Source organism: Deinococcus cellulosilyticus NBRC 106333 = KACC 11606 (assembly GCF_007990775.1).
Taxonomy (GTDB): domain Bacteria; phylum Deinococcota; class Deinococci; order Deinococcales; family Deinococcaceae; genus Deinococcus_C; species Deinococcus_C cellulosilyticus.
On record NZ_BJXB01000033.1, the window covers coordinates 1 to 53,814 of the forward strand.

43 protein-coding genes are annotated in these 53,814 nt (G+C 57.5%); 24 read left to right on the top strand and 19 right to left on the bottom strand.

The annotated features are described in order from the left end of the window. Positions 1–92: 92 nt before the first annotated feature. The gene (gene serA, locus DC3_RS24485) at positions 93–1,658 is read left to right on the top strand and encodes a phosphoglycerate dehydrogenase (protein ID WP_186816240.1); all 1,566 of its coding nucleotides are present in this window, start codon (positions 93–95) and stop codon (positions 1,656–1,658) included. 105 nt (positions 1,659–1,763) lie between these two features. On the opposite strand, the gene DC3_RS24490 is transcribed toward serA, so the two are convergent. Beyond that, positions 1,764–2,195, bottom strand: coding sequence for a hypothetical protein (locus DC3_RS24490; protein ID WP_146889753.1), 432 nt, complete (start codon positions 2,193–2,195; stop codon positions 1,764–1,766). Positions 2,196–2,708: 513 nt separating this feature from the next. Here DC3_RS24490 and DC3_RS24495 point away from each other — a divergent pair. After that, entirely contained in the window at positions 2,709–3,875 is a 1,167-nt protein-coding gene (locus tag DC3_RS24495; RefSeq protein WP_146889756.1) for a pyridoxal-phosphate-dependent aminotransferase family protein, read from the top strand. A 59-nt stretch (positions 3,876–3,934) separates the two neighbouring features. Here DC3_RS24495 and DC3_RS24500 read toward each other — a convergent pair whose 3' ends face one another. Together DC3_RS24500 and DC3_RS24505 are read right to left on the bottom strand one after the other, a co-directional pair. Further along, positions 3,935–5,539 (bottom strand): hypothetical protein, encoded by a 1,605-nt coding sequence (locus tag DC3_RS24500; RefSeq protein ID WP_146889759.1) that lies wholly within the window; start codon positions 5,537–5,539, stop codon positions 3,935–3,937. A gap of 3 nt (positions 5,540–5,542) precedes the next feature. After that, positions 5,543–6,661 carry an outer membrane protein assembly factor BamB family protein gene (locus tag DC3_RS24505; RefSeq protein ID WP_186816241.1) on the bottom strand — a complete coding sequence of 373 codons (1,119 nt, stop codon included), beginning with the start codon at positions 6,659–6,661 and terminating at the stop codon, positions 5,543–5,545. Between the two features lie 364 nt (positions 6,662–7,025). On the opposite strand from DC3_RS24505, the gene DC3_RS24510 reads away from it, so the two are divergent. Beyond that, complete coding sequence (locus DC3_RS24510; RefSeq protein WP_146889765.1) at positions 7,026–8,225, top strand: MFS transporter; 1,200 nt, start codon at positions 7,026–7,028, stop codon at positions 8,223–8,225. Positions 8,226–8,440: 215 nt separating this feature from the next. Here the strand turns inward: DC3_RS24510 and DC3_RS24515 are convergent, their stop codons facing one another. The 3 genes from DC3_RS24515 to DC3_RS24525 all read right to left on the bottom strand — a co-directional run bounded on the left by DC3_RS24515 (position 8,441) and on the right by DC3_RS24525 (position 11,033). Next, positions 8,441–9,487: a cytochrome-c peroxidase gene (locus DC3_RS24515; protein WP_146889768.1), complete on the bottom strand. Its 1,047-nt coding sequence runs from the start codon at positions 9,485–9,487 to the stop codon at positions 8,441–8,443. Positions 9,488–9,686: 199 nt separating this feature from the next. Further along, the gene (locus tag DC3_RS24520) at positions 9,687–10,709 is read right to left on the bottom strand and encodes a permease prefix domain 1-containing protein (protein ID WP_146889771.1); all 1,023 of its coding nucleotides are present in this window, start codon (positions 10,707–10,709) and stop codon (positions 9,687–9,689) included. Between the two features lie 3 nt (positions 10,710–10,712). After that, positions 10,713–11,033, bottom strand: a complete 321-nt coding sequence (locus DC3_RS24525) for a PadR family transcriptional regulator (protein ID WP_146889774.1) — start codon at positions 11,031–11,033, stop codon at positions 10,713–10,715. Positions 11,034–11,245: 212 nt separating this feature from the next. Between DC3_RS24525 and DC3_RS24530 the strand changes: the two genes are divergently transcribed. From DC3_RS24530 to DC3_RS24560, 7 genes are all read left to right on the top strand, one after another. Beyond that, a complete protein-coding gene (locus DC3_RS24530) occupies positions 11,246–11,440 on the top strand; it encodes a hypothetical protein (RefSeq protein ID WP_146889777.1) in 195 nt (64 codons plus the stop codon). Between the two features lie 108 nt (positions 11,441–11,548). Further along, entirely contained in the window at positions 11,549–12,739 is a 1,191-nt protein-coding gene (locus DC3_RS24535; RefSeq protein WP_246130804.1) for an RNA-guided endonuclease InsQ/TnpB family protein, read from the top strand. A gap of 34 nt (positions 12,740–12,773) precedes the next feature. Then, the gene (locus tag DC3_RS24540; protein WP_146889784.1) at positions 12,774–13,313 is read left to right on the top strand and encodes a hypothetical protein; all 540 of its coding nucleotides are present in this window, start codon (positions 12,774–12,776) and stop codon (positions 13,311–13,313) included. A 142-nt stretch (positions 13,314–13,455) separates the two neighbouring features. Next, positions 13,456–14,835 carry a vWA domain-containing protein gene (locus DC3_RS24545; RefSeq protein ID WP_146889787.1) on the top strand — a complete coding sequence of 460 codons (1,380 nt, stop codon included), beginning with the start codon at positions 13,456–13,458 and terminating at the stop codon, positions 14,833–14,835. 27 nt (positions 14,836–14,862) lie between these two features. Then, on the top strand, positions 14,863–16,095 hold the full coding sequence (locus tag DC3_RS24550) for a serine/threonine-protein kinase (RefSeq protein WP_186816242.1): 1,233 nt from the start codon (positions 14,863–14,865) through the stop codon (positions 16,093–16,095). Between the two features lie 71 nt (positions 16,096–16,166). Then, positions 16,167–17,006 carry an FHA domain-containing protein gene (locus tag DC3_RS24555; protein WP_146889793.1) on the top strand — a complete coding sequence of 280 codons (840 nt, stop codon included), beginning with the start codon at positions 16,167–16,169 and terminating at the stop codon, positions 17,004–17,006. 1 nt (position 17,007) lies between these two features. Then, positions 17,008–19,128 carry a PP2C family protein-serine/threonine phosphatase gene (locus DC3_RS24560; protein WP_146889796.1) on the top strand — a complete coding sequence of 707 codons (2,121 nt, stop codon included), beginning with the start codon at positions 17,008–17,010 and terminating at the stop codon, positions 19,126–19,128. Positions 19,129–19,152: 24 nt separating this feature from the next. Here DC3_RS24560 and DC3_RS24565 read toward each other — a convergent pair whose 3' ends face one another. Next, entirely contained in the window at positions 19,153–19,488 is a 336-nt protein-coding gene (locus DC3_RS24565) for a hypothetical protein (RefSeq protein ID WP_146889799.1), read from the bottom strand. Positions 19,489–19,672: 184 nt separating this feature from the next. Further along, complete coding sequence (locus tag DC3_RS24570) at positions 19,673–21,190, bottom strand: Ppx/GppA phosphatase family protein (RefSeq protein ID WP_146889802.1); 1,518 nt, start codon at positions 21,188–21,190, stop codon at positions 19,673–19,675. A 502-nt stretch (positions 21,191–21,692) separates the two neighbouring features. On the opposite strand from DC3_RS24570, the gene DC3_RS24575 reads away from it, so the two are divergent. The 11 genes from DC3_RS24575 to DC3_RS24625 all read left to right on the top strand — a co-directional run bounded on the left by DC3_RS24575 (position 21,693) and on the right by DC3_RS24625 (position 32,717). Next, on the top strand, positions 21,693–21,968 hold the full coding sequence (locus tag DC3_RS24575; protein WP_146889805.1) for a helix-turn-helix transcriptional regulator: 276 nt from the start codon (positions 21,693–21,695) through the stop codon (positions 21,966–21,968). After that, entirely contained in the window at positions 21,965–22,453 is a 489-nt protein-coding gene (locus DC3_RS24580) for a hypothetical protein (protein ID WP_146889808.1), read from the top strand. Before DC3_RS24575 ends, DC3_RS24580 begins: the two co-directional genes overlap by 4 nt. A gap of 111 nt (positions 22,454–22,564) precedes the next feature. Beyond that, positions 22,565–23,191 carry a hypothetical protein gene (locus tag DC3_RS24585; protein WP_146889811.1) on the top strand — a complete coding sequence of 209 codons (627 nt, stop codon included), beginning with the start codon at positions 22,565–22,567 and terminating at the stop codon, positions 23,189–23,191. Between the two features lie 152 nt (positions 23,192–23,343). Next, complete coding sequence (locus tag DC3_RS24590; protein WP_146889814.1) at positions 23,344–23,790, top strand: hypothetical protein; 447 nt, start codon at positions 23,344–23,346, stop codon at positions 23,788–23,790. Next, positions 23,787–24,563, top strand: a complete 777-nt coding sequence (locus DC3_RS24595; RefSeq protein WP_146889817.1) for an ABC transporter ATP-binding protein — start codon at positions 23,787–23,789, stop codon at positions 24,561–24,563. The genes DC3_RS24590 and DC3_RS24595 overlap by 4 nt, the downstream gene beginning before the upstream one ends. 213 nt (positions 24,564–24,776) lie before the next feature. Further along, positions 24,777–24,956 (top strand): hypothetical protein, encoded by a 180-nt coding sequence (locus DC3_RS24600; protein WP_146889821.1) that lies wholly within the window; start codon positions 24,777–24,779, stop codon positions 24,954–24,956. A 55-nt stretch (positions 24,957–25,011) separates the two neighbouring features. Next, positions 25,012–25,191, top strand: a complete 180-nt coding sequence (locus DC3_RS24605) for a hypothetical protein (protein WP_146889821.1) — start codon at positions 25,012–25,014, stop codon at positions 25,189–25,191. A 448-nt stretch (positions 25,192–25,639) separates the two neighbouring features. After that, positions 25,640–26,854 (top strand): lanthionine synthetase C family protein, encoded by a 1,215-nt coding sequence (locus tag DC3_RS24610; protein WP_186816243.1) that lies wholly within the window; start codon positions 25,640–25,642, stop codon positions 26,852–26,854. An 11-nt stretch (positions 26,855–26,865) separates the two neighbouring features. Further along, the gene (locus DC3_RS24615; protein WP_146889828.1) at positions 26,866–30,015 is read left to right on the top strand and encodes a lantibiotic dehydratase; all 3,150 of its coding nucleotides are present in this window, start codon (positions 26,866–26,868) and stop codon (positions 30,013–30,015) included. After that, positions 30,005–31,822, top strand: coding sequence for an ABC transporter ATP-binding protein (locus tag DC3_RS24620; RefSeq protein WP_146889831.1), 1,818 nt, complete (start codon positions 30,005–30,007; stop codon positions 31,820–31,822). The genes DC3_RS24615 and DC3_RS24620 overlap by 11 nt, the downstream gene beginning before the upstream one ends. A 250-nt stretch (positions 31,823–32,072) precedes the next feature. Further along, a complete protein-coding gene (locus DC3_RS24625; protein WP_146889835.1) occupies positions 32,073–32,717 on the top strand; it encodes an HAD family hydrolase in 645 nt (214 codons plus the stop codon). Here the strand turns inward: DC3_RS24625 and DC3_RS24630 are convergent. The 11 genes from DC3_RS24630 to DC3_RS24680 all read right to left on the bottom strand — a co-directional run bounded on the left by DC3_RS24630 (position 32,694) and on the right by DC3_RS24680 (position 47,887). After that, on the bottom strand, positions 32,694–33,626 hold the full coding sequence (locus DC3_RS24630) for a serine/threonine-protein kinase (protein ID WP_146889838.1): 933 nt from the start codon (positions 33,624–33,626) through the stop codon (positions 32,694–32,696). The two genes, DC3_RS24625 and DC3_RS24630, sit on opposite strands and share 24 nt — an antisense overlap. Positions 33,627–33,776: 150 nt before the next feature. Beyond that, positions 33,777–34,457, bottom strand: coding sequence for a metal-dependent hydrolase (locus DC3_RS24635; RefSeq protein ID WP_146889841.1), 681 nt, complete (start codon positions 34,455–34,457; stop codon positions 33,777–33,779). A 131-nt stretch (positions 34,458–34,588) separates the two neighbouring features. Continuing rightward, positions 34,589–37,363, bottom strand: a complete 2,775-nt coding sequence (locus DC3_RS24640; RefSeq protein ID WP_146889844.1) for an EAL domain-containing protein — start codon at positions 37,361–37,363, stop codon at positions 34,589–34,591. A 240-nt stretch (positions 37,364–37,603) separates the two neighbouring features. Next, a complete protein-coding gene (locus tag DC3_RS24645) occupies positions 37,604–38,068 on the bottom strand; it encodes a DUF3809 domain-containing protein (protein WP_146889847.1) in 465 nt (154 codons plus the stop codon). A 58-nt stretch (positions 38,069–38,126) separates the two neighbouring features. Beyond that, entirely contained in the window at positions 38,127–38,357 is a 231-nt protein-coding gene (locus tag DC3_RS24650) for a DUF3248 domain-containing protein (protein ID WP_146889850.1), read from the bottom strand. Between the two features lie 106 nt (positions 38,358–38,463). Next, entirely contained in the window at positions 38,464–39,618 is a 1,155-nt protein-coding gene (locus DC3_RS24655; protein WP_146889853.1) for a class I SAM-dependent rRNA methyltransferase, read from the bottom strand. A gap of 97 nt (positions 39,619–39,715) precedes the next feature. Next, the gene (locus tag DC3_RS24660) at positions 39,716–39,904 is read right to left on the bottom strand and encodes a hypothetical protein (RefSeq protein WP_146889856.1); all 189 of its coding nucleotides are present in this window, start codon (positions 39,902–39,904) and stop codon (positions 39,716–39,718) included. Positions 39,905–40,002: 98 nt separating this feature from the next. Continuing rightward, positions 40,003–40,446 (bottom strand): transcriptional regulator NrdR, encoded by a 444-nt coding sequence (gene nrdR / locus DC3_RS24665; RefSeq protein ID WP_146889859.1) that lies wholly within the window; start codon positions 40,444–40,446, stop codon positions 40,003–40,005. Continuing rightward, on the bottom strand, positions 40,443–41,189 hold the full coding sequence (locus tag DC3_RS24670) for an SDR family NAD(P)-dependent oxidoreductase (RefSeq protein ID WP_146889862.1): 747 nt from the start codon (positions 41,187–41,189) through the stop codon (positions 40,443–40,445). The genes nrdR and DC3_RS24670 overlap by 4 nt, the downstream gene beginning before the upstream one ends. Before the next feature lie 215 nt (positions 41,190–41,404). Beyond that, the gene (gene dnaB, locus DC3_RS24675; protein WP_146889865.1) at positions 41,405–45,250 is read right to left on the bottom strand and encodes a replicative DNA helicase; all 3,846 of its coding nucleotides are present in this window, start codon (positions 45,248–45,250) and stop codon (positions 41,405–41,407) included. Positions 45,251–45,331: 81 nt separating this feature from the next. Beyond that, positions 45,332–47,887: a DEAD/DEAH box helicase gene (locus tag DC3_RS24680; protein ID WP_146889868.1), complete on the bottom strand. Its 2,556-nt coding sequence runs from the start codon at positions 47,885–47,887 to the stop codon at positions 45,332–45,334. Positions 47,888–48,143: 256 nt separating this feature from the next. Here DC3_RS24680 and DC3_RS24685 point away from each other — a divergent pair, with 256 nt between their 5' ends. The 3 genes from DC3_RS24685 (at position 48,144) to DC3_RS24695 (ending at position 53,508) form a co-directional block, all read left to right on the top strand. Next, positions 48,144–48,974 (top strand): winged helix-turn-helix domain-containing protein, encoded by an 831-nt coding sequence (locus tag DC3_RS24685; RefSeq protein WP_186816244.1) that lies wholly within the window; start codon positions 48,144–48,146, stop codon positions 48,972–48,974. Beyond that, positions 48,971–51,211 (top strand): ATP-binding protein, encoded by a 2,241-nt coding sequence (locus tag DC3_RS24690; protein WP_146889874.1) that lies wholly within the window; start codon positions 48,971–48,973, stop codon positions 51,209–51,211. Before DC3_RS24685 ends, DC3_RS24690 begins: the two co-directional genes overlap by 4 nt. A 194-nt stretch (positions 51,212–51,405) precedes the next feature. After that, positions 51,406–53,508 carry a cellulase family glycosylhydrolase gene (locus tag DC3_RS24695; RefSeq protein ID WP_146889877.1) on the top strand — a complete coding sequence of 701 codons (2,103 nt, stop codon included), beginning with the start codon at positions 51,406–51,408 and terminating at the stop codon, positions 53,506–53,508. Positions 53,509–53,814: the final 306 nt, after the last annotated feature.

Genomic DNA, 53,814 nt, shown 5'->3' on the forward strand with positions numbered 1-53,814 from the left:
CTGGTATAGGCAGCCCGCTCCTGCGGCGAGGTTTTGCCATTGATCTATTCAAAAATCCCCCCTGCTGATGCAAAGCCTCAATAATGTCTTTCATGTACCGTGTGCTGATCTGTGACGAAATGAACCCCGGCGAGCTGAACCATCAGGGGTTTGACATTGAATACATTCCGAACATGGCCCGGGAAGATGTCCTGCGCCGCCTGCCTGAGTTTGATGCCCTGATCACCCGTTCCCGCACCCGTGTGGACCAGGAACTCCTGGACGCTGGAACGAAACTGCGTGTGGTGGGCCGGGGTGGGGTGGGTGTGGACAACATCGACCTGGAGTATGCGTCCCGCAAGGGCATTCTGGTCCTGAACGCGCCCGAGTCCAACAACGTGTCTGCTGCAGAACTGGCGATTGCCCTCCTGCTGGCCTCTGCCCGTGGCCTGATCCGCACCCACACCAAAACGGTGAGTGGCGTGTGGGACCGCAAATTTCTTGGGGTGGAACTGAAAGACAAGACCCTGGGGATTGTCGGTCTGGGTCGCATTGGTTCCCTGGTGGCTGCCCGTGCCCTGGGCCTGAAGATGAAAGTGGTCGCCTTCGACCCTTACGTCACCGATGAGAAATTCAAGATGCTGGACGTGAAACGCGCCCAGACCCTGGATGAGCTTCTGGGTCAGGTGGATGCCCTCACCGTTCACACCCCCCTCACCGAGGAAACCGAAGCCATGGTGGGTGCCCGTGAACTGGCCCTGCTGAAAAAAGGTGCCATTGTGGTGAATGCGGCCCGGGGCAACATCATCGAAGAGCAGGCCCTGGTGGACGCTCTGCACAGCGGTCACCTGTTCGCTGCAGGCATCGACGTGTTCAAAGATGAGCCTCCGGCCAAAGACCACCCCTTCCTGACCGCGCCCAATCTGGCGATCACCGCCCACCTCGGGGCCAACACTGTGGAAGCCCAGGAGCGTGTGGGTGCAGAAATCGTGGACCGTGTGCTGGCCGCCCTCAAAGGGGACGTGTCCAGAGGTGCAGTGAATGCCCCTGCCATGGACGCCCACACCCAGGAGGTCCTCGGGCCGTACCTGGAAATTGCCCGTAAGCTCGGCAAAATCCAGGGGCAACTGCTCCCTGGTGCCAACGATCTGGAAGTGGAGTTCTATGGGGAATTCCCCGCAGACACCACTCCCATCGTGACCAGTGTGCTGGTGGGCTACCTGAGCGGCACCACCGAAGAAGCCCCCAACATGATCAACGCCCGCGCCCTTGCCAAAGAGCGTGGCCTGCGCGTTGGAACCCGTGCTCTGGAAGAAGCCGACTACTACCAGAACGAAATCCGCGTGATTGTCCGCCAGGGCGAGCGCAAGCGCACCGTGGGAGGAACCGCCTTCGGCAATGCACCCCGCCTGACCCGTCTGCGCAACTTCCGTGTGGAGCTTGAGCCCCAGGGTTACATCCTGATCTGCTCCAACATCGACAAGCCCGGTGCAGTGGCCGCCCTCTCCAACTACCTCGCCAGCCAGAACGTGAACATCGCAGGCATGGCCCTGGGCCGTTCCGAGAAAGGTGGAGAGGCCCTCTTCACCCTGACCCTGGACGACAAACTGAGCAGCCAGCAACTCGAAGCCATCCGGGCCCTGGATGTGATTGAGAGCGCCTACCTCGTAGAGGTCTGAAACCTACCGATGTCTAAGAACCTCTCCAGAATTCACTCTGGAGAGGTTCTTTGCTGTAAAACAACAGCACAACCACTCAATGGACTGAAAGAGGGTATCCAGGGGTCAGGAGTGGGCGTCCAGGCCCCCGAAATGAATCAACCTCGAAATCCGATAAAGGGCCTCCCGATGCAGATTTTGATGTTCTGGATCGTCTGATACTCTGGGATCTTTGAGATCACGGTCTGCCACCACCACAACATGTTCCCGTGCAATTACAGAAACCAGATCCCTTGAAAGGTCTGGAAGCTCCTCTTGCAGTTGCCCCCAGAGTTTTTGATGGAAAACAAAAAAGGGTGAGGGAAGGCTGATCAGATCACCCATCCAGATGCCTGAGTCCTGATTCTGACTGTGCCATTCAGCTTCGTCGATTTCTGAGATGCAACGTCCAAAAGTGGGCTCCAGCAGATCAAACAGCGGGTAAAGTAAAGGCATCAGGGATTTCAGGACCGTCTGGTCTGGATCATCCGCATGCCATTCAGGAGAACGGACAGACATCAACAGATGTTCTTGTTTCTGGATCAGACAATGGTGGTCACCAGCGATAGAAAGGGAAATTGGATTCCGATGGTTGCTTTCAGTGGTCAGGGCCAGTTGGAAACCCTTGAATTTGTGGTGGCCTCTGGTCAGCTGTTTTGATTGTTTGATGAGGTTGTTCCTCGTGTGTCCTCTGAGGTCCAGTGTCCCGGGCAAAGCGCTGGTGTTGGATGCTGAAAGCAGTTTCTGTATTCTCTGAGGTAAGGTCTGGGTTTGCAAAAACAGCATCAATTCAAATCGATTGGACATGCATCAAGCCTAACAGGAGTGCCCTGATTATGCTTGACGAATAATGCATACTGGTATACACTGTATACATCAGTCGCCCATTGAGGCGAATTTTTTGTTTTATTTCATCAACCAACAGAACGAACCAGAGGCCCGCTCCTGCAACCCCTTCTGCTTTTTGCCCTCGGCCTTCTGCCCTCTAGTCTTTTTGTCCTTGTTACACCAATTCCTTGCTAGACTCGGACCATGAGCGCATTCAACCGTCCACGTCTGCTTGCCCCGGGTCCTGTGGAAGTCTCGCCGGACACCTTGCGCAGCCTGTCCCAGACCCAGATCCACCACCGCACTCCTGAGGCCCGAAAAGCCGTTCTGGAAGCCAGAGAGAACCTCTCAAAACTCCTCGGAACCGATTTTGAGGTGCTGATCACCACCACCTCCGGGACCGGTGCTTTCGAGGCAGCCATTGTGAGCCTGCTGGAAGATGGAGCAGAAGTGGTGTGTGCCGAGGCCGGAAAATTCGGCAAACGCTGGGGCCAGATGGCCGAGAAGCTCGGTTATGGCGTGACTTACGTCAGCACCGAGTGGGGCAAGGCCCTCAGACCGGATGACGTTGCTGCTGCCGTGGAAGGCAAAAAAGCCCTGTTCATCACCCACAGTGAAACCAGCACAGGGGTGCTGCATGACCTTCAGGCCATTGCAAAAGCCGTGCGTGCGGTGAACCCTGACCTCCTGATCTATGTGGACGCTGTGACCAGCTTTGCGGTGGCTGAACTCCGCCCCACAGAGTGGGACCTGGATGTGATTGTTTCCGGTTCCCAGAAAGGTGTCGCTGCCCCTCCCGGCCTGGGTTTTGCCATGCTGTCCCCCAGGGCACTGGAGGTGCTGAATTCTGGCAAGGCCAATCCCAGACGCTATTACCTGGACCTCGCCAAGGAGCTGAAGAGCCAGAAGAACGGCGAGACCGCCCAGACCCCGGCCATCAACCTGATTCAGGCCCTGAATGTCAGCACATCCCGACTGGTCAGCATCCCTCTGGAAGACCTGTGGACCGAGAAGGAAAAAATGAACAATGCCCTGGTGGCCGCAGGTCTGGCCCTGGGCTGCACCAACTTCGCAGAACGGGTGTCTCCTGCGACGGCTGCACTGGTGCCCCCTGCTCCCCTCAGTGGAAAGCAGGTTGCTGATGCCATGAAGGCCAGAGGCGCACGTGCGGCTGCAGGTCAGGACGCCTTCAAGGACAGCATGTTCCGCATTTCCCTGATGGGCTATTACGACCGCTATGATGCGCTGGCTGTGGCTGGAATTCTGGAAGATGTCTTCGCTGGCCTGGGTGTGCAATTTGAACGTGGAGTGGCTGTAAAAGCAGCCTGGGACGCCCTGAAGAATGCTGCGCCTGAACTGGTGAGCAAGTAAGCAGAAGGCAGAAGGCACGGCGATGTTGCCTTCTGCTCTGTCTTGACCCTACTACGCGCTCACGGGACGGCCCGTTTCGCGCTGGGTCGCTCGGCCCTCGGCCCTCGGCTTCTTTTGATTGGCGCAGGCAGGTCATTGAGCAGCGACAAAGGAGCCTCAACCAGCACCCTGGAATTCAGCCAGACCCGGTAAGCTCCCGGTTTTCCGGTCTGGTCGTCGATTCTGGCAGCATCCTCCGGGTGGTAATGCCACCCCTGATGCACCCCGTGGTAGGCCAGCAGATCAAGGGCCTGCTCGAAGCGTTTCACGGCTCTGGAGTGGTGCCCCTGTCCATGCAGAAGTTCGGTTTCATGCAGCAGACAGGAGCGCTCCAGCAGCCTTTGGATGGTGAGGGTTTTCTGCTTGCGCCTGAGGTCCGGGCGGTCTGGTTCAGGCTGGCGGTCCTCCCGATACAGGTAGGCCAGTTCTGTCCCGATCTGTTTGGCCCACAGGGCAGAGGCAGGCCTTGAGGGCAGTTCCAGCAGGCTTCTGAAGATGCGGGCATAACTCTTCTCGAACAGCCTGGCCCATTCTCCAAGGGCCAGATGCCAGCGGAGGTAGAACACCTCACCTTCCAGTTCTCTGGGCTGGTCTTTTTCCATCACGGCCAGCACACGCATGGTTTTCTGGTCTTTGAGGGAGCGGTAAACCCTTTTGTGCTGTCCAGTGTCTGCTTCGAGTGTGCGGGCTTCCGGGGTGATGGTCATCCAGAGCCTCTCCAGATGCCCGAGGGCCTGTGCAATTTCCTGAAGTTGCTGGGGTCTGAAGCCACCTCTGGGGTGGGGTTTGAAGCCCATGGCCTTGCCCAGTTCCCGCAAGTCCAGGGTGAGGGTGCGGTAGATGCCACTCTGGCCTTCTTCCAGAGCAAGGGCCAGCAGCAACCTCCACACGTCCCCAGTTCTGGGGTCCAGGGTGTGAATGAGCCCTTCCAGATCGGCAAGCTTCAACCCATCCTGCTGGTACTCAAGTTGCAGGCCGTGGGTGACTGTTTGCGGGTAGCGGGGCAGGTCCTGCAGGCTCCAGCCCTCTGCGCTGCGCATTGCCCGGTCAATCATCTGGTAGGGACGGGCAGAGAGCACCTTGAGGTAAGGGTCTTTTGCGGTTCTGGTCGGAAAATCATAATGGTCTTTCAGCCACCCGGGAAGCCTGGGAGGAAGGCGGTAGTATCCTCCTCCGGTCTGGCTGCGAATGTGGATGATCCTTTCCTGCCACAGCAGGTTTCGCAGCTTTTCCAGGTAGGCGTCGCGGGCTTCCCGAAAATGCTGCAGTTCCTGGGCCAGCACGGGATCTTCAGGGAGGGCCATGCGAAAAACAGTGCCCTCATCGTCAGCGTTCTCCATTTCCCAGCGCAGCAGTCTGGCACTCCGGTCGGGAACGATGGGAAGTTCCGGGTGGTACAGCAGGTGGGTCAGGTTTTCTGCGGGCACCTGCTTTGCGTGGTCCATCACCCACAAAGAGGCCCTTGCAGGGGGGAACCACTCTGCAAGCGGATGGATCTGGCCTCCACTGCTCTGAAACAGGTTCTCATAGACCTGCAGGGTGAGCTGCACGTTCTCCTCACTGAAGCCCTGCAACATCCACCAGCGCCCCATCACCTCCTGCATGTCTTTCAGGGTGGGTTCCATGCCTCAGTGTAGGGCGTAGAGAAAGCCATCATCGCTGCCGATGTACAGCTCATTCCCGAAAGGCACCGGACTGCTGACCACATGATCTCCGGTGGTGAATTTCCATTTCAGCTGCCCTGTGCTGCGGTCCACTCCGTACACCGTGTTGTCGTAACTGCCTGTGAAGACCATGGAAGGGGTCACTGCGGGGGAGGAGAACAGGTACCCATCGGTGTTGTAGGCCCACACTTTCGCTCCAGTGTCCGCTTTGATGGCATACAGGTTGTGGCTGTCTGACCCTCCGATGTAAACCATGCCCTGATCGTAAGCAGGGGAAGAGGGCACCCAGGAGGGAGAATCTGGAAAGACCCAGAGGGATTCTCCATTTTTCAGGTCGATGCCCTGGGCACTGGTGCTGCCCCTGAGGCCCACAAAGAAGTTCTTGCCATCGGTGGATGCGGTGCTCTGGCCAATGTTGAAGATGATCCGGGTCCACTGCACCTCCCCGGTCTTTCTGTCCAGGCTGTAAAAGTTCTTGTCGTACCCGGCGACAATCAACTGGTCTCCCACCACTGTGGGTGTGGAACGCATGGGGGATTTTGCAGGAAGCTGAGATTTCCAGACTTCTGTTCCTGTGGCGGCATCCACCGCATAAACTGCGCCCATGTCGCTCCCGATGTACAGGATGCCATTTTCGATCACCGGAGAGGAACTGAAGAAATCCCATTCATCATAGGGATAGATCTGCTCTGCATCAAGTTGCAGTTTCCAGATGGGCTGTCCGGTCTGCTGGTCCAGGGCATAAAGGTACCCGTCATGTCCGCCAAAGTACACTTTGCCGTCTTGCACGGTGGCAGAGGAGTTGATGGGGGCGGTGGTCTGGTGCTTCCAGAGCAGTTCCCCAGAATCCCGCTTCACCGCGTAGAAGGTGCCGTCATTGCTGCCAAAATAGAGCGCATCTGCAGTCACTGCAGGGGTGGACCGCACAGGACCGCCCGTCTGGAACTTCCATTTCACCCCCTGCAGGGTTTCGGGACCGCTGGTCTGGTAGGTGCCAGAGTGCCGGGCATCTCCTCGAAAAGTCAGGCTCTGGGCATGGGCTAAGGGCAGGGCAAGCAGCAGGGTCAGGATCAGTTGTTTCATGTCCAACATTTTCCCAGACGGCCATTTTTCTGAATTTTTTCAATGTGGAGTTCTCTGGTTCTGGTTAGAAGATGTTTTTCTTTGCAGGACAGCTTTCCATGCTGCAAACTTAGCCACCTGATGTGGGGAAGCAGACCTGCAGGTGGGGGAGGAGTTCGCCATCTGGCGTACATTGAACTCCTCAGGCACTTTTTCTATGCTGAGACATGCGCTTCCCCCCCTGGTAACCTTCACAGTCCCACAACCTGGGCCGGGTCTCCATCCCACTTTCAAGGGATGGTGCAGAAACATGCACCGGGCTTTCCCCTCCTGAGCCAGAAGACAGACAGGCATCTGACTTCAGGCATCTCACAGAGGGGAAAACATGAAACCGACAGCAAAGAAAAAAACGGAATCTGGCCTGATGCTGCTGATGGCAGCGATCAGCATTGAATTCATGGACGAACTGGTGGATGGGGTGAGCGGAGCCGCATGGCCCCTCATCCAGCAGGATCTGTCTCTCTCCTACCTGCAGGTGGGCATTCTGCTGGGTGCCCCGGCACTGCTTGCCAACCTGATCGAGCCCATCCTCAGCCTCCTGGCAGATCTGGGATGGAGGAGAAGGCTGCTGTTGTGGGGAGGGGTGGGCTACACCATCGGCATGGCCCTGATTGCCATGGTGGGTGGTTTCTGGGGACTGCTGGCGGCAATGGTGCTGTATTACCCTGCATCAGGCATGTTCGTGAACCTGATGCAGGCGGCCTGGATGGATGCAGAGCCCGAAAGGCGGGAGCAGAACATGGCAAAGTGGGCCCTGGCAGGCTCAGTGGGCAATGTGCTGGGACCTCTGTTGATCAGCTTCCTTGCTTTTCTGGGTCTGGGCTGGCGGCCCGGGTTCGTCTTGCTGGCCGTCCTGATGGGACTTGCCCTTTGGTTTGCCTTCCGCATCCGTCACCTGCTGGAAGAACCCGCACCTCCCACAGAACAGGAAACCCTGCTTGAGGGTCTGAAAGGGGCAGGTCAGGCCCTGCTGAAAAAAGACGTGCGGCTGTACCTGATCCTGCTGGAATTCGCCAACCTGATGCTGGACATCTTCCGGGGTTTCATCGCCCTGTATTTCGTGGATGTGGTGGGCACAGGAGAAGCACAGGCCGCCCTGGCCGTCACTGTCCTGACCGGAGTGGGCCTGCTGGGAGATGCCCTGGTGGTGCCCCTGCTGGAAAGGGTTTCTGGTCTGGCCTACATGCGGGTCAGTGTGGTCCTGATCCTGCTGCTCTTCCCAATTTTCATGCTCACTCCAGGACTTGTGCCCAAACTTGTCCTGCTGGGCCTTCTGGGCATCCTGACCTCAGGCTGGTACGCAATCCTGCAGGCCCGACTGTACGCCAGCCTTCCCGAAAAAAGTGGCACAGTTCTGGCCCTGGGAAGCATTGCAGGACTTGTGGGAGGTCTTTTCCCTCTCCTGCTGGGGGCCTGGGCGCAACTGTACGGCCTGAACTCGGCCATGTGGCTCCTGATTGCAGGACCTGTGGTTTTGCTGCTGGGGTTGCCTGCAAGGGACCGGATGCTGGGGAAGGGGGTGTGAGGACAGCTGCCGAGGGCCGAGAGCCGAGGGCTGAGGGCTTTTTAAGCCCTGGCAGTTGCGTTTCTGGTGTTGGCTGATGAATGAAGGAAACCATGGCTGTTCTGGTAAATCTCATTTCTGTCGATTGGGCCGGGCTGTTGGCCTGCCCTACGATGTGGCCCAGATTTCGCATCCTGCTCTGGGCTTTTTGCCCTCGGCCCTCGGCTCTTGGCCCTTCACGGCACCACTTCACTGGTCAGGCTGTGCAAAAACGCCACCAGATCATCAATGTCCTCGGGAGCCAGATCGTTTTCGTGGGTGTTGGCCTCCTGCAGGACGGCGAGTTTCAGGCTGGAGGTGCTGCCATCGTGGAAGTAGGGGAAGGTGACGGCCACATTCCTGAGGCTGGGCGTGCGGAATCTGGCGGTGTCCAGTGGGTCACGGGTCACCATGAAACGGCCCATCTCTGCCACTTCTGGGTGGGTCAGGATGGCGTCCCCAAGAGGCATTTTTGCTGCCATGTCCAGTTTGCTTTTCAGCAAGGGGATGTCCGTGAAGGCCAGAGAGGTGCTCAGTGTGCTTCCGCTGACATGGAACTTCTCATCGGTGAAGAGGGCATGTTCTTTGTTGATGGTGTGGCAGGCGGTGCACCTGCCCTGGTTTCTGAAGATGGAGAGGCCCCGTTTCTGGGCTGCAGACAGAGCCGTCTGGTGCTTGCCGTACTCATAACGGTCAAAAGCAGAGTTCCCGAAGTTCAGGGTGCTCAGGAAGGCCGTGAGGGCTTTTGCAAGGTTGCTGCTCTGGATGGGCTGAGCATCATCAGGGAAAGCCTGTTTGAAGCTCTGCTGGTAAGCAGGATCTTTTTTCAGTCTTGCCAGCACCTCATCGAGGTTTTTCATGCCCATCTCCCGCACATTGGTGAAGGGGGCCAGCACAGCCTCCTCCAGGGTGCCAATCCTCCCATCCCACATGAAGGTGTTCAGGAAAGTCACGTTCATCAGGCTGGGTCCGTTGCGGGTGCCCAGTTTGAAATCCACCCCACGCCCGGTGCTCTGGTTGTCTGCGAAAGCGGTGGCAGGACTGTGACAGCTGTAGCACGCCACATGGCTGTCCCGGCTGAGGGTGTTGTCAAAGAACACCTTCGATCCCAGCCGAACCACAGCTTCTGGTGCAGCAGGAGGCAGCGGAGGGAGCCCCAGGGCGTACTCCGGGTTGCCAGAAGGCCCTGCGGCCATCAGGCCAAACAGGGAAATGAGCAGCAGACTTTTGACGGGGGACACCATGCCAACCTCCTTGGAATGAGAGGGCCTGCAGACCCCGCAAGAGGTCTGTGGTGAAAGGCTGCTCTGGACACCTGCGCATTCTGGATGAGGTCAGGATGCAGGTGGGGTCAGATGGGGGAAATGAATTCTACCTCTGAGAGTGCCGCTGGCGTGTTGCTGCAGAGCCTTTCATTTTTTGCCCTCGGCCCTCGGCCTCTGCTCAGTTGCTCGTGTAAACCCCGGTTTTGGGAATCTCTTTGAAGCTCCCATCCAGTGTGGTGGGCAGGGCGAGCAGCAGGGCTGGTAGGGGTTGCCTGTCACTGGCAGCAAAAGGGGCGGTGTGTGAGGCCCGCTGAAAGCTGTCCCAGGTGGGATGCAACTGGATGGAGGTAAAGTTGTACCCCAGCTCGAAATTCAGGGTGCCGTCTCTGGAGGCGGGAACCACGTCCATGCTGAATTCCAGACCGGAGGGGGTGCGGTGGGCAGAGACCAGGGCGTAAATTTCTCCCGCACCTCTGGGGGCAGAGAGAAAGTAGAAGCTGCGGTTGTACTGGCTGGAGGGGGTCGCAAACTGAAAGCGTCCATCCAGGTAGTTGCTGGAAACAATGCGTTGCAGTTCGCTGATGTAGATCGGGTGCGCCGTGAGGGGGCGTTCCGGGGTGCCCAGGGAGACGCGGGTGTTTTCCACCGAGAGCACAGGGTTGGTCCAGCCATCCACCTTGACAGGTCCGGCCTGTTGCAGGGCGAGGAGCAGGTAGGAGATGTTCACGAAGGGCTGGTCGTTCCAGCGCAGGCTGGGGGTGCGGGCAAGCCTGTTGCCTTCGTACAGGAAGCGGGTCCCGTGAGGGGGTTCTGGAAATTCCACGGGTGCTGCAATCCCCAGGTTGTCCAGCAGTTCCTGGGCCTGTTGTCGCTGGATGAAGGCCTCGTTGGTGAGGGCCAGAACAGGCAGGTGAGACCGAAAGAGACCAGGGCTGAGGGCCACCACCAGGGCGGCCAGCATCAGGGTTCGCATCAGGGTGGGGTTCCAGTGCACATGCCGGAAACTGGAGCCCACCGCTCCGGGTGCCCCGAGTTCTTCGAGGGTGCGGCTCACGGCTTCGGGTCTGGGGAGGCCCGAGGCCATCAATTCATGGGTGCGTTCCTCGATGTGTCCGCGCAGTTCCAGGGCGACCAGGTGTCTGCTTTTGGGGGGCAGGCCACGGGTGCAGATCTGGATGTAACGCTCGGCGCGGCTCATCATGGTTTACCGCCAGAGGGATTCCACGGTGCGGGTGAAGGTGGTGAATTCGTTGCGTCTGCGGTCCAGGTCCACTTTGCCCTCATCGGTGAGCCAGTAATACTTGACCAGACTGCCCCCTTTGGGTGCGGGACGGAATTCTCCAGACAGCAGTCCTGCCTGTTCCAGACGGTGCAGTGCGGGGTAGAGGCTGCCCACTTTCAGGTCAAAATAGCCTGCAGTGCGGTCCTGGGCTTCTTTGCTGATTTCCAGTCCATATTTGGCCTCCCCCTCCAGAATGCTGAGCAGGATCAGGTCCAGATGGCCTTTGATGAGGTTTGCGTCCATGGTCACTCCACTGGTTTTAGATTATCTATATCGTGATCCGATACGCTTGAAAAGTCAAGTTGAAATGAATCTTCAACCCGGTGCAGACAGGAAGATTCACACCTTTTAGACTGAAAAAAAGCCCTGGCCTGATGCTGTCAAGAAACCCATCTGCATGAAATGACCGATGTTCCAGGCGGTCCAGACATGCCATTCTGAAGAAGGAGGCATCCATGACAGTCAAATCTTATTCCCCGTATCGTGCTTTGATTCAACCTGCTGCTTATTTTTCTTCTCTGGTCCGCACCTATCCGAACAATGGGCGCATCTTTGTGTGGTTCCTGATCTGCTCTTTCATTCCGGTGCTCTGCACCCTCGCCAGTTACAAAAAAGGGTCTGGGTGGAAAGCCCACCGGCTTCAGCCGTGAGATGCAGAACCCAGGCCGCCCGCAGGGTGGCGGTGCTGCAGCTCATGGCCTTAGGCTCTGGTTTTTACGCTTGAAAACCTAGCGTAAAAACAATAAAATAGGGGTGTGATGGTGCTGGAGTACAAACTGGTGGCCGCGGAAGAACAAAGGCGCAGAATGGATAAAGCCATCCGTACTGCCCAATTCGTCCGTAACCACTGTTTGCGCTACTGGATGGACGGAGAGAACGTCGGCAAAAACGACATCTACAAGCACACCACGAAACTCAGGGCGGAGTTTGAGTGGGCCAAAAAGCTCAACTCCACCGCCGTACAAGCCGCAGGGGAACGGGCATGGAGTGCCATCTCCCGCTTCTACGACAACCACAAAAGGGGGATCAAGCCTGTGGGCTACCCCAAATTCAAGAAGAACGTTCGCTCGGTGGAGTACAAACAGTCAGGTTGGAAGTTGGACGCCCACAACAAACGTTTGACCCTGACGGACGGGTTCAAGATTGGGGTCATGAAGCTGCTCGGCAAGTGGGACTTGATGCTCTACCGTCAAGAAGACATCAAGCGCCTGCGGATCGTGAAGCGAGCGGACGGCTACTATGCCCAGTTCCTTGTGGATGCCCAGAGGCACTTTGACCTTGAACCCAGTGGGAAAACCATTGGTCTTGATGTGGGGCTCAAGTCGTTCTATACAGACTCCAGGGGGTACGAAGAACCCAACCCACGCTTCTACCGCAAGGCCGAAAGGGCACTGAAGAAATTGCAGCGCCGGATCAGCCGAAAGGTGAAGGGCTCCAAGAATCGCCAAAAAGCAGTGATGAAACTGGGCAGGAAGCACCTGAAAATTCAACGTCAGCGTAAAGACCATGCCGTCAAACTGGCACGGTGCGTAGTCATGTCTCACGACGTGGTGGCGTTTGAAGATCTCAAGGTCAGGAACATGATCAAGAACCGCAAATTGAGCAAGAGCATTCAGGATGCAGGCTGGCGAGAGTTCCGCCGGTGGATTGAATCCTTTGCAAAAATCATGGGCAAAATCGCCATTCCTGTGAACCCTGCTTATACCTCCCAGATGTGCTCTAGATGTGGTGTGAGGGTCAAAAAGGATCTGAAGACCAGAATGCATATGTGTGGGTGCGGGGTGGTGCTAGACCGTGACCACAACGCAGCAATCAACATCCTAAAAGTTGGACTCCGTATGGTGGGGCACACTAGAACGGCTGGAGTCATCCAGGAAACGCTTGTGGAGATGGAAGAAGACCTCAATTCTGGGGCATCTGTCGATGAAGCAAGAATCCCACCCCTTTAGGGGTGTGGAGTGTCAAATCCGTTTTTATGCTGCGATGGAATCCAGTCATTCGGTGGTGCTGTACATCGGGATTTTCCTCAGTGGCTTTTTTTCAGAGGTCTTCTGGTGGTTTCTGGTGCTTGTGGTGGGTTACCTGTGGCTTGGCCCCAACGCCAGAGCGGCAGAAATCGGAGTGGCCTCCCTCACCCCGTTTTTGCTGTGGGGCATCGTGCTGCTCATTGGAGGGCTGATGCTGCCCTTCCCGGCAGACCTTGAAGCCACCAGAGCCCTGCTGGAAAAAGAACTGCAGTACTACAACTCCAGTGATGTGGCCCGTGTGCTTTTTGCCCAGATTCAGGACTCCTGGCCTTACCGCATGATGCTTTACTCCGGAGTGGTGGCTTTTGTGTATCAGGCTGTGCTTTTTCTGGTGGGGTTCAGACAGGCAGGGCTCTCCTGGGTGAAGACCCTGCTGGCTGTACTCGTTCTGACTTTTCTTCACGTGGTTTTTCAGTACAACATGAATGCCACCTGGCGTTTTCTGGACCACGGCATCGTCACTGAAAAAGTGACCATCGCCCCCACGGAAGAGTAGACCCGGGCAGCACCACAAACATTGCAACGGAGGGTGTAGACGCACCCTCCGAATTGCTGGATCATGGAGATGTCGGTCAAAAAAGGGAACTCCAGCCTCTGAACTCACGTACATCCTGTCAGGACGGATTAAAGGAGAACACATGCTCAACACGCAACTGAAATTGCACCGCGAGTTTCTGCTGGCCCACGTTGAGGGTCAGAAGCTGTTTGCGATGCTGACTTTGACCCCCTCCCAGGAAGCCACCCAGGCCAGACCTCAACTGGATGTGGCTTTCGTGGTGGACACCTCAGGCAGCATGTACGAGGTGGTCACCAAGCCCACCAAACGCACCGGACAGACCATGCAGGTGGATGGCAAAACCTATGAAGTGGTGGAGGGAGCCAGAAGCAAGATTGAACTGGTGGTGGAATCCCTCAAGAACATCTTCAATTCGGGCCTCCTGATGGAAGACGACCGGATTGCCCTGATCAAGTTCGATGATCGGGCCAAAGTGCTGCTGCCCTTCACCCCTGCGAAGGACAAGAAGGCCCTGCTGGATGCTGCCGGTCTGCTGACCAAATTTTCCGGCGGAACCCACATGGGTGCAGGCATGAAAGAGGCCGCTGCCCTGCTGGAAAAAGAAAGTGGCAGCCGCCGCATGATTCTGCTCTCAGACGGCCAGACGTTCGATGAAGCAGTCTGTCAGAGTGCCGCAGAGTTCTACGTCAAAAACCGCATCCCTGTGACCACTGTGGGTGTGGGAGATGATGTGAACACCGACCTTCTGCTCGACCTCACCAACCGCACCCAGGGTCAGGCCTTTGACGTGGTTCCAGACAACCAGAACCCCCAGCCTCCATCTGTGCGGGCCAGTGACCTGCCCAAATCCCTGCTTGGGGACATCAAGCAGGCCGCAGCGCAGGTGATCACCAACGTGGAACTGAGCGTTCGCACCGTGAAAGACGTGGAACTCACCCGCGTGACCCGCGTTTCTCCCACCCAGACCGAAGTGGACCTCAGAACCAGTCCCTTCCCCCTCGGCAACATCGAGGCCGGACAGGGCAGCATTTTCATTCTGGAATTCACCCTGCCTGCCCGCATCCCTGCCCGGGTGCGTCTGGCCCAGATTGGCCTCACCTACTTGGTTCCCGGCAAGCAATTCAGAGGGGAACTCCCCCCCATGGACGTGGTCGCAGAATTCACCAGCGATGAAACCCGCGCAGGGGTGATCGCTCCAGAAGTGATGCAGTGGGTGCAGCAGCGCAACATCGAGATGCTGGTTGCACAGGCCACCAAAGAAGCCCAGCAAAACCCGCAGCAGGCCCAGAAGACCCTGGAACTGGCCCGCAGCATGACCCAGAGGCTCGGGAACAACAACATGACCCAGGCTTTAGACCGCGCCCTGGAAGAACTCAACACCTCCAAGACCATCAGCCTGGGCACCGCCAAGACCCTGAGGATCGGGGCCAAAACCCAGACCATCCAGTCCGGTCAGAACCTGCCTTCTGATGAGGAAATCCGCCGCATCACCGGAGCCTGAGTGATCTGTCCTGCCTGCTCCTCTCCCTTGAACGCGACACCTGAGCGTTGCCCCAGGTGTGGTTCACCCCTGTCCTACAGTGCAGACCTGCCTGTGGGAAGCCTCCTGCATGGCGGGCGGTACAGAGTGAATCGGGTGATCGGGCAGGGCGGATTTGGCATCACCTATCTGGCAGAAGACCTGAACCTGCACCGAGAGGTTGCCATCAAGGAGCTTTTCCCACAGGGATGCACCCGTCAGGGAACGCTGGTTTTGCCTGTCACGGGCAGCCTGGAACTGCTGGAACACACCCGCAAGGACTTCCTGAAAGAAGGACAGGCCCTCGCAAAATTCCAGCATCCTGGCATTGTAAAGGTGCTCGACACCTTCGAGGAGAACCACACCGCCTATCTGGTGATGGAACTCCTGCAGGGAGAAACCCTTGGTGAGAAACTTCAGACGGGCGTCTTCTCGCCAGAGGACACTTTAAAAATTGCCATTCGCAGCGCAGAAGCCCTGGCCGCCATTCACGACAAGGGACTCCTGCACCGCGACATCAAACCTGAAAACCTCTTTCTGGAAAACTCGGGCCGGATGGTGCTGATCGATTTCGGCTCCACCCGCCCGTTCCAGAGTGAAAAGACCATGCAGTACACCCGCATGGTCACGCCCGGGTACGCTGCCCCCGAGCAGTACGCCACCCAGGCCAAATTTGCCCCCTACACCGACATCTACGCCCTCGGAGCGACGCTCTATCACGCGCTGACGGGCACGCCGCCTGTCCAGGCCACCGACCGCCTTCTGGGCATGAAACTTCCCGACCTTCCCCCAGGGGTGCCTGCACTGCTCAGAAACGCCATTCAGCGTTCACTGAGCCTGAACGTGCAGGAGCGGCCCCAGAGTGCCCATGAACTGCTGCGCATGCTGCAGGGAGACTTGAAAAGCAAACCCGTGCCTGTTCCGGCCCCACCTTTACCTGTGCCCTCTGTCCCCACGTCCCAGGCCCGCAAAGCGGAAATGGCAAGCTGGGTGTTCCTGGGACTCGGTGCCCTGGTGGGTTACCGTTACGGCTGGTGGGAAGGTGCCCTGATTGCAGGAGCCCTCGGATTCTTCCTGGGTCGCCTCCTGTGGTGGTGCCTGCCTTTCTTGCTCCCTGTATTTGCATTCTGGGCTGGAACGCGCATCAGCCAGGAGTTTGCTTTCTCTGGACTGGGCCAGCTCACCGTGGGGGCCATAGGGGCTTATGCTGGGATCAAAGTGGTGAAATGGATCAGACGCTGACCCTGAGGTCAGCAAAGTGCATTGCAACGAACAACAGGCCGCCCTGCGCGTCCCATTTGAAAGGAGTCAACATGATTGTTTGCCAAGTCTGCGGAACCCAGAACCCCGATGGTGCACGCTTCTGCGATGGTTGCGGTGTGGAACTGGCCGCCACCCCCTCCACTCCTTCTCCCGAAGTCCGGGACACCCCCCTTCCCGAGAACAGCACCTGGGACAGCAATGTGGTGCCCCCCACCCCACCCCTGAATCAGCCGGACATCCAGGAACCCATCTCCCAGAATGACCCTCTGGCAGGCTCCAGCACCCCTGTCCCCACCCCTGAGGTGGTCGAGGAACCCCTGGAGGACGTGCAACCCTCCACCCCTGTGCAGGAGAGCGCCAGTGGACCGATCACCCCTGACAGCACCGATCAGGCCACACCTGCATCTGAAACGGTCTCTGAACCCCTCTCTGAGCCTGTCTCCATGAACAAATCCGAGCCTGCTCCAGAAGTGGCCCCAGAACCCACCCCTGAACCCACCCCGGTGGAAACCCCTGCTGCTCCCTCTGCGCCTGCCAGTGGTGGCCTGGTCCCTGCCAAGCTTGCCATCAAGAAGTACGGGGTGCTCTCCGGGGACAGCATTCCTCTGGCTGCAGGTGCCCTCACTGTGGGCCGCTTCGATGCCTCCACCGGTCCTGTGGACATCGACGTGACCGGGCTTCCCGGTTCTGAGCATGTCTCCCGCCGCCATGCCCAGGTGTTCTTCGAAAATGGCCAGTGGAAAGTCAAAGACCTTGGCTCGACCAACGGGGTGTTCGTCCGCAAATCCGGAGAGGTGAATTTCGGTCCCCGCATTGCGGAACCCACCGCCCTGACCAATGGGGATGAAATCGCCTTCGGGAACCTGCTGATGATCTTCCAGGAGGACTGAGATGACCGACCCACGTCCACAGGACGGCACAGACACCCGCGAAGAGGACGACACCTCCTCTTCCGGGCCTGCCACGCCCTCTGTCACCGACGCCACCGAACAGACCCCGGCAGTGGTGGCCCCAGAGCCGCACGAGATGCCAGACGCCCCGGCAACCCCTCTGGTGGACACTGCGGAAGATCTGGTGACTGATGTGCAGACGGCAGAAGACAGCACCACAGTCATTGCTCCGGTGAATGAAGAAGGTCTAGAGCCTCAGGATGTTCTGGAAGAGCAGACCTTTGACTTTGAAAGCCCTCATGTTGACCCTGAGCTTGAGAAGCAGATCGAGGAACAGGTGCAGTCGGTCCATGGTGCTCATGAGCCAGGAACAGAGCCTGAAGTTCCGGTGACCGAGCCCGGACAGGAAGTCCCTGAAGACCTGCCTCCTGCCCCCACCGAAACCCCCGATCAGGACCTCCCCCCTGCACAGGACACCCCTGCCATCAAGGACCCTGAGCCTGAAGGCGAAATTCGAGCCCAGGAAGAGGACGGGGAAGAAAATCCAGCCCCCGAAGTGCATCTGCCTGAGACCCTGGAGCCCGTTCCAGCCATTCAGGTGAGTTTTCCGGTGCCCCAGGTGGAGGTCCCTGAGTCCCCAGACCAACCCCTGGAGGCCACAGCAGCGGATGACTTTCTGGAAGAAGAAATCCTTCCTTCCACCTTCGAAGAGCCCACCCTGAAGCTCGAAGAAACCCAGCAGTGGGGCAATGTGAACTTCAAGGTGACAGATGCACTGGCACGGGGATGGTTCAAGGCCACCTCAGACAGTGGTCAGGGGTTGCTGGTTCACATGCAGCCCCAGGCCCTGTGGGGCAGCCTCCTTGCTCACCGGATCGCTCCCAGAGCCCTGTACTCCGGTGCCGAAGGGGTGATCTTTCCAGACACCCCGGGAGAGGTCCTCACCTTCCCGCGCAGTTTTCCAGAAGCCCTGGGTCTGATTGAGGCCCTCAGCCAGTACCTGTTCAGCCTCTTCAAGCAGGGGTACGCCCTGATCGACCTGGACCCGGACGGTCTGGTCATGACCCCCGAAGGCCTGAGGCTGCGTTTTCCACCCCGACTGGCAAGGCTCGGTGAGCCTGTGACCACCGTATACCGGGAAGGTTTCACAGCCCCCGAAGTGATGTCCGGGCTTGCGGCCACAGGAAAAGAAGGGGTGTACTTCCTGGGTGCCCTGCTGTACCGCCTGATGACCGGAGAACTGCTCCCGGCAGAAGGGGCTTCCCGCACCCTGCTGAACACCATTCAGGTTTCCGGGGTGCCCCAGGTGCTCTATCAGGCCCTGCAACCCGCCAGCAAGCGGGTCAATCCTGAACAGTGGCGTTCCGCTTTGAACCTGCTGAAGATTCCACCCACTGTGGAATGGAAAGTGGTGGCCCGATCCACCGTGGGCCTCAACCCGGACCGCCCGGTCAACGAGGACTCCTACGCCTACCGGACCGAGCAAATCTACACCCACCACCTGCGCCAGACCCTGCTGATTGCCTGCGTTTCGGACGGAATGGGTGGCATGGAAGCTGGAGAGGTCGCCTCTCAGGCCGCTGTGGGAACCTTTCTGAAGGTGGCAGGCACCGACAACATCGAAGACGCCATCTGGAAATGCAACCAGGCCGTGCTCGATGACATGAACGGACGGGACGGAGGCTGCACTTTCTCCGGGATCGTGGCCAGAGACAGTCAGGTGATCCTCGGGCATGTGGGAGACACCCGCGCTTACCAGTTCTCGGGCTGCGTGCTGAAACAGATCAGCAAAGACCACTCTCTGGTCGCCGCCCTGGTCGCCAGTGGCATGATGACCGCCGAGGAAGCTGAACAGAGCCCGGACCGCAACAAGGTGCTGCGCTCCCTCGGGTCCCTCAAGCAGCGCCAGACCGATTACGTCATGCAGCACACCTTCACTGTGGCCGTCGGAGACCGCATCCTGCTGCTCAGCGACGGGGTGTGGGGAGAGGTCGGCTTCGATGACCTGCAGGGCTTCATGGAACTCCCCCTGGAGCAGGCCGCAGACCGCATGATCCAGGCCAGTCTGGCCTCGGGGGCACCAGACAACGCCACCGTGCTGATTGCAGAACGCATCCAGTGACTTTCAGCCAGAAAGAAAGCCCGGTCAGCCGGGCTTTTTCTCATGGGGCAACACCAGCATCCCAGAGTGCTCCGAAAGGGCCACCAGCAGCACCTCCTCAAAATGCTTGTAGCTCGAATGCTCCCACAGGTGCGGTTTTTTCTCGTAGATGCCCAGCAACTGCTCATGCAACCCTTTCACCTGAGACTGCATCAGGCGCACCCTGAAGCCCTCCTGCAGGTTCAGGGAGGTGCCCTCCACGGCTTCCCACAACCCCTTCAGGTCCTGGTGTTCACGGAGGGACATGAAACCCAGAAAACGCAATCCCGTCAGGGTTTCCGGCTCGCTGGCATGGTCGGCAATGGCGTAGAAATGGAGCATATTGTGTAAGAGTTTAGCATTCGGTGAGAGCAGAAGGCCGAATGCCAAATACAAAATTCTGCTTTGGCTTTCTGCTGTCTGCTCCCTTACCTGTCCTTCTTCTTCCGCGTCCCGAACCAGATCACCACAGCCGCAATGCCGCAGTAGAACAGCAGCGATCCGATCAGCATCCACCATTCTGTGCTCACATGTCCTCCCAGGGCAGGATGTTCAGGGGGCCGAACACCTGGTTCCAGAGGTCGCTTTTTTCCTTGGCTCCCCACAGGTTCACGATGTGTCCGGGGGTGACGTACAGCACCCAGGTGTTGCCTTCTTTGATCAGGCTGTGGATGCTGCTGTTCTGGGTGTGGGCGCGGTCCAGGCCGTCTGCCACCCGCAGGATGGCGGAGAGTTGCCGCACCAGCAGTTGCTGTTCTTTGCTGAGGGTCTGGTACTCGGAGTGTGTGGATTTGGGGGGACTCTTGCGGTGGTAGCGGGCCACCAGTCCGATCACCTCCACCTGCCAGGGTTCGTAACCGCGCAGGCCGGAGTGGCGGATCAGGTACTGGCTGTGCTTGTGGTGGCTGCTCTGGCCGACCAGCGTCCCGATTTCGTGCAGCATTCCGGCAGCCCTGAGCATGCTGCGGGCTTCGGGCAGGAAGCGCACGTGTTCCAGCAGGCGCATGAACAGGTCCTTGGCGATTTGTGTGACGTGTTTTGCATGGGCAGCATCAAAACGGTAGCGTTCGGCGACCTCCAGCACACTGCGCTGTCTGGGGGAGAGTTGCGCCTCATAGTCGGCTTCTCTGGCGAGGTATTCGATCATCATGCCTTCGCGCAGGGCTCCAGTGGACACCGTGACCTGGGTGGCCCCCAGCAGTCTCAGGGTGGTGAGGATGACGAGCAGGCTCACCACGATGATGTCTGCCCGTTTGGGGTCGAGCCCTGGGGTTTTCAGGCGCTCGGGAAGGGTCTTGTAGCGAAGCTCTTCAAAGAGGGCTTGCAGGTCAGAAACCCTGAAGTTGAAGCCGTTGATGCCCAGACTGGCCAGACCTGCCCGGGTCGCCAGAATTGCAGCGATGGATTCCATGCTTCCGCTTGATCCGATCACCTTGGTTCCAGGCTGGAGCGTGAACTCTGCAAGATGGGGGGTAAGGGTGTCGGTCACATGCTTTTCGATGCGGGCCAGCACGGCTGGATTGGCCGGGTCTTTCTTGAGGAACATCTCCCGCAAACGCACCCCACCGAGGGGCACACTGACCACTTTGCGGGCGGCATGTTTGTTCCCGAGCACGATTTCCAGGCTGCCTCCCCCGAGGTCGAGCAGCAGGTTTCTCTCGCTGAACTCCACGCTGGAGGCGGCCCCCATGTAGGTGAGTTCGCCTTCTTTCTCACCGCTGATGATCTGCATGTTCACGCCGATTTCGTCCTGCAGCCGCTTGACGATCTCCGGGCCGTTCTCGGCGTCCCGGGTGGCCGAGGTGGCGTACACCACGAAGTCGGACACTTCATTCACTTCGGCAATCACCTTGAAGCGGGCAAGGGCCGTTTTGAGCTTCTCGTATCCCTCGTCGGTGAGCCTGCCGTTCTGCAGGCATTCCCCGAGTCGGGTGCGGTCTTTCAGGGATTCGATGATGTGGTAGCTGCTCACCTGTCCGGTTTTGAATTCACCGATGAGGAGGTGGCAGGAGTTGGTCCCTACGTCGGCAATGGCAACCCGCATGAGGACAGTGTAACTGAATGTGCCTGACAAAATGCCCTCAGCTGGAATCGGTTCATGAAGCGTGGCATTGCAGCTTGTGCCAGACGTTACCCACCCAGGCATGGATCAGTCAAATCATGGTTCAAGACAGCTCAAAGTGTTGCAAGAGGCTTCTCTTGACAGGTGATCTGGTCACCATGCCAGGTCAGCAGCCCTGAAGACTTGTGCAGCAGGCTTTATGGTTTCGGGGAGCTTCCCAGACCCTGGTCCCTATCCAGAGGTGGGTGAATTCGAACCTGTTTGTCTGCCGTTTGGAGAGCAAAGGGTCAGGTTTCAGGTTCAGCCTGACCTGATCAGCAGGCCCTGCAAGATGCTGCATGTTTTGCTTCTGGACGTGTCCAGGAGCCAGAAAGGTGTCTTTCCAGAGCTCCACGCCAATGGGGAAGCTGTCAGAATGCCAGGCCCAAATCGGCTCAATGGCATTTTGATTCTTGACTATTATGTTGCGTTAACATAACATTGTATGGTGGTCAAGCAACGTGCACCATCCCAACCACTCTACAACCGGATTGCTGTTCTGAGGGCAGAACGGGGCCTCTCCAGAGCCGATCTGGCTGCTGCCATCGGTGTCAACACCCAATCTGTAGGGTTCATTGAGCGAGGGGATTATGGACCCAGCCTTGAACTGGCCTTGAAGATTGCAGCAGTGTTCGAATTGCCTGTGGAAGCCATCTTTTCGCTTCAGCCCCTCACCCCCCTGAGTGCACAAGTGTATTCGACCCGCAAGGAGCCGACGTGAAGCTCATTGATCATCCTTACAGCCGAACACTGCCTTTGATGCAGCGTCGAGCACTGATTGTGGTTTTTGGCAGCAGTGCACTTCTGGCACAATTGCTCTTGCCCAGCGTGCAAACCGAAAGTGTGGCAGGGGCCCTGCCCCTGCTCCTGATTCCCCTGGCCCTGGTGTGCCACTATGCCCTGATGTCTGAGGTCTGGGTCTGGAACCGCCTGTTCCGGCCTGACCGAAACCTGGATGAGTACGAGAGGCACACCCGCAACACCTTCATTGCTCAGGCCTACAACCTGAACCGGTTCCTCATCTGGATCAGTGTTGCTGCCTTCATGGTGGGTGGAGGACTTTTGCGCAGTGTTCCTTCTTTAAATGTCTTTGCCGGAGCCAGTTTTGAAGTTGCAGTTTTGGTCTTTTTTGCCGTCGTCATGGGCGTGTTCGAGGGGCTGCCCAGATTGATTGCAGCCTGGATTGAAGACATCCCCGAAGCCTGAACCACCCACAAATCCTCACACCACCCTTCAGCGTTCCCCACATCCCTTTTTTCATTGTGCACCCGTTCCAGAACGGGTGCAGGGAGGTCCTTTTCTCCCAGGAGGTTCATCATGCAAGTATTCGTGCTTTATCAACGCAACGCAGGTTTTTACGCGCACCTGAGTGTGCTTTTGCTGCCACTCCTTCCCTGGCTGTTGGTCTGGCAGTGGCATGCTGAGCCCTGGCTGGGATTTGCCCTGGTGTGGTTGGGCTTTGGGGTTGGGCTTGCTGCCCTGCTCATTGGAATCTTGATGCTGGGGGACAGCGTCCGGTGGGGACTCAGTGGAGGTTACATCAGTCTGCGCCTGACACCCCAGCCCCAGATCTACAGTGTGCTGGCAGAGCTGTTGCATGTCTTGCTTCCTCCGCTGTTGACCACGCTCTCTCTGGGTGCTGTCTGGCTGTACGTGCACCATCTGCGTGGGGCAACCCCCCCAACCCTGGGCCCTGAAATGGTGTTGCTGGGTCTGCTGGGACTCTCAGGCACTTTTCTGGCCATGCGTCTGGTCTTCGTAAAAGTTCGGGTGCAGGCCCGCACCGTGCTTTCGATGGGGCTGACTGTTGCTTGCAGCCTTGTTTTTGCGCTGGGTGGCCTTGCCAGTGTGCTTCCTCCCACCAGCTTCCTGTATCTGGGTCTGCTCACCTGCATGTTTGTGCTGCTTGTGGGATTGAATGTGGCCCACTCGAGGCGTCCATGATGGTCATGAGATTGCGCTACATGGTGTTGTCCCAGTATCGTCCAGCATCTTACGTGCTTTCGCTGATCTTGCCGTCGCTCCTGACTGGAGCCCTCTGCAGATGGCCCCTGGTCTCTGGACTTCCTGTTGCCTTTCTGTCTCTGCTCCTGTGCATGTTGGCCTTGCCCTGGTGCTTTCCCATCGGACGCCAGAGCACTCCGGCCTGGCTGATTCCGAACCGCACCCTGTGGCCTGCCCTGGCCCTGCTCCATCACCTGATGGTGACCGTGCTGTCTCTGGGCATGTGTGCTTTGGTGGTTCATCTGTTCCACCCCCAGCTGCCTTTTGACCTTACGGTCCTCAAGCCCCTGTGGCCCATCTGGGCCCTCTGGACTGGGTTTCGCCTGTTGCTGGAGTCCAGGATGGGGCAGGATGGTCGGGCCCTGGCCCTGCTGCCCCTGATGGTGTTGTGCACCCTTCCTTTTGGCTTTGACATCGTCAAACAGTTTCAGAATTTACCGCCCATCACTGCAGTTGTGGCTGTGGCCCTCATCGCCCTGGCCCTCATTCCCGTTCCAGCGCAATTGTTGCGCCCAAAAGCAGAAGGAGACACCCCATGATCGAAGTGCAGCATCTGACCAGGCAATTTGGAAACTTCAACGCCGTCCAGGATGTCAATGTGGCTGTTCCAGCAGGCATCACCGCTTTGCTGGGCCCCAATGGAGCAGGCAAAACCACCCTGTTCAACCTGATTGCGGGTCTGGATTTGCCCACCCGGGGGAGCATCCGGGTGTCTGGTCTGGACCCCTACCACCAGCACCGCCAGACTGCTCTGCAACTGGGGGTTCTCCCTGCGCAGGATGGGTTGCTGGGACACCTGGGTGCCCGTGTGCAGCTGGAAGTGTATGCCCGGCTGTTTGGGATGGGAAGCAGTGAAGCCCGAGCACGAACGAAAACCTGCCTGGAACAGGTTGGGCTTGGGGAAATCGATCATCGACCTGTGTCCCAATTCTCCACTGGGATGCGCAAACGTCTGGCCATTGCCCGCAGCCTGTTGCACAATCCCCAGATGATTTTGCTGGATGAGCCCACCGCCGGTCTGGACCCTGCGCAGGTGCTGTCCCTGCGCCTGCTGCTGCTCAAGTGCCGCGAGGAGGGACGACTGGTGCTGTTCAACACCCATCACCTCAGCGAGGTGGCCCGCATTGCAGACCGGGTGATGGTGATGCGCGAGGGCCGTTTGTTGTTCGATGACACACGGGAGGCGTTTATGGACCTTGCTCCCGCCGGGATGGGAGAGCTGGAGCGCATGGAGTGGGCTTACCAGCATGTCATTGAAGCCGTCCCCCTTTCCCTGCAGGGCCAGGGAACCTCCCGGGCTCACCAGGCCTGATTCCGCTGATTTTTTATCCTGGGTTTGTGACCATTGAATTTCTCCCTTCGCCCTCCGATATCTTGCGTAAACAAAACAATTAGGCTATAATAACCTCACTTAGCACTACTGGCCTATAGAAAAGTTATGTATAAATAACAATAAATATGCATGAACGCTATACTGGCTCGTGGGTTAAGTGGTCTGTCTATGCAGACCAGAAGGAGAATATATATGGAACAGGACTTTGATTTCGACTTGCAGGTTCAGGACTCAAACAATGCGGGCACAATTGCTCCCAATTTCGCCACCACCTGGATTTGTGGTGCTATTCTGACCAGTGCAATGAACAACTGCACAGGTGCCTGTCCCTCGGCCAACACCCGTTGCACCACCTTTGACGTCCTTTGCTGAAGCATCAAATCCAGCAAAGCCAGACCTTCCTTCAAATTGACACAGGAGAATATATATGGAACAGGACTTTGATTTCGACTTGCAGGTTCAGGACTCAAACAATGCGGGCACAATTGCTCCCAATTTCGCCACCACCTGGATTTGTGGTGCTATTCTGACCAGTGCAATGAACAACTGCACAGGTGCCTGTCCCTCGGCCAACACCCGTTGCACCACCTTTGACGTCCTTTGCTGACAGAGCGCGCTTGTTGAGGTTTGTCAAAAGCACTGCAGTGCTTTTGACTGAGCAAAAGCCCAGTGCGAAACGGACCGCCCGGGAGCGATCCAGTGGTCCAGACCTGCTGTAGGGTCAAGAAGCACGCTTTAAGGGCAGAAAGCGTGAGATGCGGTGAGGCCATCCAGGCCACGTCCAGTATTTTTGCGTGGATCAATCAGGGTCTTGCAATGAAGACCCCTGGACAGGGTTGACCACCTGATGGGGCCAGACAGTCCTGGCAGCCCATTCAACAGGCAGGTTCTGGGACCTGTGGACGCTCACACTGGTGTTGGACCCGTGGATGTTCACTGCTGACGTCACAGGCTGAGGCAGATCCAAACTCAAGAGGCCAGGGCCATAAAATCCCTGGCCTTTTCAATTGATTTTTATGGAGGGTGATGTGCAAAGCGAACACCTCATGAGAGGCATGGATCAGACCATTGAAAAATGTTTAAATGCAAAAGCCATTGGAGATGGGTTGCCTGCTGGGCCAGGTTCAAGTGGGTTGCTCACAGGCCAGGCAGGGATTGCTGTTTTCTTGAATGAAATGGCCCAGCTTGACAACAGCCGCGTCCTGGAAAAAGCATCCAGAGACCATTTTGCCGCAATCCTCTCCGTCATACCAGAACAGTTTCTCAAAGTCCCTTTGCCTGACCCCTCGCTGGTCTCAGGATTGTCTGGGATTGCCCTGGCACTGGTGATGGCCAGTCGGGACGGAACACGCTACCAGAAGGTACTGTCAGAGATTGACAGGCATCTTTTGCCGTTGATTCATCGTTACGTGGCATACTGCCACAGCCATCCCATGCATGTCCGGCTCTATGACCTGCTCTATGGTCTTTCAGGGATGCTGCTCTACACCCTGTCTCGTCCCGGACCAGAGGCCCTTGCGGCCAGTGAGGCCATTGCTGAGTATTTTGACTCGCGAACAAGGGCTGCTGTCTCGCCCTTGCAGGGGTTCGCCATTGAGCAGACGCAACAGTCCACCCCCCGGCATGCAAAACTGTATCCCCGTCCAACGGTGGACCTTGGACTGGCCCATGGGGTGGCCGGAGTGGTGGCCAGTCTGGCCCTTGCCCTCATGGCCCAGCCCACCCTGAAGGCCCGATTTGCTCCCACGCTTCACTTGCTCACTGAAGGCCTTGTGGACCAGAGGCTGAACAACGGTGAAGGAGCATGGCCCAGCCACTGGACCCCAGAAATGCCCCTCCAGGAGCATGTACCTGCCCGCATTGCATGGTGTTATGGAATTCCTGGCATCGCCAGTGCCTTGCGTCTCAGCTCTGAAGCACTTGATGCCTCCCAGTACAGGGCCATTGCACTGGAGGTGTTGACAGGAATCACACCTGGGCTCAGCTCACTCACGACCTCCAACCTGTGCCATGGGTCAGCAGGCCTCCTGCAGGTGGTGGAGCGTTTTGGAGATCCACAGCTGATGCCGCTGGCTTCCCAGCTCCGCTCCATGACCCTTGCCCAGCACGATGATCTTGCCCCTTATGGTTTCTGGTCAGAGGCGGACCCGGTGAGCGGTCAGGTCGCTTCGATGCCCCTGCTGCTTGAGGGTGCGCTGGGCGTGTGGCTGGCCCTCACCCATTCTGAGCTCCCGAACCCCCTGTGGGACCGGGCACTTGCGCTTGCTTGACAGGAGAGCTGATGCAACGATACCAACCTGGAAGCCATGTCATGGTCCGCACCCCCCTGCTCCCCCTCGAAGACCTGCCCCGGGGCAGCCTGGAGGAGACCAGAAAACACATCCGTCGCCTGCTCTCCCGCCCTGAAGTGCAAGAAGCCATCCTGATCGCTTCTCCTTCCCTTTATGCCGCTCTGCCTGCCTACCTGCTGGGAGAGGCCAGAACCCTTGATGCCCGGCAACGACGCCAGATTGAACTGGGTGCCCTCAAGTACCTGTTGCGGGCCAGTGCACGTCCCACCCCTTATGGCACCTTCTGTGGTGTTGCCGTTGCTGCCCTGGATGAGCACTTCAGCATCGGAGTGGCTCCAACTGCACTGCACCGGACAGTCAGTCAGCTCGATTTCTCCCAGGTGCTTGCCGTGGCGGTGGAATGTGAAGCTTTGTTGACCGAAGAACACAATCCACGGCTCTACACGCACCCCGCCACCCTGCGCTTTGGCCAACGTTTCTTTCTGGAAAACATCACCAGGCGTGGACAGGGAGACAACCGTTGTGCTTCCATCCGGGCCACACCTGCTGCTGAAGGCATTCTGGGGCTCTGTGCAAAAGGCGAGAACCTGCAAACCGTGCTTGCCTGGCTGGACAGACAGTATCCCCATCGCACCCGTCAGCAAAACTTCAAGGCTTTGCGCCACCTGATGGACGCAGGCTTCCTTTTCACGGACCTGCGTCCATCGCCCATGTGTGCTGATCCTGTGCAGCACCTGCTGGCCCGCATCGAGGGCATTCCAGCCTTCGCAGTACAGGCGGCACAATTGCGGGAGGTGCAGCAGTTGCTCACGGCCGCAGATGCCCTGCCACCCGGTGAAGGGCTGGACCTGTACCAGCAACTGGGTGTGGCAGGTACCTTCAGTTCTGCCAGGGGTGAAGGCACTGAAAACAACCAGGATGTCCAGGCCCCCCGTCGTGTGGATCTGGTGACTGCCCTGACCCAGAATCGGTTTTCTCGTGCAGTGGCCGAGGAGGCGGCGCACAGCCATGCCCTGCTCCTGCACCTGGCCAGCCGGGAATCCCAGGCCCCGCTTGAGCGTTATCTGGAGCGATTCAGGGAACGTTATGGTGAGCGACTGGTGCCGCTGCTCGAATTGCTCAGTGCAGCTGTGGGGCTGGGACCTGTGGAGGGATACAGCCGACCTGCTCCACTGGAACCAGGTCCACCCCCCAGCATGGCTTTCAATGCAAAAGACCGTTACCTGTTTGACCTGGCCTTGCGTCACCAGGGAAAAGAGGAAGTTCAGCTCAGGGAACATGAAGAAGCCCTTCTGGCCCTTCAGTCCTCTGTACCTGTTCAGACCTTGCCCGAAAGTGGAGAGATCTATGTGCGGGTGCTGGCCCCCTCTCAAGAAGCCATTGAAGCGGGTCAGTACCAGTTGGTGCTCGGGCCCATGGGGGCGGTGTCCATGGCTGGAAAAACCTTTGGTCGCTTTGCACGGGCATTGCCAGCAGAGGCCTACCAGCAGTTCAAACGTCAGGAGAACACACCTGGGGTGCGCCACGCCAACTCCAGCTACTTTCCCATCAGTGCCCGGCTGATGAATGTCAATGCCCAGTGCGCCTCAGAGGCATGGGAGGTGCCTTATGGTGCACCACCCCTTCATGAGGATCGGGTCATTTTGCCTTCCGAAATCCTGGTTGGCGCAGATGGATCGGGTTTTTTCTTCATCTCAGCAACGGATGGCAGCCGGGTGGTGGTTCACGCCAACCACATGCTCTCCCTGCAATTTGCACCGAACGTTGTGCGCTTTCTGGAAGAGGCTTCACGCCAGCGTCAGCGTGCTCCTCTGCCTTTCTCATGGGGACGGGGAGCAGGGCTGCTCCCTTATTTGCCCCGGGTGGTTTATGGCAAGACCATCCTGAGTCCACGGACCTGGCAGGTGCCCCGTGCAGTCTGGCTGGCCCTGCGAGGTCAGGATGAAAGCATGGTTTGTGCAGGTGTGGAGGACATCCGCCAGACCCATGGTCTGCCCATGCGGGTGGAAGTGGGCCGTGAAGACAACCTGCTGGTTCTGGACCTGGACAATCCCCTGCATGTTGCCGTGCTGCTGGAAGAGGTCCGCAAGGGTGAAGGGGAACACCTGGAGCTGCGTGAATCTTTCACGCAGCCAGAGCACCTGTGGAAAAACGCTGAGGCAGGTGCCCACCTGCTGGAGTTTGTGGTGCCCCTGTTTCATCCCAGTCCCGAGCCGGTGTCCCTTCCCAATGTGGTGCAGATGGAGACTGGCTGGAAGGATCGTGTTTTCCCGGTGGGTGGCGAGTGGATTTACCTGCGGCTCTACCCTGGTTTTGCAAGTCGCTCTGAACTGCTGCGTCTGCACATGGCACCCCTGCTTGAAGCCCTGGCCCCGCAGACCCGTTGCGCTTTCCATGTCCTGTACAATGACCCCGGAGAACACATCCGCCTGCGTGTCTTGCCTGCTGATGGACAGCACGAAATGGTCCTGGGCCGCCTGATGGTGTGGTGTGCTGACCTTCGGCGCAATGGCCTGTTGAGGGAGGTTGTTGTCACCGATTACGAACGGGAACTGGAGCGGTATGGCGGCGCAGGGCTGATGGAAATGTCGGAAGTCGCATTTCACAGCAGCAGCAGGCTGGTCCTGCGGTACCTCTGTGATCACCCTGCAGAAGATCCTTCTGCAAGGATGGCCTTCACTGCATGGGTGAGCCTGCTGGGTCTTCGCCAGACGTTTGAACCGGTCCTGCTGCGCTCCTTCCTGTCTGGGCTGGCCGCCCACAACCGCACCTTCCTGGAAGGTCAACTGGAACCCAAGCGCCGATACAATGAAGTCAAGCAGTTGAGGGGCATGCTGATGGTGGGCAGGGGTCACACACCACCACAAACGCTGTCTCCAGAACTCGCTCAGGCTGTGTCTGACCATTTGCATCAGCAGGGCAAAGTGTTTGAGCAGGCCGCCCTTCAGCTGCGTCCAGAGCGGTTCATGGCTTTTGTGGCCAGCCACCTGCACATGCATGCCAACCGCATGGGGCTCAGCCGGATTGAAGAGGCGCTGGTGTACCAGGGGATGCACGATGCCGTGGTTGCACTGATTCACACAGCAGGCCGCACCCCCGGTCAGCCTGAGGCAGGCATGGTGGGGTCGAATGGGTCCTGAAACAGCCAGGCGTCTTGGTGACCTGTCCGTTGCTCTGGCTGTGGTGTGGCAGGCCAATCCGATCTGGATGCTGCTGCTGGCCCTGGGCACCCTGGCCCTGGCCCTCACCCCAGCAGCAGGTCTGTGGGTCAACAAACTGTTGCTGGATGCGCTGGCAGGTGGAGTTCAAGGTGCGTCCACACCTTCTCTGGTCTTCCTGCTTTTCCTCCAGGCAGGGGTGCTGGCCCTGGGAGGATTGCTCAGCACCCTGAACACAGCCTTGCAGGAGTTGCTGGGGGCCCGGGTTCAGGAGCGGCTGAGCCTGCGCCTGTTTGCTCATGCAGCACAGCTTCCTCTGGTGGCCTTTGAAAGCCCACAGGTTCAAGATGGTCTGCGCAATGCCCATCAAGAGGTTTCGGGCCGGGCCGTGATGGTCTGGGCAAACCTGCTCTCTGTGCTGCAAGCCGTGGTGGCGCTGGCTGCTCTGGGGGGTCTGATGCTTCAACTGGGGCCTTCTCTGTTGCCTCTGGTTTTGCTGGCGGCTCTTCCCAGTGTCCTTGTGCAGCGGGTCTATGCAGCACAAGGACTGCAGATGGCCCTGGAGCACACCCCACTGTTGCGCCTGCAGGCCTATCTGGGAGCATTGCTGACCACTGAACGTTATGCCAAAGAGGTCCGCAGCTTTGGCCTTGAACGGCACCTCGGAGAACGCTGGCAGGACACCCACCGCCAACACCGCCAGGCCCAGGCTGGGCTCACCACCCGTCGCAGCCTGTGGTCCGGTTTCGCTCTGGTGCTTTCGGCCCTGTTGATGGGACTGGCCGGGTGGGGTGTGGTTGAACGCACCCTGCAGGGTCAACTGACCCTCGGGGACGTGGGAATGTTTCTGCTGGGAGCGTCACAGGTGCAGGGCCGCTTGACCTCCCTGCTCGGAGGGGTGGTCTCCATGGTCCAGGGGCTCACCCATCTTCGTTTGCTTTTTGGGTTCCTGGAGCAGCCTCTGCCAGAACAGCAGGGCCTGCACGAATGGACTGAAGACATTGTGGAAATTGAATTTTGCAATGTGTCCTACATCTATCCTGGTACAGGTGATGCCGGAATACGGAACATGAGCTTCCGGATCTCCCGGGGAGAATCCCTGGCCCTGGTGGGACGCAACGGTGCTGGGAAATCCACCCTGGTTAAACTGCTGCTGGGTCTCTATCAACCCACTTCAGGGGTCATCCGGCTGAACGGCAAAGACGCCACACTGTACAGTGCTACCAGCATTTCTCAGCGCCTCAGCACATTGTTTCAGGACCACGCAGCCTACCATCTGACTGTTCGGGACAACGTCATGCTTGGCGATGTTCAGCGACCAGCACAGCCGGGAGAAATCCACAATGCACTTCGCCGTGCCAGGGCAGATTTTGTGGCAAGTCTTCCACAGGGCATTGAGCAGCAACTCGGAGCTGCTTTTGCTGGCGGGGTGCAACTCAGTGGAGGGCAGTGGCAAAGGCTGGCTCTGGGGCGGATGCTGTACCGTTCAGCAGATGTGCTGGTTCTCGATGAACCGGGAGCCGCTCTGGACCCTGAGGCGGAACAGCAGTTGCTGAACGCTCTGTACACAGAATCCAGCGATCAGATTCTGGTCCTGGTTTCCCATCGTCTTGCCACAGTGCGACAGGCCACCCTGATTCTGCGGCTGGAGAAAGGTCAACTGGCCGAGGCCGGAAGCCACGAACAGCTGATGGCGGCTGGAAACGAGTATGCTCGCCTTTTTCGCTTGCAGGCTGCAGGGTACAGCTCCGTTCCAGCGGGCACAGAGCAGAGGGTTCAGCAGGTGTGAATTCTGATGGCCCAACCGACCTTATTGATCTATGCCAAAAGAACTGTAGGTTTCTCAGATGTCCTGACCGTTCCATTCGCGTTGCTCAGCAAAAAGCACTCTCAAGCTTTTTGCGAACATCAATAAGGGGGCCAGCCAGGAAGGGACCATTGGATCAGAGCAGGTGTGAAGAGAGGGTCCATCCTGAAAATGTCTCAGGCAACCAGACCAAATTCACCGTTCCCTGAAGCTTTGAGGGTTAGACTGGGTTGTGTTTGAAGCAATCATCTTTGATTTTGACGGCCTGATTCTTGACACCGAAACCCCCGAATTCGAGGCGTACGAGGCCTTCTACCAGCGCCAGGGCAAGATCCTGCAACTGTCCGAATGGCAGATGGGTGTGGGCACCTGGGGTGCTTTTGATCCCTGGGCGGCTTTTGAATTCACCGAGGCAGAAAGAGATGGGTTCCATGCGCAGGTGAGGGAAGATGTGCTGCGCCGCATTGGGGAAGCCCCCCTGCGGGAGGGCGTGAAAGAGCTCTTTGAGGAAGCAAAAGCAGAGGGCATCCGCATCGCCATGGCCACCAGCAGCGACTGGGAGTGGATTGACGAGTGGACGGGCAAGCACGGCATCCAGCAGTACTTTGAGATTTTTGCCACCCGTTACGAGGTGCACCAGGTCAAACCCGCTCCAGACCTGTACCTGCTCGCCCTCAGCAAACTGGGCCTCCATGCCGATCAGGCCATTGCAGTGGAGGATTCGCTGAATGGTTCCACGGCAGCCATCACCGCAGGTCTGCGTTGTGTGGTGGTGCCCAACAAGGTGACCTCCACCCAGAAATTCCGTCCCGAGTGCAAGAGGCTGGATTCTCTGGCTGGAGGCCTGACGGCCTTAAGAGCGCTTTTTGCCAAATAAACGCTGAAAAAACCCTTTTTTGTCCTCTTCTGCAGGGGGGGTGGTCTGCGGAGGAGGGCTGTTTCTCAGGCTGCCACTGAAGCGCTCCTTTTGCATCTGGGCCTGCTCCTGGGGGAGAGCATTGGGGTTTTCCAGTTGCTTGATGTTCTCGTCCAGGGCTGCAATGAAGTGGTTCAGATGGATGCGGTCCTTGGGGTTTTTCGCCAGGGCCTTCTCAATCGCCAGTGCTGCCTTGCGGGTCAGACCAGCATGGGTCTGCAGCAGGGATTTGGGGTACTGGGTGAGGTGCGCCATCATCAGTTCATCGTAGGATTTGCCATTGTAAGGGCGGTGTCCGGTCAGGGTTTCATAGGTGAGGATGCCCAGACTGTACACGTCGCTCTCAATGCTGCCCGGGTCTCCCCGGTAGATCTCTGGAGCCATGTAGAAAGGACTGCCCGCAGCATACTTGGGGTTCTGGATGCTCACCGCCACCCCAAAATCTCCCAACACAGCCTTGTCGCCCTGCAGGAAGATGTTGCTGCTCTTGATGTCCTGGTGCACGAAGCCTTTGTCATGCAGGTAATTCAGGGCCAGCCCGATGTCCCGCATGAATTTCAGACCGCGCAGCAAGTCAGGCTTGCCGGTCTCCTGCAGGTAACGGTCCAGACTGCCGTCTGGATAGTAGTGCATCACGATGTACGGGTTGTCGATCAGGGCAGATCCTTCCACCACACGGGCAATGTTGCTGTGTTGCAGTTGCAGGTGGGTGCCGATCTCATTGGCGAACCGCTTGAGCTGTTCAGGGTCATCCAGGGTGCTCTGCAGGGGGGTTTTCAGGGCGACAAATTCACCATTGGGGGCCTGGGCGAGCCGCACCAGTGCCATTCCGGTTTTTGCAAGTATGCGTGTGACGATGTAATCCCGCATGAAACCCTCTTTCAAAATGCTTTGCCCTGGTCTGCCTGCTGGTCCCTAGAAGTCTAGTTTACCTGTTCACACAGAATTCTTACATCTCTCAGACTTTGTGCGCTCAGGAAAGCAGGCAGGCTGCTTCCAGTCCGCCTGGGCAAAAGCATACTACAACTCCAGCGTGGCCCCCGGACTCATGATCTGCACCTGGAATCCCAGCATTTCCGCTTCTGTCTCAAAGCGGGCCGGGTCGGCATTCACCACCGGGAAGGTGTTGTAGTGCATCGGGACGGTCAGGCGAGGACGCAGCATGGGCAGACATTTTGCCGCTTCGTCGGCATTCATGGTGAAGTTGTCCCCAATGGGCAAAAAAGCCAGATCGAGTCCCAGGTCCCCGATCCATTCCATCTCGCGGAAACGGCAGGTGTCTCCGGCGTGGTAGATTTTCTTGCCCTCCAGGGTCAACACCATTCCGGTGGGGAAGCCTCCGTAGGTGCCATCCGGGAAGCTCGAGGAGTGCCACGCCGGGGTGAGCTGCAGGGTGCCCCAGTCAAAAGGGTGACTGCCCCCGATGTTCATGCCGTGGGTGCTCCTGGCCCCATGGTGGGCAGCGTAGGAGGTGATCTCCACAATGCCAATCACCTGTGCCCCTTCCCGTGCAAAATCCAGGGTGTTGCCCCAGTGGTCCCCGTGTGCGTGGGTGACCAGCACATGGGTGATGTTGCGCCCTTTAAGTTCCTCCAGAGAGACCGGGCACAGGGGGTTCCCCTGAACAAAAGGATCGATCAGCAGTCGAAAATCACCTGTCTCAATGTAAAGGCAGGAGTGCCCCAGGTATTCAATGCGCATGTTGTCCTCCTGGCTTTATTTTACAGCCACCAGAGTGGGCCAGATTGTCACATCGGGGGTGGACTTCCAGTGGGGCAGGTTCCTTCTGTGCTGGCCAGGTGAGAGCAAAGCTTCAGGTTTGATGTGACTGTCTACTGTGAACTGTAAACTTTAACCTGTTTCTGGATGAATTCCCGGTACTGGGCTTCTGGCATGGGCCGGGCGTAATAATACCCCTGGGCAAAATCACAGTGCTGTCTGCGCAGGACCTCTTCCTGTTCCAGCGTTTCCACACCCTCTGCCACCACTTCCAGCCCGAGTTTGTGGGCCATGGCGATGATGGCATCCGTTACGGCCTCATCTTTGCTGTTCTGGACAATGCCCTGCACGAAACTGCGGTCAATTTTCAGGTAGTCCAGCTCGAAAGCACTCAGGTAACTCAGGGAAGAGTAACCTGTTCCGAAGTCATCGAGGGCAATGCGGATTCCAGCTTCTCGCAGGGTTCTCAGCTGGCTCAGCACTTCCGTCTGCCGTTGCAGCAAGAGGCTCTCGGTGATCTCCATGACCAGCTGATCGCTGCTCGCCCCAGAATCCCTGAGGGCCTGCAGCCACTTGCGGGCCACATCGTCATGGGTGAACTGCTTTGCGGAGGTGTTGATGGCAATCACCGGACAGGGGAGACCCTCGGCCTGCCATTTCTGCTGGTCCTGCAAAACCCGTTTCAGGCACCAGTCGCCCAGAGCGTGAATCAGACCGACCTCCTCTGCAAGGGGAATGAACACCGCCGGACTGATCATGCCTTTCTGGGGGTGCTTCCAGCGCAACAAAGCCTCGGCTTTCAGTTCGTCGGGACGCCCGTAACCCAGGATGGGCTGGTAGTACACCTCGAATTCCTGTCGTTTGAGGGCCAGCGTGAAATCAGAGATCACCGTGCGGCGTTCACGGGTGGCCTGCAGCATGGAGGGGGTGAAAAACCGCCAGCAGTTCTTGCCTTCTCCTTTCGCCACCGACATGGCCTGATCTGCGCTGGTCAGCAGCGTTTCTGCATCATTTACATCTGACGGAAAGAGGCTGATGCCCAGACTGGCCGAGGCCAGGAAGGCTTTCTGTTTGATCTGGTAGGGATGGGACAGGATCTTGAGGATGCGCTCCGAGATGTTTCCGGCCTGGCTGCCTTCGTCCAGATTGCTGAGCATGATGGTGAATTCGTCTCCACCCACCCGGGCCACCAGATCGCTTTCCCGCACGCAGAGTTTCAGGCGGGTGGCCACCTCCTTGAGCAGGATGTCTCCGGCCTCATGCCCCATGCTGTCATTGACGTCCTTGAAGCGGTCCAGGTTGATGAAAAGCACCGCACAGATGCGCCCGGAAGCCTGATGTTCCTCCAGGCGCTTGCCAAGCAGGTCCATGAAGAGTTTGCGGTTGGGAAGGCCAGTCAGGGAATCATGGCTGGTCTGGTACTGGATCAGTTCCTCGGCCTGCTTGTGGGCAGTGATGTCCCAGTCCACACCCAGAAAACGCAGGGGTTTCCCTTCAGCATCGCGCACCACAGAAGCACTGGAACGCACCACCCGCTGGGTTCCATCTGGCCGGACGATGCGGTACTCGGTCTCGAAAGGCTTCACGTCGTTCAGGGCCCAGTCCACCTCCTGCAGCACCCTTGCTGCGTCTTCGGGGTGCAGGCGGCGGTCCCAGGCGGTCAGGCTGTTTTCCTCGAATTGTTCCTGGGTCAGGCCGTAGATGTCCAGCATGTGCTGGTCCCACAGCATGCGGTTCTGTTCGATGTTCCACTCCCACACCCCGATTCCCACGGTGCGGGTGGCGAGTTGAATCCGTTCGGTGAGGCGTTCAAGTTCCTGCTCGGTGTTCTTCAGCTGGGTGATGTCGGTGAGGGTCCCAACCAGACGCACTCCCTCTCCGTAGGCGTTGCGGGCGATCACCTTGCCCCGGGCCAGCATCCAGATCGGGTCCCCGTTCCGGTGCTGCACCCGCACCTCCACCTGATAACTGGGGGCGTCCTGATGCACACAGGCCTGCAGGGCCTCCAGCATCCTGGGCTGGTCTTCTGCAATCAGGCGACCCAGCCACTGCTGCAACGGCTGGGTGCAGTCTTCCAGGTCCTCGCCAATCAGGCCAAACCACGTTCTGGACAGGTACACCTGATCGCGGGCCACATCCCAGTCCCACACCCCATCTCCGATGCTTTCCAGCGCGTAACGCCAGCGTTCCTCCTGCAGCCTGAGCTGCTCGGTCAGTTCTTCTTTGAGGCCTGGTGTTTCTGCCTGCAGGATGTAACCAAGGCGTTCTCCATCTGTCCCCCTTGCCTCACGAATGGAGACCAGGGCCTGCTGTTCATTGAGGGAAACCTGCTGCTCCAGCACCTCGGGGGAAGCGAGGTCATGCACCTGTGGAAACGCTTTGTGGATCAGGTCCTGAATGGAGGGGCTGGAGTCACTGCCTGCCGCTGCCCCGATCAGGTCCAGAAAAGCCTGATTGGCGTACTGCACCGTCAGGTCCGGGGTGAGGTACACCAGACCCACCTTGTCCTGCAGGACGTCTGTGGTCTGTTCTGGTTCTTCACTGGGCCTGTGCCCTGAACGGTCTTCCTGACGTTCCTGCTGGGAGGCCTTGACCCTGAGGACCATCCAGCCCGTCTCAAACAGGGGAATCAGAATCAGATGTTTCCCCCGCACACTGGCAGATTGCACCCGTTGCAGCTCTGCGTACAGCTCACGGTACTCTGCAGCAAGTTCGGGCAGCAGCACCTGATCGACCGTCTGCTGCTGCCAGTCCGGGGTCTGCAGGCACTGGTGGGCATCCCCCTGGACCTGCTGGCACGCCTGGGCCGGATTCAGCAGAATGCCGTGGCTCAGCACGGCCTGAATCAGCCCTTCATGGGTGAACCGGATGTGTTCGTTGTGGGTCATGCATCTCCCCGCTTGCCTGGATAGGTGTTCTCAGTGATACCATCCGGGGTCTCACAGAAACCTCAAATTCAGGAGGAGCCCGTGACAGATCGCTTCTGGGACGAGGTTGCTTGTGGGGCTGTCAGCCATCAGCGATCAGCAAAAGATCCGTTTCTCTGTCTCACAGAGCCCCAAAAAGACAGACAGCAAAACAGAAGCCTTTGAGGGGCTTCTGCCGGGTTCATTTGGGTTTTTGTTGCTTCAGGCGTTGGCGGCGTCTTTGAGGGCTCTGGGGAACTCTTTGGACACCTTGTCCAGCGTCTGCTTGGCGGTGGCCTCCACCATCTTCAGGAAGGCGTTGCCACCCCACTTCTGGGCTTCTGGAATCTCGAAGTGCACGGTGACATGCAGTTCGTATTTCATCTCGGAGCCTTCGAGGTGGGCCTTGCCACTGACCTCTGCCCAGGCGGGTTTATCGAGGGAGGTGGATTCCAGAGTGGCCCCATCTGCAGTGGGATGGATGATGCTCTGGAAGGGAATCAGTTGTTCTCCAAGCATCGGGACATTGACGGCGAACTTGGCCCGGACCTTCCCATCCACAATGTGCAGGTCCCGGATGAACTTGACTTTGGCAAGGCTCTGGTGCGGGTCCTGAATGAAGTTCAGGGCGTCCTGGGGGCTGCCTGGGTGAGAGATGCTGCAGGTGAGTGAGGTCTGTACTTGCATGTTCTGAAAACTCCTTGCCTGAGGTTCACCCAGTATAGCTTAAACCGGGTACAAAATTTTACTCAATCCATTCCACCCGGTATTCACCGGTCTTCAGGGCTTCTGCGACATCGGCGTCGGTGGCCGCACGCAATTTGCTCTTGCGGGCAAAACGCGGTGCAGAAGAAGCGAAGCCCACCCGCACAATCATCTCATCGGTCTCTTCATCCCGGCCAATCTTCCACACCAGCTGACCGGCCAGCTGGTCCAGAGAGCGGTGCAATTCGGGAGTGATTTCCTCGTGCCCCATCCTGTCCTCCAGTGTATTCAGGGTACCATCTGCACTCTCAGTGAAAGCTTACGTTTCTTCATGACAGACGGTCTCTGGGTCTTGAGCTTCTCTTTATTCTGGTCTCTCAATCCATCGCCTGAAGCAACGCAAACTTCAGGTAACGGGTCTCGGGCACCCCGAGCATTTCCGGATGGTCCGGGGCCTGGGTGCGGCGGTCCAGAATGCGGAACCTGCGTCCGGCATCCCGGGCAGCATCTCCCAGCATCTCGTAGAAATCGCTGTCTGAAACGTGGAAAGAGCAGCTGGAACTTGCCAGCACCCCACCAGGATTCAGCAGCTTCATGCACCTCAGGTTCAGTTCCTTGTAGGCCCCATAGGCAGCCTCCAGGTCCTTGCGGCGTTTGGCAAAGGCCGGAGGGTCCAGGCTGATGGTGTCAAACCTGATGCCAGAGCGCTCAAGTTCCCGCAGGCGGTCAAAGGCATTGGCCACCGTGAAAGTCACATGGTGAAAGCCATTCAGCTGCATGTTCTCCTCGGCCCGTTTCAGGGCCTCCTCGGAGACATCAATGCACTCCAGCGCATCACACTTTCCGGCCAGATGCAGGGCAAAAGAACCGTGGTAGCTGAACACATCCAGCCCGTTCCCCCGGGCATGTTGCCCGAGCAGGGTGCGGTTTTCCCGCTGGTCCAGAAACGCCCCGGTTTTCTGACCGGTGTAGGGATTCACCAGATAACGCACGTCTGCTTCACGGCATTCGATGGTCTCGGGCACCTCGCCATACAGCACCACATTCTCGGTGCTCAGGCCCTCCAGTTCCCGGTTCTTGTTCTCAAAACGCCCCAGGATGCCTCTGGGCTGCACACGGTCAATCAGCACCTGCAGCAGGTCATCCAGATAGATTTCCAGTGCAGCAGAGCCGTTCTGCACCACCAGGTAATCCTGATATTTGTCCACCACCAGGGCAGGCAATTCATCTGCCTCGGCGTGAATCAGACGGTAACTGTCCGCGTCTGGCTGAAGGCTCTCCCGGTAATCCAGCGCCGCATGCACCCGCTCAATCAGGGTGTCCACACTGGCTTCCTTCCAGTAGGTCAGCACCCGCACACTGATCTCACTCTGGGCGTTCACCAGGGCGTAACCCAGCACCCGACCCCTGTCATCCTCCACCGGATGGATGCCCACTTCACGGGGCAGGCTCAGGGTGTCCGACCTGTACACCCAGGGGTGACGGGTTTTGAAGCGTTCCAGACCTCTTTTGCTCAGCACAGCACTTGACATGAAAACTCCTCTGTTTGCAGGCACCTGATGCACTCAGGCCGAATAAAAAAGCAGCTCAGGCGAATCCTGAACTGCACCTCAAAGGCAATTTTAGCATTTACAACTTGAACTTGACCTCTTCGTCTTCCTTGACGCTGATGCCCTGATCGGGTTCCACTCCCGCATTGCGGGCCAGCCCTCCATAGAAGGCAGAGTTTTCAGAGTATTCCGTTCTGGGGCGAATACGGAAGGACAGCCAGATCAGAAATGCAGGCAGCACAACGAACATCAGAATTCCAACCCACATGGGAGACCTCCAGATCAGCAGATGCCTCACCGTAACACAACAAGCCTCACAGATCTCTTCCCTGTGGGGCTGAATCGTCCATTGTGCTTACACCAGCCCTACTGGTCCTTGAGGCCCTTGATCTCCTCAATGAACCTTTCCAGAGAATCAAACTCCCGGTACACCGAGGCAAAACGGATGTAGGCCACCTCATCCAATGGTTTCAGGAACAGCATCGCCCTGCGGCCAATCTCCTCCGAGGTGATTTCGTGGGTGGGGTTCTCATCCTCGAAGCTGTAAGCAAACTTGCGCAGCAGTTCATGGTTGATGGGACGCTTCTCGGTGGCGAGCATCAGGCCCCGCAGCAACTTGTCCGGATTGAAAGGCTCTCTGTGGAGGTCCCTTTTCACCACCATCAGGGGCTCAAGCTGTGCCCGCTCATAGGTGGTGAAACGCCGTCCACAGCGCTCACACTCCCGGCGTCTCCTGATTGAAGCCCCCTCATCGCTGGGTCGGGAATTGATCACCCGGGTGTCTGCAGAAGAGCAGTAAGGGCACTTCACGCATTCTCCTCTTCCCACTCGGCTTCAGCCTCTGCGGCTTCGAGGGCTTCGAGGGCTTCGGGTTTGGGCACCGGAGGGAGGGGCACATTGATGATGTTCCCGACGATGTGCTCCATTCTGGGGTCTGCAAAGTGACACACCGCCGTGCTGAGCCCCACATCCCACTCATCGCTGTGTGCGGCGCGGCTCGGGATCAGCAGGTTCACCCGCAGGTTCTCCTGAACAGAATGCTGGGTCAGGTGGATCAGGGCACCCCGGAAGGCATGCATGTGCAGCAGTTGAGCGTCCAGGGGAGGGGCCACAATGGTCACCCAGGTGTGCTGGTGGTTGCGCTTGATGTGCTGCAAAATGGTCAGGCTGGAGCGCACATTGTAATTGGCGATTTCCACCCACTCGGCTTCGGGAAGGTAATCAAAATGAGAATAGCTCACCCGGTCTGCCACATGAACAATCCCGTGCACCTCGCCAAAAATCTCGGTGACCTTCTCCAGGGCGGCCCGCCAGTCCGACATGCTGGTGGGGCTTGCCTTGATCGGAATGGCTTCCCCTCCCTGTTCTTCAATTTCAGAGGCCAGCACACTGATGGCCTCGGGGTTCTCGCTGAGCAGAATCACTGTGGCGTCCATCTCTGCAAGCAGGATGGCAATGGAGCGACCAAATCCCTGGTCGGCGTTGGTCACAGCGACAATGCGACCATCCAGAGCACAGAAATCAGACGACTGGGCGTGAGGATGAGACATCATGCCCTTAGTGTACACCGAGAGAGGAAAGTGTAACCGTTACGCAAATGGGAGAGCGGTCAACAGTCAGCCATCAGCTTTCAGCAAAAGATGGGCTGGTTTACAGTTCACAGTAGACAGTTCACAGCGAACCTCTCATGTGCTCTGGCCTCATGCTTCAAACAAAACTCCTGTGAAGAGGCAGTTGCTGTTCATTTAAAACTGTCAACTGTAAACTGTTAAACCCCTTCTTGCGCCAGATCATTGAAGCGCACGTGCTGGCTGTGGAATTGCAACTTGACTGTTCCCACGGGTCCGTTTCTCTGTTTGCCGATGATGATTTCAGCAATGCCCTGTTGATCTGTTTCTTTGTTGTAATACTCATCACGGTAAATGAACATGACAATATCTGCATCCTGCTCAATTGCACCCGAGTTGTGGCTCACAATGCCATCTGCAAGCCAGGACGCTGGACCGGGAACCGTCAGGTCGAACACTTCTTCTTCACCTGCAGGGGTGATGCTCACCACTTCATCCCAGAATAGGTCGGAAGTGGCTTTTTTCTGCAGCTCAGGATCATTCAGAAGTTCAGCATAGTCCATGACCACAGCCCTGGAAGGGGCGAACTTGAAGTGGGATGATCCACCGTAAGAGGTGCCCCTCAGTGCGGCCATCTGGCGGGTGGTGATGCCCTGTTCCTGCATGCGGTTGCGCACCCCATCAAAGACCTCAATGGGGAGGGTGTCGATGTTGGTGTTGGCTTCTCTGGCTTCCAGATGTGCCCTGAGTCTGGCGGCATCCTCCACCTTGCAACCCGTGGCCCCCACCTGATCCAGGAACAGCATCTGCTGGGTTTTCCCGGAGACCTCCACCACGTACATGGGGCGGTATTCTCCCTGCTGGACCGTGCGGATTCTGGCCACAATGCCGAAGCGCAACAGCAGGGCCGCAACATCTCTGGCAAGCTGAACACTGTTGGTGGAGAAGTTGATCCTGCTGGAGGAGTTTGTTGTTTTTGGTGTGAAGAAGGTGCCATCTGTGGCCCAGAGGTTGCGCAGCAGCAAAGCCACCTGGGTGTTGCTCAGCTGGAAGACCCCTGCAGGGAGGTGCTTCTCATGGGAACGCTGGTTGAAAATGCCCAGATCCCTGAGCCACTTGTTGATGCCTCTGGCTTCCCAGCGGTTGCCGTTGCCACTGAAGACCAGCTGGTGCCAGTTGCCCTTGCCTGCATGGCGGTTCACCTGCATCCCAAATTCCAGGGCGGCTTGAGTGACCAGTCTGCTGTTTTCTTCAGAAGCCGTTGTGTAACGCAGAGGCTGTCCTTTCAGGTAACTGCCATCTCCCACCAGATGCCCCAGCAAGATGAGTTCAGCTTCCTTCCAGACCAGAGGTTTCGCAGGTTCTGGCACCCTCCGGGCCACAGCAATCCGGTCTCCCGGTTTGATGTGCTGCAGTTCCTGCCAGCCATGTGCCGTGTAAATGCGGTGCTTCTCGGTGGAACGCAGTGTCCGTCCGCTGGCCAGCTTCATTTCGAAGATGGGCTTGACCCCGACACTCCAGACCCGGTCACTGGTGAAGGCCGCCACTTTTTCATCTTCAGTCATGGCCAGCACTTCGGGAGTGGTCCCAACCAGTTCACGAATGGGCTTTCTGCTGCCATCTGAGAGCATGACCAGGGTGTCTCCTGGGACACACTCACGCAGGTCAGACAGCATTGGTCTGTGATTTGGGCGTTGTTCTACTGCACGAGACAGCTGTGATAGAACAATCACCGGGACTTCAAGTTCACGGGCAATTCCTTTGAGCCCACGGGAAATGGCACTGATTTCCTGCTGCCTGTTTTCTCCACCCCCACCACTTTTCGAACCACTCATCAATTGAAGGTAGTCAATCACAACCAGGCCCAGTGAGCCTGTTTTGGTTTTTACGCGCCTCAGTTTGCTTCTGAGTTCATTGGCGGTGAGATTGGGGACGTCATCAATATAAATGGGTGCTTCACTCAGTCTTGCGGCTGCATTTGCAAGCCTCACGAAATCCTGCTCGCTGAGTTGACCACTGCGCACACGATTCATGTCGACCCGGGCCTCAGAACAAAGCATACGCAATGCCAATTGTTGAGCGGGCATTTCCAGACTGAAGACTGCAGTTGTTTTGCCTTCACCTCTTAAAGCAACATTTTGTGCAATTGATAGTGCGAAAGCTGTGTTGTGAACACAGATGTTCTGGGCAATGAAATTTGATCCATCTGGAACAGTAAGATCATACACCTGCTGCTCTCCAAGGTCCTCAATGGAGACAATCTCATCCCAGTACAGGTCAGGGCTGGAGAGTCGAGAGAGTTCAGGGCTCTCCAGAACAGCTGCATATCCTGTCAGTCGCTTCTGGGTGATGCCCCTCCGGGTGTGAGGGTCGTAGCCAGCGCCAGTCTGCTCTCCACTGCGGGCTGCAAGCTGGGTCAGAGACAGCTGCTTCTGGGTGGCCAGGGCCCTGACCTGGGTCCAGACCCGGGAAGGCAGGTGTCCAGAGTTGCTGTGGCGCTCGGGATGCACTTCAAATGCGCGGGTGGCTTTCTCTCCGAACCAGCCGATTTCGGACTGGTAGAGGGCCACGCTCTGGGGCTCTGTGATTTCCACACGGAAGGACTTCGCCGTTTTCTGCCAGAGTTTTGCAATGATCCCGAAGCGGGTCAGCAAATGATGCACATCTTTTGCGAGTTGCACAGAGGCCACGGTGAATTCAATGCGGGGGTGCTTGCCATTGATGCTGTAGATGGTGGCATCACAGCTGAAGAGGATGCGCAGGAATTCCGCCACTTTTTCCCTGTTCAGGGTGAAAATGGCTTCTGGAACGGTCTTGAAATGGGCACTTTTGCCCATCTGACCGTGTTCCCGCAGGAATTCGGTCAGGGGATTCTTCTGGTATTTCTGGGCTCCAGGGACGTGGGCTCTGGCGACAATGAAGTCGATGCCATCTTGCCTGATGCTGAGCTCTGGGAATTTTTGCTGCACCAGGGTCTGGAAGTCCTCAACGATCAGTGGATCGGTGTTGGTGAACCTGGGCGAGGTGTTGGTCAGGTTGCCTTCTGCAATGAAGTAGGCCAGCAGACGCACGTCCTCAGAACTGAGGGATTCATTTTGCCCAAAGTTGGGGACCGCTCTGGGAACAGCAATCACATCCCCGAGTTGAAGGTCATAGAGGGGCGTCCAGCCTTCAGGGGTCAGGAAGGGGTGGTGCAGGGTCACTTCCACTTCACGGCCCAGACGGGTGCGCACCCGGCGCACAGGTTTCACGCCACTGTCGATCCAGTGGGAAACTTTTGTGGGGCGCAATTTCCCTGTTTCAGAAATCCCGTAGACTTCGGGAAGTTTTCGCTGCACGAATTCCTCAATGGTGATGCGCTGTCCTGTGCCGGGCACATCAATCAGGGTGTTTGCAGTCAGGCATTTTCCCATCGAGGGACGGGCGGCCAAGACATTCAAACTCCCCGGGGAAAATCCAGTGATCATGCTGTCTAAATCACGGAAGCCACTTTTTGTTCCTTCAATGTGGCCTCCTGTTGCATGCAGCTTCGTGATGTATTCGAAGGTGTCATGCATGACGGTGTTCATGCTTTGAAATTCATCTTTGCCTTCTTTTTGTGAAACATCAAAAATAAGCTGTTCGGATTTGTCCAGCAGTTCTTCAAGGCCCACTTCACCGTCGTAGGCAAGCTGCATGATCTTCCCGGAGGCCTGGATCAGCTGTCTGAGGGTGAACTTTTCCTGAATGATGCGGGCGTAGTATTCGGCGTAAACGGCGGTGGGCACGCTTTCGGAGAGGCCCACGAGGTAGGAGACGCCCCCCACTTCGTCCAGCACATTTTTGCCGCGCAGTTCTTCGGAGAGGGTGACAAGGTCGATGGGCTGTCCCCGGTCGGCCAGCAGGCGCATGGCAGAGAAGATTTTGCGGTGTGACTCCCGGTAGAACATGTCTGAGGTCACCTGGTCTCCCAGGTTGATCAGGGTGTCGTTGTCCAGCAGAATGCTGCCCAGGACGCTCACTTCTGCGTCAATGCTGTTTGGTGCGACTCGTGCTACAGGATCCATGTGTGACCTCTCAAGGCTTTTCAGTCTATCACCCTAACACACAAAACAGGATCAGGTGCAGACAGAAGTCCATTCTTGAATTTAGCCAATGACCTGAATCGGGGCAAGGCTGACCAGGAAAGTTTTTTCCTGTGTTGGAAAACGGATTCGGGCTTTTCTGAGGGAGCCGTAGCCGATGGCACTGATGAGTTCCCCTTCTCCGAATTTGGGGTGCAGGACTTTTAAGGGGGTGGAGGGGAGGTTCTGGAATTCCCGGGAGGGGATGCCCAGGCGCTTGCTGACCTCGGTGCTCGACAGGCCCTGCAGTTCCAGCAATTCCCGGGCCTGCAGTTCCCAGTTGAGGTTGCTGCTCTCCTCCTGTGGGGTGACTTCGATTCTGACCTTCCTGCCGAGTTGTTTTTCCAGCAGTTCGCGGGCTCCGGTTTTGTTGATGTGGCGTTTGTCGCCATTTTCCAGGGTGGGGGAACCGCAGCGTTCCATTTCCAGGCACTGGTAGCAGCCACTTTCACAGCAGGTGCTGGAGCACAGTTCCAGGGCACGGTCCAGCAGCAGGGGCAGGTCTTTAAAAGCCCGGTGGCTGATCCCCAGTCCACCTTTCCAGTCGTCGTAGATGAAGAAGTAGTTGTCCTTGTCAGCCCGGAAGGCCCCTGAAATGTCGTTGGGATCACAGGCGACCAGTTCGGGAATCAGTTTCATCAGGGCGTGTTTGAGGGCGTGGGCGGTGCCCCCCGTGGACCTCACCCCGATTTCCATGGTGTAGGTGCGGAAACTCGGGAGGGTGAGGGGCCTTTCGAAGGTGTGGTCTGCCAGCTTTTGTTCCAGCACCCGGTCCCGGATGCGACCATTGCATTTCGGGCAGGTTTTGTCTTCAGGGAGTGCAGCGTAATCGCACTTGCCACACCCTCTGGCGAAGACCTGGCGGTGAAGCTGGTACCCCAGGTATTCCTTCTGCACGCTGATCTCCCCGAAACGGAAGGCCAGTTCACCCTGGGTTTCCCATTTCTCCATTTTCACAGGCGTGACTTTCACCCGGTAATTTCCACGGGTGAATTCACCCACCGAGTTGACCTTTTCGACCAGAATGACCGTGCCCTGCGGTGAGGGCAGCCAGTCTGAAACCTGATAGCTGACCCCATCCCAGCTGAAGACCGCCCCCACATGTTTTTCAGCGTGGGCGTAGTGGCTGCTGGGGGTTTCCAGCGGTTCAAAGAAGGCCTTTTTGGGATTGGTTTCCCACAGGGTTCTTTCCACCACGTAATACTTTTCTCCGTCGTCGCTGCGCAGGTTCCAGCGCTTCATGCCGAGAGCCCAGTTGCTGCTGGAGGCTTCCGCTGGAGGATTGAGCCCCACGGCATAGAATTCGTGCTGCATTCTGGACAGGTGTTTGGGGGTGATGTAGGCGTTGTGGGCTTCAATCACAGCCCGTTCCACCGCCCCCTGCAGCAGTTGCCTGAAGTTCTGCGGGTTGCTGTAGAAAGCATCTGCAGGCCTGGGGACGCCGTTTTCATCCATTGCAGGAAGATACAGAATGGCCCCTTCGCTGACGCGTCCTGCCCGTCCGACCATCTGCCGGAAGGTCATGCGTGACCCCGGGTAGCCATCCAGCACCACCACACTGAGGTCCCCGATGTCCACTCCGGCCTCCAGGGCACTCGTTGCGAACATCACCCCACTTTTTGCTTCCCTGAAGCGGGTGAGTCGGGCATCCCGTCCGCCAGCACCAGACATATATAAATGCACGTACTCCTTGTATTCAGGTCTGTTGTGGTACTGGGCGTGCATTCTGGAGGCTTTGGAGCGTCCTCTGAAGAACACCAGCGTTTTCTGCCCATGCACGATGCTCTGGTTGATGAGGTTGTCCCAGAACTTTCGGGCCTGTCCTCTGTGGTCCACCAGATAATAGGTTTTGGGGTATTTCTTTGCACCGGAGGTGTTGATCTCGGTGAAACTCAGGCCTGTGAGGGACTCTGCGAACTCGGTGGCGTTCCCGATGGTGGCTGTGGAAAGCACCACCTGGGGTTTTGCCCCGAGGTGCTGTGAGAGGGCCAGCACCCGGCGGATCAGGCCAGAAATCTCGCAGCCAAAGCCGCCTCTGTAGGTGTGGGCCTCGTCCAGCACAAGGTGCTTGAGGTTCTTCAAAAAAAGGGCCACTTTGGGATGGGCCAGGGCCCAGTGCAACTTGTCGGGGGTGGCCATGACGATGCGCACCCCTTCCCGGAACGCCTGATCCACGCTGGCCTGTCCCTGGAACTCTTCGGTGACCCAGAGGATTCCGGCCTGATCCAGAAAGGCCTGCAGTTTTTCACGCTGGTCCTGTGCCAGAGCGACCAGAGGATAAATCAGCAGTGCCGTGGCTTTTGGATCATCGAGCAGGTTCTGCACAATGGCAGGCAGAAAGGCCCCCGTTTTTCCAGAGGCTGTGGGCGTGGTGATCACCACATGCTCACCCAGTCGCATGGCTTCATAACACGCGGCCTGGTGGGAATACACCTGCGGGTATTTGAAGCCTTTCTTCAGGGGAGCCGACCAGCCGAGCTGGTCCACGTCAACAAGCTCTGGGGGGTGCCCTTCTTCGGTGTAGAAGGCCCGGGCTTTGTTGCCGAGGAGGTCCTGAAGAAAAGGGGAGAGCGCAGACATCGGTCTTACAGTGTAAAACAAAAGCCCGATTCGGGGATGAACGTAAAATCACCTGTTTCATCTTCAGGGCAATGACGGCACAACAGGGTGGGATTTCAAAAGAGCGGATACAGGTTTTCCCTGTGCTTTGATCGAAACGATTCGGAGGGTTTTCCCTGATGGGGAGCTGAAAAAAACCAATTGTGGAGTACGTTTTCCCTGTAGTAAGATGAAGGACAACACATTTGAAAGCGTTTGCCCTCACAGGGAGGTGTTGGTGTTGTCTGAAAAAAGCCCCCCACCCAGCCTGGATTTTGAGCGGTTGCAGGCCTGGACGCACACCCATCTGGCTTCCATTCAGGCCACCATTCACCTGATGGGACCCCTTTCAGCCTCTCCCAGCCCAACACCTGCAACCCTGCACATCAAAATTCTTGGTGCCCCGGAAGTTTTCTGTCAGGGCCAGAAGGTGGATTTTCCCTATCAAAAGGTGCTGGAACTGCTGCTGTACCTGATCCATCATCCTGCAGCCACCCGTGAACAGCTGCTCAGTGACCTCTGGGATGGGAAGACTGCCGACAGTGTTTATACGGCCATCCGGCAACTGAGAAAGATCCTCAGGGACCTCTTCCCCCTCACCGAAGAGGGGGTGGTGAAAAAAGGCAGACACTACAGCCTCTCTTCGCAGATTCAGGTGGTGCTCGACAGCCACGACCTTGATGGGCCTGTCCTGACCACACAACAGATTGCCCCGCAATACCTCTGTGACCTGATGGATGGTCTGGATTCTGCCTGGATTGAGGAGCAACGCCTCATTTTCAACCGCCTTCTGCTGACCCGTCTGGTCCAGGAATTGCAGGTCTCGCAGGGAAGAACAGACCGCACCCTGGTCCTGCACCTGCTCAGGGTCACACAGGATGTGTTCGAGCCTGACCCCCTGCAGATGGTGCTCAGGCTCTCCAGAGAGCTTGGCCATGGTGGGATTCACCGCACCGCCCAGATGCTGCAACACGCCCTGACCGAAGGGAGCTGCACCCGTTTCTATGTGCTGCAACTGCGTGAACAGGCCGCAAAGCTGCTGGAGCAAGAAAGGCTCGCTCCGGCATGAGAGGCACCGCCCATCACCTGCCCAGATACCTCGATGATTTTATTGGACGCACTGCAGAACTCGGCCTGCTCTCTGAGGCCCTGCAGAAACACAGCCTGATCTCGGTGGTGGGGTTTGGTGGGGTGGGTAAAACCCGACTGGCCGTGGAATTCAGCCGCCAGCATGCTGAAAAGTTCCCACATGGGATTGCTTTTTTTGATGCCTACAGCAGCAGAAACACCAACGAATTCATCTCCCTGATCGCCAAGTCCTTCGACATCACAGACGTCAAGATCGAGAGGATCACCGAGTTTCTGGTGGAGTACTTCCAGCACAAACGGATGCTGCTGTTGCTGGACAACGTGGAACACCTCCCCGAAATTGGCATTTTCATTCGCACCCTGCTCACCGAGTGCCCCTCCCTGCACATCCTCGCCACCTCCCGTGAACGCCTGAAAATCCGTGGAGAATGTGTCTGCCAGATTCATCCGTTCAATTTTGACACCCTGGAAGAGGACCTTTTTCACAACGAGGCCATGCAGCTCTTTTACAGCCGGGCAAAGCTGGTGCGCCCGGACCTGATCCTCTCAGAAGAACACCAGAGCCTGATTTTTCAGATTTGCAGGCTGCTGGAAGGCATTCCCCTGTCCATCGAACTGGTGGCCAGTCAGGTGTACAGCCAGACCCTGCAACGCATCCTCCGGTTTCTGCAGGACAACCTGCTCCTGCCTGCTGCGCAGGGAGCCATCGACCTTGATCCCAGGCAGCGCAGCATCCGCAACCTGATCGACTGGAGTTACCAGTTGCTCACTCCAGAGCAGCGTCTGGTGTTCCGTCACCTCAGCTTCTTCAATGCCCGCTTTGATCTGGATGACGCCCTCCACATGTTGCAAACCCTGTTTCAGGAGCAGCAGATCGAGACGGACCCAGCAGGGGTGCTCACCAGCCTTCTCGAAAAAAACCTGCTGTACTCCAAAGTCGGAGGGGATGGCCGCAGCCTGCTGTTCTGCCTGGATGTGGTCAAAGCCTACGCCCGCAGCCTGATGGATGAAAGGGAGCAAAAACAGGTTCTGGCCTTCTACACCTCTTATTATCTGCAACGCATCCAGACCAACAAAGAGACCCCTTTTGATGTGCAGAGCGAGTATTTTCTGCGGCATTCCAGCAGCATCCACCAGGTCATCACTGCGCACCTGAAAGACAACCCCCTGCAATCTGCACGGCTGGTGTCCTACATCTGGAAGTACTGGCAGGCCTCACGCTACTTCTACCTGGGACTGGCTTACACAGATGCCCTCTTTGAAGCCTACCAGCAGGCAGGTCCACAGCAGAAGACCCATGAATTTGCTCTGTCCATTGTGAACACCCTGATCGGTGCAGCGTGGATTTCCAACGACAACTTTGATTTCGAGGGGAGCCGCTGTTATTTCACCCAGGCTTTAGAGGTGGCCCGCCACCACCAGAACCCGATGGGCATGGCCGGGGCCTACCAGGGTCTGGCCCACCTGTGCATGTTCTGGGGAGACCTCAGGCAGGCGGACTTTTTCACCCAGGAAGCGCAGGAGATCATTGGCCGGATTGGAGAGCCAGACCAGAAGTGCTGGATTCAGAGCCACCAGGGCAGGCTGCACTTCATCAAGGGCCAGTACCCAGAGGCTGAACACTGCTTTCTGGAATCCCAGAAAGGCTTTCAGGCCAGAGGCAACACCTGGGGCATGGCCTGGACTGAACTCCATCTGGCCGAATTGTACTTCGAGACCCTGCAACTGGACCGGGCCGAGGCCCTGCTGGAAGAGCAACTCCAGAACACCCAGCTTTCCTTTGAGGAGATGAACACCGTGCGCCTTCACCTGCTCTTGCTGGTCGCCAAATTGCAGGTGATTCAGGAACGTGTTGATCAGGCCCGAGACACCTTACACATCTGCCTGGACCACTTCTCGGACCGCAAGAAGGCCATCAAGGTGCAGGACCTGATCGGTGTGCAGATCCTGATCGAGGTGGAGTCCGGTCACCTCTCAGAAGCTGCCCGTCTGATTCAAGAAGTCATGACCAGCAAAACCCCTGTGGCAACCATCAACGCCCTGATCGACATCAACTGCTGTGCTGCCCGACTCGCAGTGCAGGAAGGACGCTTTCTGGAAGCCCGCAGGGCACACCAGACCTGCCTGGAGATCCATGAACGGTTTGAGTGGGCCATCAGTCCCAGAAGGCAGAAATTCTATGACGGCCTCGAAACGTCCCTGAACGCTCCGGTTTGAACTTTTGCCCTGGACCCGATCTGAAAAAGCCTGCAGCAGCACTTTTCAGGCTTTTTCAGACCTGCAGCTGTACCCTGAAAAGGATTCCACGGTTCAAACCATGTGCTGTTCAGCGCGGCTTTTTCGCACTTCAGGCGAAGGCTGAAGACGTTTCAGGTTCATAGAGCATCAGGTTCACAGAGAAGAGGTCATGAATGCGCAGAGTTCAATTCACCGCCCTCACCTTGCTCAGTGTGGGAATGCTGGCCTGTTCCAGCCAGACCCCACCTGCAGCCCAGCCCACCGTGCAGAAGCAAGCAGGAGAGGGCTTCTGGTCCACATCTGGAAGCAAGATCCTTGATGCCAACGGTCAGGTGGTTCGCATCACCGGCATCAACTGGTTCGGGTTTGAGACCGCCAATTACATGCCCCACGGATTGTGGAGCGTCAATTACAAGCAGGTTCTGGATCAGGTGAAATCCCTGGGTTTCACAGTCCTTCGCATCCCCTTTTCGAACGAGATGCTGGTGGGCCCCAAGATGCCCTCAGGCCTCAATGACTTTGCCAATCCCGAGCTGAAAGGCCTCAACAGCCTGCAGATTCTGGACAGAATCATCGAGTACTCCGGCACCATCGGCCTGAAGGTCTTTCTGGACCGCCACCGTCCGGAAGCGAGCGGGCAGTCTCACCTGTGGTACACCTCGACCACCCCGGAAAGCAAATGGATCGAGGACTGGAAGTTCCTTGCTGCAAGATACAAAGGCAACCCCACCGTGGTGGGCGCAGACCTCCACAACGAGCCGCACTCGGTGGACGGCACAGGCCTGAATTCCTGCTGGGGTTGCGGTGATCCCGCACAGGACTGGCGTCTGGCAGCAGAGAAGGCCGGAAACGCCATCCTCAGTGTCAATCCCGACTGGCTGATCATTGTGGAGGGGAACGAGTGCTGGGCCAGCGACGGCAGCGCAGTGAAACCCAGCCAGTGGAACCCCAACCCCAACATGAACTGCAATTGGTGGGGGGGCAACCTGATGGGGGCACAGAAGTACCCGGTCCGCTTATCAAAACCCAACAAACTGGTGTACTCCAGCCACGATTATGGAATGAGCGTCTACAACGGCCAGCCCTGGTTCACCGACCCCAGCTTCCCGGCCACCCTGGAGCCTCACTGGGACAAATACTGGGGATACCTGGTGAAAAACAACATCGCCCCGGTGATTGTCGGAGAGTTTGGCAGCACCCTGCAGGACTCCAAAGACCAGGTCTGGCTCCCCAGTTTGCTCAAGTACCTCGAAAAGATCGGGGCAAGCTGGACCTACTGGTCCCTGAACCCCAACTCTGGAGACACCAAAGGCATCCTGCTGGACGACTGGCAAACGGTCGATCATGTGCGCTACGACGTGGTGAAGCCCTACCTTGTGCCCCTTTCTGGAGGGACCACCAACAAAGCGCCCACTGTCTCGATCACCAGTCCGACCAGTGGACAGAACTTCGCCACGGGAGTCACCATTTCTGTGAAGGGCACTGCCAGTGACCCCGACGGAACAGTCTCCAAAGTGGACCTTTATGTGGATGGGGTCCTCAAGAACACAGACACCACTGCACCCTATGAATTCAGTGTTGCAGGGCTGGCCAGTGGTGCTCACACCATCAAACTGATGGCCACAGACAACAAAGGGGCAACAGCAGAAGCCACACAGAGCATCACGGTGGGTTCTGCGCCCAATGATCCACCTGCTCTGACGGTTTCCAGCCCAATAGAGGGCCAGACGTTCACTGCTGGAACCACAGTCAATGTCGCTGCCACAGCCACAGACAGCGATGGTGTCTCCAAAGTGGACTTCTATATGGATGGCATTCTCAAACTCTCGGATACCACTTCCCCGTACAGCTACAGTGCAACAGGCCTCACCTCTGGAGCCCACAGCATCAAGGTGGTTGCCACAGACACCAAAGGGGCGTCCAGCACCATCACCCGAAACATCACTGTGGGAGGCGCACCATCTGCCTGCAAGGTGGTCTACAGCAAACAGAACGACTGGGGAAGCGGTGCAACCATCAGCATCGACATCACCAACACCTCCAGTACCCCAGTGAATGGCTGGACCCTCAGTTTCAACTTCTCTGGCAACCAACAGATCAGCCAGAGCTGGAACAGCACCTATATCCAGAGTGGTCAGACCGTCACCCTGAAGAACCTGAATTACAATGCCACGCTGGCTGCAGGAGCCACCACCAACCTGGGCTTCAACCTCACTTACAGTGGCACCAACAGCAATCCGGTCAGCTTCAAGCTCAATGGCAACACTTGCCAGTGACAGAAGTTGACGGTTTACAGTAGACAGTTCACAGTGTGCAGAAAAGGTCCTGTATCAGTAAGCCAGATCAGGGAGGATGTGCCAGACAGTGCATCCTCCGTTTGTCTTAGGGGTAGAGGAGGGGAGATCCGTCACATCCACTATTTTTGTACTGAGTACAGAGTTTTTATGGATGGGTTTTGCGTCTCGAAAAACCCCGTGCAGCACGCCAGAGATCAGGTCCTTCAAACCCTCCTTCCCGGGGTGTTGACACATCTGCAAATCCGTAGTATTCTTTTCTTCGCCCGAGAGGAAGCAGCAATGCAG

What these genes read in the sequence shown, in the direction of transcription:
- DC3_RS24610 (WP_186816243.1), top strand. Translation starts at nt 25,640, where the DNA reads ATGGATCAGACCATTGAAAAATGTTTAAATGCAAAAGCCATTGGAGAT.
- DC3_RS24645 (WP_146889847.1), bottom strand. Translation starts at nt 38,068, where the DNA reads ATGCAAGTACAGACCTCACTCACCTGCAGCATCTCTCACCCAGGCAGC.
- DC3_RS24670 (WP_146889862.1), bottom strand. Translation starts at nt 41,189, where the DNA reads ATGATGTCTCATCCTCACGCCCAGTCGTCTGATTTCTGTGCTCTGGAT.
- DC3_RS24615 (WP_146889828.1), top strand. Translation starts at nt 26,866, where the DNA reads ATGCAACGATACCAACCTGGAAGCCATGTCATGGTCCGCACCCCCCTG.
- DC3_RS24590 (WP_146889814.1), top strand. Translation starts at nt 23,344, where the DNA reads ATGTTGGCCTTGCCCTGGTGCTTTCCCATCGGACGCCAGAGCACTCCG.
- DC3_RS24555 (WP_146889793.1), top strand. Translation starts at nt 16,167, where the DNA reads ATGATTGTTTGCCAAGTCTGCGGAACCCAGAACCCCGATGGTGCACGC.
- DC3_RS24490 (WP_146889753.1), bottom strand. Translation starts at nt 2,195, where the DNA reads ATGTCTGTCCGTTCTCCTGAATGGCATGCGGATGATCCAGACCAGACG.
- DC3_RS24695 (WP_146889877.1), top strand. Translation starts at nt 51,406, where the DNA reads ATGCGCAGAGTTCAATTCACCGCCCTCACCTTGCTCAGTGTGGGAATG.
- DC3_RS24690 (WP_146889874.1), top strand. Translation starts at nt 48,971, where the DNA reads ATGAGAGGCACCGCCCATCACCTGCCCAGATACCTCGATGATTTTATT.
- DC3_RS24605 (WP_146889821.1), top strand. Translation starts at nt 25,012, where the DNA reads ATGGAACAGGACTTTGATTTCGACTTGCAGGTTCAGGACTCAAACAAT.
- DC3_RS24585 (WP_146889811.1), top strand. Translation starts at nt 22,565, where the DNA reads ATGCAAGTATTCGTGCTTTATCAACGCAACGCAGGTTTTTACGCGCAC.
- DC3_RS24535 (WP_246130804.1), top strand. Translation starts at nt 11,549, where the DNA reads ATGGTGCTGGAGTACAAACTGGTGGCCGCGGAAGAACAAAGGCGCAGA.
- DC3_RS24660 (WP_146889856.1), bottom strand. Translation starts at nt 39,904, where the DNA reads ATGTGGGTTGGAATTCTGATGTTCGTTGTGCTGCCTGCATTTCTGATC.
- DC3_RS24620 (WP_146889831.1), top strand. Translation starts at nt 30,005, where the DNA reads ATGGGTCCTGAAACAGCCAGGCGTCTTGGTGACCTGTCCGTTGCTCTG.
- DC3_RS24600 (WP_146889821.1), top strand. Translation starts at nt 24,777, where the DNA reads ATGGAACAGGACTTTGATTTCGACTTGCAGGTTCAGGACTCAAACAAT.
- DC3_RS24500 (WP_146889759.1), bottom strand. Translation starts at nt 5,539, where the DNA reads ATGGAACCCACCCTGAAAGACATGCAGGAGGTGATGGGGCGCTGGTGG.
- DC3_RS24515 (WP_146889768.1), bottom strand. Translation starts at nt 9,487, where the DNA reads ATGGTGTCCCCCGTCAAAAGTCTGCTGCTCATTTCCCTGTTTGGCCTG.
- DC3_RS24635 (WP_146889841.1), bottom strand. Translation starts at nt 34,457, where the DNA reads ATGCGCATTGAATACCTGGGGCACTCCTGCCTTTACATTGAGACAGGT.
- DC3_RS24520 (WP_146889771.1), bottom strand. Translation starts at nt 10,709, where the DNA reads ATGATGAGCCGCGCCGAGCGTTACATCCAGATCTGCACCCGTGGCCTG.
- DC3_RS24680 (WP_146889868.1), bottom strand. Translation starts at nt 47,887, where the DNA reads ATGTCTGCGCTCTCCCCTTTTCTTCAGGACCTCCTCGGCAACAAAGCC.
- DC3_RS24570 (WP_146889802.1), bottom strand. Translation starts at nt 21,190, where the DNA reads ATGCGGGTTGCCATTGCCGACGTAGGGACCAACTCCTGCCACCTCCTC.
- DC3_RS24525 (WP_146889774.1), bottom strand. Translation starts at nt 11,033, where the DNA reads ATGGACGCAAACCTCATCAAAGGCCATCTGGACCTGATCCTGCTCAGC.
- DC3_RS24630 (WP_146889838.1), bottom strand. Translation starts at nt 33,626, where the DNA reads ATGCGGGATTACATCGTCACACGCATACTTGCAAAAACCGGAATGGCA.
- DC3_RS24540 (WP_146889784.1), top strand. Translation starts at nt 12,774, where the DNA reads ATGGAATCCAGTCATTCGGTGGTGCTGTACATCGGGATTTTCCTCAGT.
- DC3_RS24575 (WP_146889805.1), top strand. Translation starts at nt 21,693, where the DNA reads ATGGTGGTCAAGCAACGTGCACCATCCCAACCACTCTACAACCGGATT.
- DC3_RS24650 (WP_146889850.1), bottom strand. Translation starts at nt 38,357, where the DNA reads ATGGGGCACGAGGAAATCACTCCCGAATTGCACCGCTCTCTGGACCAG.
- DC3_RS24595 (WP_146889817.1), top strand. Translation starts at nt 23,787, where the DNA reads ATGATCGAAGTGCAGCATCTGACCAGGCAATTTGGAAACTTCAACGCC.
- DC3_RS24640 (WP_146889844.1), bottom strand. Translation starts at nt 37,363, where the DNA reads ATGACCCACAACGAACACATCCGGTTCACCCATGAAGGGCTGATTCAG.
- DC3_RS24560 (WP_146889796.1), top strand. Translation starts at nt 17,008, where the DNA reads ATGACCGACCCACGTCCACAGGACGGCACAGACACCCGCGAAGAGGAC.
- serA (WP_186816240.1), top strand. Translation starts at nt 93, where the DNA reads ATGTACCGTGTGCTGATCTGTGACGAAATGAACCCCGGCGAGCTGAAC.
- DC3_RS24510 (WP_146889765.1), top strand. Translation starts at nt 7,026, where the DNA reads ATGAAACCGACAGCAAAGAAAAAAACGGAATCTGGCCTGATGCTGCTG.
- DC3_RS24530 (WP_146889777.1), top strand. Translation starts at nt 11,246, where the DNA reads ATGACAGTCAAATCTTATTCCCCGTATCGTGCTTTGATTCAACCTGCT.
- DC3_RS24565 (WP_146889799.1), bottom strand. Translation starts at nt 19,488, where the DNA reads ATGCTCCATTTCTACGCCATTGCCGACCATGCCAGCGAGCCGGAAACC.
- DC3_RS24505 (WP_186816241.1), bottom strand. Translation starts at nt 6,661, where the DNA reads ATGAAACAACTGATCCTGACCCTGCTGCTTGCCCTGCCCTTAGCCCAT.
- DC3_RS24545 (WP_146889787.1), top strand. Translation starts at nt 13,456, where the DNA reads ATGCTCAACACGCAACTGAAATTGCACCGCGAGTTTCTGCTGGCCCAC.
- DC3_RS24495 (WP_146889756.1), top strand. Translation starts at nt 2,709, where the DNA reads ATGAGCGCATTCAACCGTCCACGTCTGCTTGCCCCGGGTCCTGTGGAA.
- DC3_RS24655 (WP_146889853.1), bottom strand. Translation starts at nt 39,618, where the DNA reads ATGTCAAGTGCTGTGCTGAGCAAAAGAGGTCTGGAACGCTTCAAAACC.
- dnaB (WP_146889865.1), bottom strand. Translation starts at nt 45,250, where the DNA reads ATGGATCCTGTAGCACGAGTCGCACCAAACAGCATTGACGCAGAAGTG.